The organism is Neorhodopirellula pilleata, assembly GCF_007859915.1.
Taxonomy (GTDB): domain Bacteria; phylum Planctomycetota; class Planctomycetia; order Pirellulales; family Pirellulaceae; genus Rhodopirellula; species Rhodopirellula pilleata.
Window position 1 is genome coordinate 192,640 of sequence record NZ_SJPM01000007.1, and the last position, 57,671, is coordinate 250,310.

Here is a 57,671-nt window from a genome sequence, read left to right on the forward strand (position 1 = left end):
TGTGGAGGCCCCCATCGACGAGGACAATTCCGGATTGTTGTTTTTAAATAGCGATGTTCGTTACAGCGACATCTACGACGGAAGTTCGCATACAATCTTAGTCGGTGAGATGTTGCCGAATCTAGATGGATTGGGTTGGGCGTCGGGAACGCGGGCGTCACTTCGAAATACGTCGGCGATCACTGGCATGAGCGTTTGGAATAGCGAGAGAGAGATTCCCGATGACGAGATCGACAAGTCGTTCGTCGGTGGATTCGGCAGCGCTCACACCGGTGGTGCCCAATTCGGATTCGCCGATGGTTCCGTGCGGTTCTTGTCAGAGAGCATTGATCCGGTGGTCTACTCGAATCTAGGCAATCGGTCCGACGGGGCGATGATGGGCGATGATTACTAGCTAAACGCGAAACTATGATGAAACCAACTCAACCGCACACCGGCTTCACCTTATTGGAATTGCTTATCGTCGTCGGTGTGATCGGGATTCTTGTCGGGCTGTTATTGCCCGCCGTTCAGGCGGCTCGCGAAGCAGCACGGCGGATGAGTTGCAGCAATAACTTGAAGCAGGTTTCGTTGGGCGTCAGTCAGTACCACGATGCGTTCGAGCACCTTCCACCTCACGCAACGGGCACCTTTAGCAACGCCAATGATCCTGCGAACACGAATCAGTTTCGCTTGAGCTTCTTGGTCTCGATCACGCCCTTTGTCGGTCAATCGCCGATGTGGGATCGGGTCGCCGAATCGCACATGGGGCCGACACCTGAGACGATGGTGGATGACGATGACCTTGGGTTCGCATCGATGGATTACATGGGCGAACCTAATCAAGATTTTCGATACCCGGCGATGGGGCCGTCACCGTCGGTGTCCGCTTATGAGCCATGGTCGACCGAGGTATCCACGTATCGATGTCCGTCCGATCCGGGATTGGGTTTCCCATCGATGGGACGAACGAATTACACGGCTTGTCTGGGCGACGCGGTCGAAGGCTTGGACGACGGACTCTGGCGTCACGACGGCATGACATGGTCACCCAGCGGCGAATCGCTGATGCGAGTGACCGGCCGCGGAATGTTCGTACCGCGAATGATCACGAGCTTGGATGATTGCACCGACGGATTGTCCGCTACAATTCTTTTGGGCGAAATTGCTACCGACTTAGGTGACATGGATACACGAACCTCGCCCTCGCTTCAAAACGGATGGAGTGGCGGGGTACTTGATGACATTACCATTTGCCGAGATCAAATTGATCCAACGCGTCCGATGTTTTGGACCGGCGGAGCGAACATGACGCTGCCGCCAAATTTCGCCGGACGCGGCTTCCGGTGGGCTGACGCGACGCCGTTGATGACGGGATGCAACACGACCCTGCCGCCCAACCGGGAACTTTGTTTTGGTGGTGATGAAGCCACCGTCGGGACCCTCACCATCAGCAGCCGACATCAAGGCGGCGCTCATGTCGGCATGGCCGATGGTTCGATTCGGTTCATAACGGATTCGATCGAGGCCGGTGGCTATGAACTCGGTACGGTCGTCGAAAACGGAGAAGGACCTCGAGCCCCCGGCAGCGAAAGCCCGTTCGGATTGTGGGGGGCTTTGGGAACTCGCGGGCAAGGTGAATTGATCGGTTCCGAGATATGATCAGTCGACGTGATTTCGCGATCCAAAGTGCTGCGGCGTTGTCGCTATCGCTCGCCGGTTTGGATCGTTTTGCCATTGCCGAAGAGCCCGGCCTGTCGCAGAAACGCTTGATCGATTTAGGGCTCAATGCGTTAGCCCGTGCACCGGAGCGAAACTATTTTGCCGACGGCCATCGTGGCGCGTCGATGATCTCGGCTCATTTGATGTGCGTCGATAACGGGCTCGACGACCCAACTGCCAACCGGATCATTGAGTTGTTCGATCTCAATTGGGCCAGCGGTACGTTATGCGAACCCTTTGCGGCAGCCGACCCGGTCGAAGACGCGGCGGAACAGATCGGTCGGGCGTTCGCCGATGGAAGTGGCGTGTTACGGCAGGTCGGTCATGACGCGATCTTTGCGATGCACGCGATCAAAGGTTTCCGGATGCTGCCTGAATCGGCGACTCCCGAACGAGTGGAAGGCGTTTGCAATTTGATCAAAGCATTCCAGCCTTGGCGGGACGTGGCTCCGGACGATGACATCGATCCACCGCCTTTTGACAGCACCCAAGAAATCTCGCGTTACATCTTGAAGGAAGCGTCCGATGCGATGGACCGTTTCGTCGATTACGGCCAAGGCTTTACCGGGCACTTGCTCACGTTCGGGCAATCGCTTGTCGAACTCGCGGCGATGGGCGACGTCGAATGGGCCGAAAGCGGTCGAGTGGCGTTTCGGAAATACCTAACGGTTGTCCGCCAAGGTCCTCAATCGGGAGACCGAAAGATCAAGCCGCATGCCCCGAGCCCGCTACGGCCCGACGATTTGGCGTACTGGCAAAAACGTGGCGACAAAACACTCGGCTTGGGACATGTTTTCAAATATCCCTATGCCTACTACGACCTGATCGACCGCGCCGACGATCCTCAATTAACCGCCGATCTGAATGCTAAGGCGTGGCGTTTGTTTTGACCCGAGGGAACGCTTGGCGAAGAAGTTCGAGGCTTTTGGGAATCGCAGTTCGATAGTCTTCCATGCCTTCGAACTCCAAGGAAATGAAACCACGGTAATCGTGCTTCTGTAGGATCTGACCAATCCGTTGATAATCCAGGTCCAATGAATACCACTGGCCGCCACCGTAATAAGTCTTCGCTTGAACCAAGATCGACCGGGCAGCGATCTTATCGAGCCGTTCGTAGGGATCTTCCAGAAAGTTGCCCGTATCAGCCGTGATCTGCAACCAAGGCGAATCGACGGCGTCGATGATTCGCAAAATCCCTTCGGGTGTCAAACCGAGACCCCAATGGTTCTCCAGTCCCAGCACGATGCCACATTTTTCGGCGACGGCAACGCATTGCTCCAGGGCGTCGATGACCCACGGAAAACCATCTTCGTCCGTGTAACCATCCAGCGGCGGTTCGACACCTCGATTGGCCATCAAGGCATCGAAATCTTTCGATGTCCCCCAGCGTCCGGTGTTGACTCGCATGGTCGGGATCCCGAGTTGATAGGCGAGTTCGATTTGGCCGATCGTTCGGTCGATGTTTTGTTTGCGAAGCTCTGGGTCGGGCGTCACGAATCCCTGATGCGTCGACATACCGATCAGCGGCAAGCCGAGCGACAGGGCGCGGCGTTTGTAAGACATCAACTTGGAATGGCTGAGTAGCTCGTTCTGGTCCAGTTGATAGAGTAACAGTTCAACGCCATCGAATCCCATTTCATCGGCGACGTCGAGGCATCGATCAAAGTCACGGAACTCCTCATTGCGAAATCGCCAAAGTGAGTAAGTCGACAGGATGATGGGATGCGTCTTTCGTGGCCCTAAGTTTTCCGTCGCGAGCGGCGACCTCGAGTCGGACTCGGCACCGACCGCCTGTGCCAGCGGGATCAAAGGCAAGGTGGACGCGAGTCCCAAGAAGCCTCGGCGTGAATTGATCATGATTGCCTTTGTGTCAAAATGAAGTGGTAGCTGAACTCGCGAGGATTCCGGGAACTTGGTAAGCATCGCGTGAACCCTATCCCAGGATTTCTTGAACGACTCGGCTATCTTCAACGCCGGTCAGTTTTTGTTCGAGACCTTGGAATGGGTATGAGAACCGTTCGTGATCGATTCCGAGTTGATGCAAGATTGTGGCGTTCAGGTCCCGGATATGAACGGGGTCTTTCACAATGTTGTAGCTGAACTCGTCCGTTTCGCCGAAGACGGTTCCCGGCTTGATCCCCGCTCCGGCCAACCACACCGTAAAGCACTTGGGATGGTGATCGCGTCCGTAATTGGTTTTCGTCAGTGTGCCTTGGCAATAAACCGTTCGTCCAAACTCGCCCCCCCAAACGACCAACGTATCGTCGAGCAGACCCCGTTGTTTTAAGTCGGTTAACAAACCCGCCGAAGGTTGGTCGACGTCGCGGCATTGATTGGGAAGGTCAGTGGGAAGCTGGCCATGTTGATCCCAACCGCGATGGAAAATTTGAGTGAACCGCACACCACGCTCGGCCATCCGACGAGCCATCAAGCAGCAGTTCGCGTAGGTGCCCGGTTTGAGCACCTCGGGGCCGTAGAGATCCAACACGTGTTGTGGCTCGTCGCTGAGGTCAGCCAATTCGGGCACGCTCGTTTGCATCCGAAACGCCATTTCGTACTGGGCGATTCGGGCTTCCGTTTCCGGATCACCGATCCGTTGCAGCGTTTGTTGATTGAGTTCGGCGAGCGAATCGAGCATCCGACGCCGGACGGTTGCGTCGATGCCCTCGGGGTTGGACAAATACAATACCGGGTCTCCCGTACTTCGCAGCGCCACACCTTGGTACTTGCTCGGCAAAAAACCGCTGCCCCATAAGCGGTTGAATAGCGCTTGGGCTTGTTTGCGTCCCGTCCACGATGCCGTCATCACGACGAACGCGGGCAGGTCTGCGTTCTCGGTTCCCAAGCCATAGCTCAACCACGAACCCAGCGACGCTTTGCCGGGCAATTGATTTCCGGTGCAGATATAGGTAATCGCCGGATCGTGGTTGATCGCTTCGGTCCACATCGATTTGACCAACGCGATCTCGTCGACTTTGCCCGCCATGTGCGGGATCAACTCGCTCGCCATCGTTCCGTTTTGCCCGTGCGGTGTGAACGAATAGATGCTCGGCGCGATCGGGAACCGGGCTTGGCCGCTCGTCATGGTTGTCAAGCGTTGACCTTGGCGTATCGATTCGGGCAGGTCTTTGTCGAACCAATCCGCCATGACCGGCTTGTGATCCCACATATCCATTTGGCTCGGCGCCCCAGACATGAACAAATAGATCGCCCGCTTGGCGGCCGGTTCATGGTGCGGCAAGCCAGGCAGCCCCGATGGTTTTGATGCGAAGTCCGCCGTGGAAGTTGGAACGGATTCGGCAGCAAGCAGGGAACAAGGTGTGTCGAGCGATGCCAACGCCGCCGCACCGAGCCCTAAGCATGATCTCGAGAACAGCGAACGACGCGAAAGCTGAGCCAAGCGAGTCTGAGCCTCGGACGCATTGAGCCAATCCGAAGCGAGCGTGGGTTGAGTCGGATTCATTTGCAGACCACTTCGTCGAGATTCAAGAGCGTATTAGAAAGTACCGTCCAGGCCGCCAGTTCGGCATCACTGATCCCGACCAACGATTGGGCTTGGTCGAGATCGTTGGCGTAGTAGTGACCCAAATCCGTCGCCAGACGCGACAACGTTTTGACTTCCTCCGGTTCGGGCGTTCGCAACACGACATGATGGAACAACCGAACCAAACGTGCCGACGGAACATCCATTTCACCGGAGACCGATAAGTCATTCCACGACAGGGCTTGTTTGGCCAATTCTTGGGACGCTTTCAACGTTTGCGGTTCGTTGAGCAATAGCAGTGCTTGCAGCGGTGTGTTGGTTCGCTCACGCCGGGCCGTGCAAGATTCACGACTCGGTGCGTCGAACGTCGTCATCACGGCCGGGGCGCTAGTGCGTTTCCAAAACGTGTAAACACTGCGTCGGTAAATTCGATCACCTTCATCGGCGACAAACACGGCCGTGTCGCTGTCGGTGTACCCGACGGCGGCCCACAACCCGGCGGGTTGTGGCGGCTTCACACTCGGGCCGCCTTGTTGGTCGACAAGCAAACCTGAGATCGCCAATGTTTGATCCCGCAACATCTCCGCATCGAGCCGGAATCGAGGACCGCGAGCAAGCAAGCGATTCGTCGGATCGACGGCCAGCAACGTCAGAGATGTTTTCGCACCGCGTTGATACGCCTGGGTCATCACCAAACGTTTCATGAACGCTTTCACGTTCCATCCACTCTCTTGAAATTCGATCGCAAGTTGATCGAGCAATTCCGGGTGCGACGGCGGGTTGCCTTGGTTGCCAAAATCCTCACTCGTCTTGACCAAGCCGATTCCAAAAACTTGTTGCCAAAACCGATTAACCGCGACACGCGCGGTCAGCGGGTGATTTTCATGAACCAACCACTGCGCCAAGCCCAGTCGATCCGAGGGAGCATCCTTCGGCATCGGCGGCAAGAATTCGGGAGTACGTCGTTCAACTTTCTCACCGGGTGAATCGTATTGCCCGCGTTGTAGGACGAAGGCGTCACGAGGTTGGGCGGTTTCTTTCCAGACCAACGTCGTCGGAATTTGTTTCTGAACCTCATCCTTCATCTTCAATAGGCCGCTCCGCATGTCTTGAAGAGCCAACCATTGCGGGTGACTGCAATACGACGATCGATAGAACGAACGAAGTGCTTTGATTTGGTGAGAGTCTTGTTGATCCGCAGGAACCGATGCCAAGGCGTCTAGGCGTTTCGCCAAACGTTTTGGGATCTCCACCTCCGACGATGGGAACGCGAACGCGAGTCGGCCTTGATCTTGGCCTGGTTGCGACACGCTGCGAATGAACAGATGGTTGGTACCCTTCTTGAGTTTCAACGAAACCGTTTTTCGCAGCGGCTGAAATTTGGCCGGTCCACGCTGCTCGTCGATCTTCGCTCCGTTGAGAAACACGACGTGACCGCCATCATTGCCGATGGTCATTTCGATGGTTTGCTCTTTTTCCGATTCGATCGTCTGATGCAACACGGTCGCACTATCATGATCGGACGACTTGGGAACGAAGTTCGTCAAAACTGGAAGCACGTCGGCCCGGTGTTGCCATCGATAAGTTCGATCGCCTGATGTGATCGCCGCGTCCGCATCAAACGCATCTAGGTTCTCACCGGCGACGACGTCCGCGTATCCCGCATTGGAATCCTGACGCTCGATCGGTCCGATCACATGAACATCGCCCAGGCGGATCGAGGGGGTGACGGACTCCTGGATCGCCGATTCCAATAGCTGGAACTCGACGGCGCGAAACATGTGCTGTGCGTATCGCGATTGATAGCTCATCCGCACCCGCAATTCAGGTCCTGCGTCCGGGTTGTCAGCCGATGCGGTGACCTCGAGCGGATCGGTCAATTCAAATTGAGCTGACCTAGGCCCGGTTTTGTCGTGACCGGCGACGGCCCAACCGGTGTCCAGGTCGATGACGCCGTCGAAGGCTTTTTCGATGGCATATCCGTTGTCGTCTTGTTGGATGTTCGCGTGACCTGTGGCGATTTTAATCTGTTGCCAACCCGTATCGGCTCGTCCGTTATCGCGGTAGTCGAGCGTGATCTCACTGAGCACGACGTTGCCGTTGGACGACAATCCCACCCGGGGATGTTTCTCGTCGGTCAGGGCCTCCAAGTGGAACGTACGCCACGTGCCCGGCGGAATTGGCAAGACGATCTCGACATGATCGGTTGCTTTGGGTTGATCCAAGACAATGCTGCGTTCGACCACTGTCACGGTCGTGCCGGCCTCACTGGAGGCGGCGGACGGCACCAATTCCGCTTTGACGATTTCGGATCGATCGGTCAGCGAACGTTGCCAGGCCAATTGGGCGGCATCCACCTCGTCGAGCGGACCTTTGAGTTGCTCGTCGAGATGGGCCAACTCGCGTTCGACTTCATCGAGCCGCTCGGTTTGCTCTTGCGAAGGGATCTTGATCACCGGCGGGTGGTCTTTTTTGTTGCCATCGAGCGCGCTTCCGTCGAGCGAGTTGAAGAACGCCGAAAGCGAGTAGTAGTCTTTTTGAGTGATCGGATCAAACTTGTGATCGTGGCAGACGGCGCAGCCGGTGGTTAACCCCAAGAAGATGGTGCCGAAGGCGTCGGTTCGATCGATCACATTACGGGCGAACACTTCGTCGTAGATCGACCCGCCTTCGCTCGTCGTGACGTTCAAACGGTTAAAACCGCTGGCGACTTGTTGATCGACGGTTGGTTCGGGAAGCAAATCGCCGGCGAGTTGTTCGGTGATGAAAACGTCAAACGGTTTGTTGCTGTTGAACGCATTGATCACCCAATCACGGTAATGCCACATCTCGCGGTAGTTGTCCAAGTGCAAGCCGTGGGTATCACCATAGCGAACCAGGTCCAACCAATAACGCCCCATGTGTTCGCCGAATGCGGGTGACTGAAGTAAGCGATCGACGTATGTTTCGTAGGCCAGCGGTGACGGGTCGTTAACCAATCCTTGCACCTGATCCCAAGTCGGCGGCAAGCCGGTCAAGTCAAACGCAACTCGACGGGCGAGTGTGGTCCGGTCGGCGGGACCGTTGGGCGTGAGGCCCCGTTCGCTCAGTTTGAGGTCGAGCCACTCGTCGATGGTTCGATCGGGTGTCTCAATTCGTTTGGGCGGAATGAACGACCAATGGTCTTCGAACTTGGCACCGCCGGCGATCCAAGCTTCGAGTAGTCGCTTGGACTGCTTATCGAGGGGTTTGTGATGCCCGGGCGGCGGCATGATCAGGTCCGGATCATCCGTCCGCAACCGTTCCACGATCAGACTTTCTTCCCAAGCGTCGGCGTCGACGACCTCGGCGATCCCGTCGGCGGTGTCGAGCCGCACGCCTGCTTGACGCTCTTGTTCGTCGGGACCATGGCAGGCAAAACAGTGATCCGACAACAAAGGTCGAATCTCGCTCGCAAAGTTGGGAAGGGGGGTTTCCGCAACAACAGACGATCCCAGACCGAGCAATCCGACTGCCACGCACATCCGAATGCCTGAGACGAATGTCGCAGCGTTTCGGTCCCTCATCACTCCAGCCTTCCAGCGGCCCATAACATACCTCGGACAAGCGTCTCTAAGTAAACTTCGTCTTCGAACGTTTCCCGCGAGTGGCCATAAGTGGTGCCAAAGACGCGGGCGTTACCATATTGATTGGTCCAAATCACCGGATTGGTTTTTCCCGTCTTTTGACTATCCGACGTTGCCAAGACGGTCGTATTGGGCCACACCTTTTCGATGATATAAAGTTCGTCCATCGCCGACGTGTGGGCTTCCGGATAATCCCGCATGATCGGATGGTCGGCCGCCGCGATCTTGATGGGGTAGCGGGCTTGATGCTCGTGGTGGCGACTGGTCACGCCGAGGAATTCACGCCAATCATCGATATCGGCATCTCGGTAGGTGTGCATGGCACAGTGAATCACAACGGCCGGAACGCCAGCCTTGTGGACCCGCGTGATGCTGCGGATGTAGTCCGGGTTGGTCGTTGCGGCAAAGCATTCGTTGTGGACCACGACGTCGAATCCCTTGGACCACTCGTCGTTGCCGTAAAAGTCGATCTCCGCTTCGGTGCCCTTGCCGCCTTCGTTGACCACCGTCCAAACCGCCGCAACGCCGGCTTTCTCGGTCGCCAATTGCAACGCCTTGGCTTGGAAATCGTAATCATGACAGCAACCGCTGGTGATCAACAGCACGTTGAGAGGGGCAGTGTCGTCTCCACGGGACGCGACTGTCGCGACGGTCGAAACAAACATGCCGAACAAACAGACAAACAAGCGGGATAACATGGTGGGCTCGGAGGGGGGAGTCAGGGAGGAAATACCTTGCGGGTCAAGCGTACTCGTCCTCAATGAAATGGTACTCGTGCTCAAACTCGAAACACACCGTCGAGCACGAAGTACGAGTACCGCCGAGGGCTGAGTACGAGCACGAGAGCCCGGTTGAATGCGAGTTCCCGCCTCTTTGGTTTGCATTACGCGACTTCAAAATGCGTAAGCAAGGAATGAGTCAATATCAATGATCCCTCGCTTACGCAGCGGGTTACGATGAGGACTCAATCAACAGCCTGCCAGCGCCGTCGGCTCGCCAGATCAACCGCACGTCGCGAGTTGGGCTACCGATCACCGAAAGTCTTGGCGACTTTCGCTGCGTCGTAAACCTCAAGCTCAACTCGGATGAATCGCTAGTTGTTCTCGTGAAGTTCGACCGTGTCCATCGTTTTGGTGTTGCGTTCAACAGCGATGACGGTGGTCCGTTGGCGCAGTCCGTCTCGGGTTTCGGCCGTCACGGGCAGCACTTGACGTTTGTCTGGCAACTCCATTCGAACCGTGAACGCACCGTCGCTTTGCAATTTCACCGGGTGTCCGGAAACCATGACCGAGGCGGTCGGATCGGTTTTTCCGAAGATAATCAACTCCGCGTCGACGTCCAGTCGGAGTTTCATCTGACGCAGCAACGATGGGTCGCCCGTCATGCTGCCCGATTCGTTGACTTGTGGCATGCGTCGCTGCAACTTTTCTTCGAAGGCTTCACGAAGTTCGCCGCTGCTGGACTCCAGGCCACCACTGAGGGCATAGATGCGCTCGTAGTCTTCGGCGATATCTTCCCAGTGTTCGTCGAGCCGCTCGCAATCCCCGGGAACCGGAGTTTCGACGATGTTGCTACGACAGAGGCAGTGAAACTCGCCGTTGGCGGCCAAGTAACCGATCGCGACCCGATAACGCGAAGGCGGGTCCTGGACGTCGATATACCAATTGCTCACGCCACCGTGGATGGAAATATCGCGAGAGACGGTTTCGGCCCGGTTACTCGCCACGTCACCCACGGCAAGCAAACGCAACGTCGGAACGGCGGTGTGCCATCGTTCGGCCAGGGCCGACTGAGCCCTTTGGACGCTTTGTTGAGTAATTTCCCAGCTCGCTTGTAACCAATAGGAATCACGCACCAGCAACACGATTCGATCGCGGTGCGGTGTTTCGACACGTTGGCGGTTGACTCCGGCGGCGACCGCAGATCCAGCGACCAGCGTGCTCGTCGATAGATCCTTGTGCTTCTGCATCAGCTCGCGGCGGCGTCGCATTTCGGCACGAATTTGCAAGGTCTTCGCAGAAATTTTTGGTTCGGAAAGTTCCGGCAAGGGGGCATCGTTGCGGGAAGGGGTTCGTCGATTTCGAGCACGCGAAGCCGAATGCCGAGAAGAAGCCGGCCTCGACGAAGGACTTCGCTTGGCTGCGGGACTGGACGCAATGGTGGAACTCGAAGCGGCCGAAAGACGGGGGTTGGTTGAGGTTTTATCCGGTTGGGAAGTGGTCGACTTTGGTTTGGCCGATTCTTCCTTTTTCTTCGCGACTAATTCTTTCTGCTTTGATTCAGTCGCCGCCTTGCGACGCAAGCGACGCTGGACCTTCCGAATCTCGCTGACCAAGTCGTCTTTCTTCATGGCGTGCCAACCGGCGACGCCATAGTTCTTGGCCAATTCGGCCAGCTCTTTACGTGTCTGTAAGTTCAGGTTGGCATTGGTAATCATGATGGGCTCCACGTAAAAACGACGTCACGGCGTGTGAGAATCGGTTGCGTCTGTTCAATGGTGCTTGAAACACCCAAAATCGGGGGCAAAATTTGGGGTTGTCCCGAAAAAATCGATTAAAGGGGGAATTCGCAGCCAAGTCATTATGACAAGGGACCCCTCTTCGTTCTAGGGCCGGGTTGACAATTTGACCAACTTCGGCATGAAAACACGACACACGCTGGCCTTTTTCGCTACGTTCGTCGCGTCTTACCTAGTCCAGCGATTTTCTCAATCATTCCAAACGGAATCCTTTTGATGACCTCCCCACAGAACGATCCCAACCCCTCCCCCCCTGATACCGACGGCCCAAACGACTTCAAAAGCCCGAGAGGCTCAAAGCCCCGCGAAGAAGGCAAGAAGTGGGAGGGTGGTCAGGATTCCTTCCAACAGCGGCGTTTAATGATGCGACTGGCATCGGCCGGGTTTGAATTAGCGAGTTTCTCGTTGATTTTGGGCGGGTTAGGTTATGCCATTGACCAGTGGGCTGGCAATCAAACCCCCTACATCGCCATTGTGGGGCTGCTTTTGGGGTTCTCGCTCGGCTTTTACCGGCTGATCATCTTGGCCAATCAGCTCTCGTGAATCGACAATCTTTCCGAATCGAGTAAGCTATTGACAACTCGTCTGGGCTGCTCGTCTCGAATCCGCCCCGATCTCGCAGCTCAATACCTTTTCTCCAGTCACACGATCCATGTCTCACGGCAAACCCGCTAAAGCAGCTTCTTCCGCGCCGGGCCGAGATATGTCGGCCGATGCGGTCGCGGCCCGACTCAAGAGTTCACTTCTGCAAGAGAAGAAGGAACTCGAAGTCGACAAGATTTTTCGTGCCCTGGTGAAACTGGAGGGTTCGGACCTTCACATGAAAGTCGGGCAACCGCCGATGGTGCGGGTTCGCGGTGAACTCAAACCTCTCAATCGCGGCCCGATCGATGCCGAAGAGATGGTCCGATTGCTGTTGCCGATGATGGACGAGCGAAACCTGATCATTTTCGAGGAAGAGGGCGGGGCCGACTTTTCGTACGCCTGTGACGTCGACGGGACCCGCTGGCGTTTCCGGATCAACATGCTCAAGTCGCTGGGCAATATCGGTCTGGTCGCCCGCCGGATCAGCAACTTCATTCCCGACTTTCGCGGCCTGTTCTTGCCCGAATCGATCGAACAGCTGTGCCACTACGAACAGGGCATGGTGCTGCTCGCCGGCGTGACGGGTTCGGGCAAGAGTACGACGATCGGTTCGATGCTCAATTACATCAACAGCATCTATCGCAAGCACATCCTGACCCTCGAAGACCCGATCGAGTTCATCTTCACCGAAGACAAATCACTGATCAATCAGCGTGAGATCGGCCAGGACGTCGCGAACTTTTCGATCGGGATGAAACACGCCGTGCGGGAAGACCCCGACATCATTCTCGTCGGCGAGCTTCGTGATGAAGAAACGTTCATGACGGCGATTCACGCCGCCGAAACCGGGCACCTCGTGTTCGGTACGATTCACGCCGCGAGCGCGTCGACGTGCATCGGACGGATCTTGGACTTGTTCCCCGAAGAGATGCACCGTGCGATCCGCAGCGCGATCGCGTTCAACATGAAGGGCATCGTCGCGCAGAAATTGCTCAAGAGCATTCGTCCGGGCGTTTCACGCGTGCCGACGTGCGAAGTGATGACGTTCAGTCCGATGATCCGCAAGTTGGTCCTGGAGGGTCATGACAACAAGCTACCCGACGCGATCCGCATCGGTGCCGAAGACGGGATGCAAGACTTTACGATGAGCTTGCAAAAACTGATTGATGACGACTTGATCGATCGCCCGACCGCTTTCGCCGTCGCACCCAACAAAGACGCATTGAAGATGGCCCTGAAGGGCATCGACGTGAAAGCTCCCGGCATTATCTAAGATTGTTTCGAAAAGGGGTCTGACCCTTTGGGCGAGTCGGTCTCATTGAATTTTTGTCTCGCCGGAGAGGGTCAGACCCCTTTTCGAAACAGTCTCTATTCCGACAACCCGAAACACCTCATGGCTGAAGCACCCGCTGAAATTCAATTGTGGCAAACCGTCGCGCCCGTCGAGTACGTTCCCAAGATTAAGGAACGCTCCGAGGCGCAGGCGCTGTTGATCAGTACCCGGCAGGGACCAGGATACTTGATCGCCGGTGGCCAACTCGCTCACGCGATCCAATCGCGGGCGACGCACATCTTGATGGACTTTTCGCAAAACGCCTGTGCGATTCGATATCAGATCGACGGAAACTGGGAGCAATTGCCGCCGCTCGATCGCGAAACCGGCGATGCGATGTTATACGCGCTTAAACAACTCTCATTGATGAACCCCGCCGATCGACGCGGCGCGCAAAAGGGCGTGCTTGGGTTCAAAATCAAAAAAGACAAATTTGATCTCTCGATTCAATCCCAGGGCGTTCCCACCGGCGAACGCGTGATCTGTCGAATCGAAGCCGAGAAGCTGCCATTCGGTAATCTGTCCGACCTCGGGATGCGGGACAAGATGATCGAGCAATTCAAAGAACAGCTCAACGGCGAAGGCAACGTCGTCTTGATCACGGCCAAAAAAGGCGAAGGCGTCACAACCCTATGGAACGTCGCGATCAACGCGGCTGATCGTTTGGTGCGAGACTTTCAATCGTTCGAACCGGCCGAGTCGCCTGAACCCGAGATCATCAACATCTCACCCAACCTCTACGGCGGCGACACCGGCAAGACCGAACTCGAAGTCGTCAACCGCATGGTGCTCCGCGAGCCCGACGTGTTGATGTTCCCGAACCCACCTGAAGCCGAATCCCTGAAAGTTTGTTTGGAAAAGGTGATCGAAGAAGACCGCCAGGTCATCCACCGCATGGCGGCGGACAGCCCCATCGCGGCATTCTTGTCGTTCGCCCAACGTTATCCGGATTGTCGAAAAATGATCATCGACAAGACCACCGCGGTGATCCATCAACGCTTAGTACGTCGGTTGTGTGAAAATTGCAAAGTCGGTTTCGAACCGCCTCCGCAATTGCTTGCCCAGTTGGGCATTCCTGCCGGCCGCGTGCCGGTGCTGTTCGCGCCCTTCATCCCACCACCAATCGAACAACAAGTCGACGAACAAGGCCGCCCGGCACCGATCACGCCGTGTCATGTCTGTGGCGGTCGAGGTTACTTTGGGCGCATCGGCGTGTTCGAATTGCTACGACCGGGGCCGCAGTTCAAAGCAGCCATGGCGAAGACGAGCGACGCCAGCCAGCTATTCTCGATCGCCAAAGCCGAAGGCCACCGCAGCATCCAAGCCGAAGCGGTTCTGTCGGTCGCCCGAGGCCTGACGAGTCTCGACGAACTCAAACGCGTGTTCTCCAAAGGCTCTTAGTTAGCCCGAACGCGACTGTTTTGAAGTTACACTTTTGCCTGTGGTATTGGTTTTTCGTAACCCGCTGCGTAAGCAAGGGATGAGCCAATATCAATGATCCCTCGCTTACGCAGCGGGTTACGATTCAATCAACAGCCCGATAGCGTCCGGTTTTTGCTGGTAATCGCGAGCTTTCGCTCTGTGGCTAACGCCAAGCCAACTTCCCGCTCGGTGGCGTAACTTTTGGTGTCGTTTCGGGCACGTCCACGCGAACGGGCCCGGCGACGGCTCGTAAACGGCAATGCGACCAATCCAGTGTGACCAAGCTGCCGTCACCACATCCCGCGACAAGCCGGTCGTGATCGGTGTCGATCAACAGGCTGTCGATACTTTCGCCGATCATCGGAAACACCGCCATCTTCGGTTCGATGTCAGACAAGCAAGCTACCCAGACTTCGTTCCCGACGCCTGCGGCGAGCCAATCGCCATCGCTTGAGAACGCAAGGCAGCGAACCGGAGATCCGACGTTGTTCGATTCGTCGGTCATCGAAAGGGGCTTCGTCGACGCGGCACGCAGTGGAAAGGTCACCCCGGCGGATCGATCCGCATCACGTCGCTCGATCACGTGCACGGCAACCGCACCTTGCTCGGTACCACTGGCCAACATCAACGAGTCGGCACCTTTCCAGATCGATGTCATCGTGGTGATCCCGTGTTGGAGCGAATCGTCATCGACAAAAACACGCTCGACTTGTGGCTCGTCTCCGAACACCTGATGAACCGAAACGATCCCGCTGTCATTGCCCTCGCAAAACAAGTTCGCCGACATGGATGAACCACTCGGAAGCACCGGAGGCACTTCGATGACCCAAGACCTCGCGATTCCCGTATGGGTCGCCTTGGCGCTGGATTGGTCGCGGCGGTTCGATTCGAATTCGTCCCAATCGTAGACCACGACATCACCGCCCTCTTGGCGGACCACCAAATGATCTCCCGATCCGACAAAACGAATCTCCGCCGCCACGTCTAACAAGTCCGTCGACGCGATGATGGCTTCGGACGAAACGGTTTTCGCGGTGTCGACGACGATGGCCGCTTTATCGTCGAGCGAAACAACGATCCGGTCGGATCGTTCGGGATGGGCGGTGAGTGTCAAGACTTCTGCGTCGAAAGACCAACTTGCCGCATGAGGCACGGGGAACGCATCGAACCCGGTTGATTTCAACGGGCTTAATTCCCAAATCGAAACCCGATCGCGAGCTCCGACGATCAAGCTCCTTTTGTTGCCCGACAATAGCACGCTTTGAGGAAAGGCAATGTTGTTGTCCGCCTTGGCGATCACGGTCGAGCGAAGCGTCATGGCGGTAGATGAAATGCCAGCTATCGTTTGGGCTGGTTCAGTTCCATCGGCCGCCCACGTCCACCATCGAACGTCCGAGTCATAACCGGTCGTCAGATATCCCATCGGTGATCCGATCGGCTTTAGCCATTCGATTTCGCCGCCGTGTTGGTCGAGTGATAGTTCGGGTTGAACGGTCAACCATTTTGGATCGGCTTTTGTGGCCTCACGAAACAGTCCGATCGCTTGTAGCCGTTGCTCTGGGGTCAGTGAATCGGCGGCGATCAGCGACTTCGATTGTTCGAAGGGGTTTGTTTCCCCGGTCCCGGAATCGACTTCACCGATGTCGGGTATCGTCCCTGGAGTATCGGGTTGCTGCTGCGAATTGCCGCCGAGGAAAGGCAACGTCAATGCCAAGATTGCCAGCCCCGCGATCCCGCCGCCCACCCACCATCCTGGCTTTCGCCATGTTGTTGGCCGGGGCGCTTGATCGGTCGGTTTCTTTGCCAATTCCACGGCATCCGAACCGAGCGATTCGGGAAGCAATCCGTACGATTGCGATTGCGGTTTGGCGGCCGCTTGGGCGGCGTCGAGTTGGGATCCGAAGTTGAATGTGTCGTCGACGTCGCCGCTAGGTCCGCGATGATTGGGGCGGCCCAAAAACTCAGTGGCAACTTGCCCCGGCATTTGATCGTCGGTCTTGGCGATCGAGGAACTGGTGATGATCGGCGAGCCACCTTTGGACTGTTGCACAAACGCGTCGGTCAGGTCTTCACTGTCGAGCGTGTCCAAGCCGATCGGGCCCGAACCATCGGATTGTCGCTTCGGCTTGACCGCAACGCCACCGTAAGCCGGCCCCGCGCCCTCTCCCACCGTGTTCAAACCTTGCTCGGTCAGGGCAACGCGGATCGCGTCGACGAAGGCCGAGTTGCTGGGGTAACGTTCCCGCCAATCTTTATGCGTGGCACGTTCCAATATCTCTCGCTCAATCACTGGCACGCGACTGAAGTTCAACGTACCCGAAAGGTGCGTTTGCAATACTTTGTGAACACTTCCGTCCTCCAACGGCAAGCGACCGGTTCGCAGGTGGTAGTACGTCACCGCGAGTGAGTATTGATCGCTATTGCAAGACGGTTTGCCGTTGATCGCCTCGGGCGACATGTAGGCGGGCGTTCCGGCAGCGGCGGTCATGGTCGCTTCGCTGCGTTTGAGCACGCGCGCCAATCCGAAGTCACAGATTACCGCGGAGTCGCCGATCAACACGATGTTGGCCGGCTTGATATCGCAGTGTTGCAACGAGACCAAACCGGAACCGAAATCGTGTTTGGGTGCGTTGAGGAAATCCAAACCGCGGGCGGTGCCTTCCATGTATCGCAACAAGTCACCCGGCGCGACGGGTGCGGGCGGGTTGGGATCGTTTCGTTTGGGAACATACTTTTCCAAACTCACGTCACCGAGCAACATTCCGACGACCAGCAACGACGCCTTCGGGCCGGGATTGGTCACGAATCCCGAATGGGCATCGATCGAATCCAGATCGAGGTTGGTGAGAGTTTCCTCTAACTCGTCGGGCGGTTCGGGAAGTACGACACCTTCGTAATCCAATTGCCAGATGCCGGTGATCTGCATCAGGTTGGCTTGCCGGATCGACTTGATGCGTTTGATCGCTGTGTATTCTTTTTGCCCTGAACTGTCCTCGAGGTTGATGAACTTCGCCGCGAGCGTCACGCCGCCCGGCCCGGACGCTCGCCAAACTTCACCGAACTGGCCCTTGCCGATGTACTCTTGTAACCGATAGCCGGGGGCGAATTCAAAACCTCGGCGAAGGATCATGGCGATTGACAAAATGAGGGGAGGCGGTTGACCCCCGCATTCTAAACGATTTCCGTTCCGACGCGGTACTACCAGCCTCGTGTTTTTAGGGTAGTGGATCTTGTCAAAGATCCACTAAGCATCGCGTGAACGTTAAGTGATGGATTCTTAACGTGGCGTCGACTTTCAGTCGACGTTTCAGGGTTTGGCGACTGAAAGTCGCCACCACTTAATGTTCACGCGATGCTAAGTTCGATTAAAACAGTCAATGATGCAGCGTCTCTTTGATCTTGGCGATCAGCTTCGGTTCGCCGTCGGTCTTGTAAGCCCCTTCGCCGCCTTGTCGTCTTCCTTGCGTGTATTGCAACCAAACCTTGGAATGACCGGCGAGTCCTTCGTAATCCAATCCCCAAGTGCCTTCGCCGAACTGGCCGCAACCATTCGCCTCCCGGGGGCGTCCTCGAGAAAATAGTGGGATCGGCAATTGTGGGATCTTTGAAAACGCCGCGCCGCCACCGACGAACCAAGCCGTGTAGTTCCCACAAAACGTGTTCGGGCGTCCGCAAATCGCCCACGGCGCGACTTCATCGGCATGCCCCGCCCGCTTGTCTTGATCCATGCGGTATCGCACCGGCGGGCAATCGCCACGGTCGCGATCCCCCGGCATCGTCCGGCACGGTTTCTTGGGGTGACCCGGGTCACGATCGACACCATAACAGTGCTCACACTCGCCACATTCGTTGCAATGGCCGTTGTCGCAATGGCCGTCACCGCACCACGCCGCGTCGCACTCGGAATGAATTGCGGTATGAGATTCGGCCTGCAATGTCGCCGCCGTCAGTGCAGCGAACACCAAACCCATCCACAACATCCGTGAGCGAAAGTGATGTGTTGATTGTGGCATGAGTCTTACCGAAAATGCGGGGCGGGAAAAAACGAAACAATCCGTTGTCCCTCAACATCGCCCTCCGGCGACCCCGATATCCAATTCAACCCGACCAAGCCGCACGTATCGCCGTCTTACCTGAACCGTCAAAACCGGCAAACTTTGCCACGCGATTCAGGACCGAGAGTTCACCGCCGTTAAGGACCGAACAGGTCGGCCAAATCCAGAGGAACGTTGCAAGGTTCAAGCGGCGAGAGGGACTCACCGGCTTTTGCCACACTGCGGTCGTTGAATCGACCGTTCTCGGGCTTGCGAAAAACATGGACGCACTGTCCCTGGAGGTCGACGACCCAGCACTCGACGATCATTGCTTTGGCGTATAAGTCGACCTTCTCGATCAAGTCGGCCTTCAACGAACTGTCCGCGATCTCGATCACCAACTTCACGTCGGCGGCCGACGGATGGCGTTCACGATAACGCGCCGCTCGGACCCAATAGACATCGGGCTCGGGGCGACTGTCGAATTCCGGCAGACCGAGGCCGATTTGCACAGCGACTTGAATCGAGCGTTGGGCCGTTGTTGTGAACGACCAATTTGTCAGATAGAGAATGAAGTCATCATGAATCGGGCCTGCAGGATTCATGCAGCGGATCTCCCCTCGGATCAGTTCAATCTTTCCGTGCAGGTGATCAAACGCACCTTTCTGAACCATTTCGCCATATTCGTCGGCGGTCAATCGTAGTGATTGGCTCATGCGGATTTTCTTGTCTTGCCACTGATTCTGTTCGTTCGACCGTTCGCTTTTCATTGTAGCGGCTTCCCAACGAGGCGGCGAGATTTTGCTCGACAGCCCGCCTGACGTTTCGCTCATGACCGTCGAGAATCCAAATTTGAGGCCAGCTAAGGGGAATTGGGCTGGGTTTCGGCGGCGTGGGCGTTCCGACGCTTGCTTTTGGTGGTCCGTCAGACTTTACTCGGGGGGATCAATTGCCCGACCATTACTGCCGTTATTGTTGAATCTTTTCGATTCACTCACCCAGGACGTCTCGATGCCCCTCCGTCCCCCGTTTTGTCGACCGATTCTTTCCAATAACGTCCTTGAGCCTGGTCGCCGATCCACGCGAAAGCGTTCGGATCGCCCACGCCGATCGGGCGAGAAGAGACGCTTAAAGCTCGAGTCGCTCGAAAGTCGGCGGTTGTTGGCCACCGATGTGATGATCGGACTGAATGGGGACCCGGGTTCCTACTCTGAAGATGTCTCGGGACTGACCGTCACCTTTCGCCCGACGACCGCTGGCGTTGATAACGTCCTTGGCACCCCTGACGATCTACCCCAAATGTCGGTCAGCGTCAGCGACATAACAGGGTTGCTCGAATCCGGTTTCAACGTGGTAATTGAAACCGACGAACCCGGTTCGACTAATACGGGTGACATCTTGTTTCAGCAGATCATCAATCCGAACGGATCTGACCGAGTCAGCTTGCGCTTCAACGCCGCCGGCAGCATCATTGTCGACACGGGCGGTTTGGATGTCGTCAGCGGTCAAGTCGACCTGACCTTCAACGCTGATCGCGACGGAACCGGTGGAGGCAACATCGAGATATTCTCAGGAGTCGCCATCGACACAAACAGCGGCGACGTGGTGTTCGGCGGAGGAGCAGATCCGTTGTCGACGCCCGCCCGCGGAACGTTGAACCGTTTGGCGGGGGTGAGTATCGGTGGTTCGATCGATACCGGCGGCGGCAGTGTGTCCATTCGAGGTGCTGGTGATGCGGCGGGAGGCGGCGACGGGGTCGTCATCAGCTCAAACGCTTCGATCAATTCCCTTGACGGATCGATCAGTATGACCGGAACCGCAACCGCCGGCATCAACGGTAGCGGCGTCGGGGTTTTAGTAAACGCGGCATCGATCAACACGTTGAATGGTCCCATCACTGTCGTGGGAACGGGAGCAGGAACGGGAATTGATCATGACGGCATTCGCATGATCTCCGGTGCCACCATCGCGAGCGGTGGTGACGGCAACATTCTTCTGACAGGGACAAGTGGCGTCGGGATCAATTCGAATTCCGGTATCGTCTTGGAAGACAATTTAACCTCGATAACCGCTCTGAATGGCAACATCTCGTTGGTTGGAACCGGGCGCGGCAGTGGCCAGAACAACAACGGCATCTCGGTTCGATCCCGACCAATGATCAACGCGATCGGTACCGGTTCGATTTCGCTCACCGGCATCAACGAATCAGGGACCTCGTTCAATTATGGCGTTGCTACATCCGGTTTTGGCAACGTGATTCGCTCGGCCGGCGGTGGCGTCACCGTGTCCGGAACCAGCAACGGTACAACGACGTTCAATCATGGCGTGTCGTTATTCGACACGACGCTGGAAGACACCTCAACTGGATTGGTGTCCATCACCGGAATCAGCGGCCTCGGTACCGACGACAATCGCGGTGTCGCGATCGAGGAATCTTTGGCAACAGTACAATCCTCCGGTGGTGGTGTTTTGATCGAGGGAACCGGTCGTGGCAGCGGCAACAACAACCACGGAGTTGCCGTTATCAATTCGGCGGTTCGTGAATTGTCAACCGGCACGATCACGATCAACGGCACTTCTCAAGCAGGCGGAGCGAACAACGACGGATTGATCATCGACTTCAGTACCGTCGCTGCCGCCGATGGCAACATCAGCCTCACCGGTGCGGGCAGTGGTACAGGTGACTCCAACGACGGCGTATTGGTCAACTTTGGTTCCAGCATTGGCAACAGCGGCAACGGTAGCATCACATTGACCGGCCAAAGTGGTCAGGGCGTTTCCAACAATCGCGGCGTCGTGCTCCAATTTGATGCGAGACTATCTTCAACCGGAAGCGGCAACATCTCGCTCAACGGAACGACCAGCGACCCCGCCGGTACGGCCATTGCGATGCTAACCGAACGGCCAAGCGGATTCATCGCGACCGGCGGCGACTTCATCGCGTCAGCCACGAACGGCCAACTCAGCACGCCCGCGTTGGATGCTCCCGTCAGCGACCTTGTATCGGCCAGCAACATCCGTCTGGGCGGGACGACAGACATTGGTGGCCAGATCAATGGAGTCGCTGCGTCCGGCTTCTTTCCCATTTCGGGTGATCTGCAACTCGGCGGTGCCGATACGTTGAGTATCAACGTCGATGGTTTGAGTGCCGGATCCGATCACGATCAGCTTCTCGTGACCGGTGGGGTAAACCTCGGCAATGCAGCATTGAATCTAACGGGGAACATTGCGTCCAATCTTGGGCAATCGGTCACGATCATCGCCAACAATGGGATCGCGCCGGTCAATGGTGTCTTCGCCGGACTACCCGAGGGAGCCAGTGCTCTGATCAACGGTTTGATCTTCAACATCAGCTACGTCGGTGGTGACGGCAACGACGTGACGCTGACGCAATCCGACACCTTGACGATCCTCGGCGACGGTGCGGACGAACAAATCGAATTGATCGCCGGCCCGACTGGATTGGGCGTCGTCCGAAACGGAAATGCGTTTGGGACCGTGTTGAATTCGAGCTTCCAAGAGATCGCCGTTGATCTTAGTGGCGGCAACGACGTGTTAACCATCGACTTCACCGGAGGCAATCCCATCCCAGCCCGCGGCATCGCTTTCAATGGCGGCGTTGGTGGCAACGATTCGATGGAATTCGTCGGTGGCAATGCGACGACCGTTAGGCACTCGTTCCTCAATGCCAACGACGGCACCGTGGATATCGATTCTCGCTTGATCAGCTACGTGGGCTTGGAACCGATCATCGATAACCTGAGCGCGGCCGACCGAACCTTTGAATTCTTGGGTGGAGCTGAAACGATCACGTTGGGTGACGATGCCAACGCAATCGGTCGTAGTCTGATCGACTCATCTCTCGGTGAATCGGTTTCATTCGCCAATCCGGCTTTCTCGCTAACGATTCTTGCCGGTGACGGCGACGACACGATTACCGTCAACACACTCGACGCGGGCAACACCGCCGGGCTGATCATCGATGGAGGTGACGGAGCGGCGGATCAATTGATCATGAACAACGTCGACATCGACACGAATCAAAACAACCGCGGCTTGCGGATCACGGAGATGGAGACCGTCGGCATTACCGGCGGCACGATCGCGGACAACCAATCGCCTCGGGGCGGTGGTATTTATATAACCAACTCCACGTCCGGCACGACCACGACCGCGACGATCGATTCGGTCACGATTGTCGACAACCGGGTCACCACCATCACCTCAGGCGGCGGTGTCTACAATGAAGGTGCCGATCTCACGGTCACCAATAGCACCATCTCAAACAACGCCACACCGGGACGCGGCGGTGGCATCTACAACTTTCAAGGCACGCTGATCGTTTCCAATACGACCATCAGCGGTAACCAAGCCGGATCGAGTGGCGGTGGGATCGAGAACGACAACGGCAACGTTACGCTCAATAACGTGACCCTCGGCGGGATCGCTCCGGCGGACGGCAACACGACGCCGATCAATGGCGGCGGCTTGCACGCCACGGGTGCTTCAAGCCAAACGACGATCAACGGCGGTTTCATTCAAAATAATATGGCTGGCGAGGAAGGCGGTGGTTTGTGGAACGGCGATGGCATCATGACCATTGACGGTACTAGAGTTGTTGAAAACAGGGCGAATGCGGCGAACAACTTTGGCAACGATCAGGGCGGCGGTGGCATTTTCAACATCGGCGGTAGCCTCCAATTGACCGATGCGTTCTTGAACCAAAATAGCGCCAACGCCGCTGGCGGTTCCGGTGGTGGATTGCTCAGCGACGGTGGCGTGGTCAGTATTTCGGGTACGGAGGTAATGAACAACAACCGGTATGGTTTGGCGTTGATCAATGGAGTCGACGCGACGATTCTTTCCAACACGTTTTCCGGCAACGTCGACGCGGACGTCTCCCAGTTGGGCACCACGGGCGACGATGTTTTTGACGTGACGGCGACGTTGATTTCCGATGGCGTTTCTTCCACGACGATCGACAACACAGTCGGTACATTTCGACTCGCGACGCTTGACGGTCTTGACACTGTCAATGTCTCGGGAGGCTTGAACGCTCAATTTCAGATCGATGGTGGTGATCCGATCAATTCCCCTGCGGACATCCTCAATCTGAATACGCAGAACAATCCTCTGACGATCAGTCCAACGTCGTTCTCGATCGCCGGTATGGCGGCATTCACACCGACCAATTTCGAGACGGTAAATTTCGTGAACGTGTTCGACGTGACAATCGAAGCTGACGCGAATGCGAACGACATCGGTCTGTTCGTCAATGGCCCCAACACGGAAGTGGTCATTGATGGCCAAACCGTTTTTTCGCAGTTCACCGGAGTACTGGCTTTTATGGTCATCAACGGCACCGACGGAGATGACGTCTTGACGATTGATTACACGAACGGCAATCCATTGCCGGCGGGCAGTTTGACGTTCAATGGAGGCGTCGGTGGCAACGACTCGATGGTGATCACCGGCGGCAGTGCGACAACCGTCACGCACTCTTTCCTCAATGCCAACGACGGTTCGGTCGATATCGACGGCGGGCTGATCAGCTACGTCGGCTTGGAACCCATCGTCGACAGCCTCGACGTGGTCGATCGAGAGTTCAACTTTTTGGGAGGCGATGAAACGATCACGCTGAGCGACGAAGTTTTCGCCGCTGGTAGCAATCGCATCGACTCAACACTTGGTGAGTCGGTATCATTCCTCAACCCGACCGGCTCGCTGAGAATCAATTCGCTCTTCGGTGACGATGTGATCGACTTCGACTCGCTCGATGTCAACTTTGGGGCGTCGATCGATATCAATACCAGCGAGGACACCGTCGTATTCGATGCCAACCTTCGCCTCGGTCAGTCGTTGAGTTCCTCCGGCGACCTGACGATCAATGCCGGTGTGATCGATATCCAACAAAACGCACGAATCGACACCTCATTGGCGACTGGGATCGGTCAAACCGGGAATGTGACGCTGCAAGCCAGCCGAAACATCTCGCTCAACAGTGCGATCATCGTGACTCAGGACGGAACCGTCATGATCAACGGCGGCTCCGGTGCCAACGCCTCGGACAACTTCACCGGCATCTCAATTGATAGCAGCTCCATCGAAACGATGGGCACCGGAGATATCAACTTGACCGCGAACGGCTCCAGCGATGGAACGACGTCAGGCCAGATTGGCTTGCTTGTCAATGAGACCTCCATCGGCGCGAGTGGTGGTGGTTTCGTCCAGTTAGGAGGGGTTGCGGGCGCAGGGTTGGACGGAAACGTCGGCGTGCATATCCGTGGTAATTCTGACGTGTTTTCGAATGGCGGTGGCGTCACGGTCAGCGGGACTGGAGCGGGTACCGGCTTGAGTAATTTTGGCGTTCGAATTGCTCCGGGGCAAATTCGCGACACCAGCGATGGCAACGTTACCGTGGATGGTGTGGGTGGCGACGGCACCGATTTCAACCACGGTGTGAGGTTAGAGTCAGACGCAGGTGGACTGACTCGAATCAATGCCAACCTGGGAAGCATTCTCGTCAGCGGGTTCAGTAGTGGTACCGGCACTGCAAATGATGGTATCTCGGTCACCGGTGACGTGGACATCGTCAATCAGTCAACCGGTTCGATTGATTTGATCGGAACCGCCGGAGCGGGTGGGTTTGCGATGAGCTTGGACGCCCCTGCTTTGAATGTGGTGGCCTCCAATGGCGTCATCAATGTCACCGCTAACGCGGGACGTATCGGCACCTCGAACTCCCAGTTCGCGCAAACTCTGCTCAGTGGCGACGGAGTCAACGTCACCGGCGAGCTAACGATCGGGGAATATACCGGCAGCCTTGACCCAGATTTCGGTGTCTTGACGATCTCTGAAAACCTAAGCTTCGACCCATCGAGCACGCTGACGATGCAAGTCAACGGAACCGCGGTAGGAACCAACCAAGACCAGTTGATCAAACTAGGCGGCGGCCAACTCGAACTCAATGACGCCACGTTGAATCTCAGTGGCATGATCGCCTCGAGTCCCAACCAATCATTGACATTGATTCAAAACGACGCACCCGATGCGATTGTCGGCACGTTCGCCGGACTTCCCGAGGGTGCGTTGATTGCAATCAATGGATTGAACTTCGCGATCAGTTACGTCGGTGGCGATGGCAACGACGTTGTGCTGACCGAAGTGATCTCCATTCCCGCGACAATTCTTGTGACCACCGCGACGGACGAGAACGACGGGACATTCGATCCCGGAACCGGTACGGGCACGTCGCTGCGAGAGGCTATCATCGCGGCCAACTCCGATCCGGGGCTCAACATTATCACGTTCGCCCCCTCACTCAACGGAGTGCCGATTGTTCTAACGATCGGCGGAACGGGCGAAGACGCTGCGGCAACAGGCGACTTAGACATCACAACCGAGATAGTGATCCAGGGTAACGGACCGACCAACACCATCATCGACGGTGGGGTACGGTTTGACATCAACGGGAACATTACCACCCCCGGTTTCGGCGATCGGGTATTGGACGTGCTCGGTGGTGGCAGTCTGAGCCTGAGCCAACTCATGGTGACCGGTGGCCAGACGGTGAACACCTTTGCGGACGGTCAAGGCGGCGGGATTAACTCGGACTTTGGAAGCACTCTCGCGATTACGGGTTCGACCATTTTAGGAAACATGGCATCCACAAATGGAGGCGGCATCTTCGTGTCCGGCGGATCGTTATCGATCCAGGATTCCACGATTAGTGGGAACGCGGCGGGTGAAAGCGGAGGCGGTGTGTATGCGGATGGAGCGGCGTTGATCCTTTTCAATTCGACCATTTCATCGAACGTGGCCAACGGTAGCGATAGCGGAGGCGGAGGCGTTTATTTACTTGGCGGTGGCGCTGGCAGTCCAGCCTTCTCGATCACCGACACCGACTTTACCGGCAATACCGCCAACTCCGGCGGCGGTGGATTGGAGATCGTCGACAACGCTGGCTCGATCAGTGGGGGTGAGTACGCGAACAATACGGTCGGTGGTGGCGTGTTATCGGCCGAAGGTGGCGGTGCGATCGTGATCACTGCGGTGGACTCGACTAGCTCACCGGCGATTACGATCGACGGAGTCGAAATCCGTAATAATAACGCACCGGCGGGCGGTGGGATTGCCTTGGTGAATCCGAATCTGACGATCTCGAATTCATTGATCGAACTCAATCGCGCAGACCTCATCGCAGGCCAAGGTGGACTCGGTGGCGGGATCGCCGCGACCGGCGACAGCAACGGGGGAAGTCTCTCGATCCTCAGCAGCGATGTACGGAACAACGTCGCCGAATCGAGCGGCGGTGGCATCGTGGCCGGTGGCATTGATCTGAGCGTGACGGACACGAACATCTCCTTCAATGAAGCCAACGGCCTCGCTGGCGGCATCGGTTTGCAAGGAACGACCTTCGCCCCCTCGTTGACGCTTAACCGCGTGACCGTCAACAACAACATCGCCGGGGCCGATGGAGGTGGCATCGGAGCGATCGACGCCAACATCGATTTCACCAACGTCACGGTCACCGACAACGAGTCACTCGGCGGAAGCGGGGGCGGTCTCTTCTACCAAAACTTCGGCTCGTTCGCGGCCAACAGCCGCATCGCGTTCTCAACCTTCGCCAGCAATGTCGATCCATCATTCAATTCGAACATCGATGCGGAAGGCAATTCCATCGACATGTTCGCGACGTTGTTCGCCGACGGGATCGGAGTCTTCCGCGGCGGATTCACGTTCAATTCGCTCGGCTACAACGTCAACAACTCGACCCCGCCCGGACTCGATGATCCGACAGACATCGTCTCGTTCGACACAACCCTGTTGCCGCTCGCGGACAACGGCGGTCCTGTTCGCACTCGCGCTTATGTGCTTACCGATGAGGTAATCGACCGAGTTCCTGTATTCAATGTTTCGACGGACGCCCGCAACGTTCCACGCGTCGGTATCGGTTCACCCAACGCGGATGTGGGAGCCCTCGAGGTCGCCGAATACGTCCTCCCATTTGCATCGGCAAACGAGGGCGACGGGACGGTAACGTTTGGTTTGGGGTTAGACAGGATCGTCCCCGAACCGTACGCCTTGCAAGTTCAATTCACTGATTCGTTGATCGGCAGCAACTTGAATCCGGCTACGCGAGGTGTGGACTACAACGCAACGGATACGACGCTGAACTTTTCCGCCGGGACGGACCAACTTCAGTTTGTGACTGTCAGTCTTTTGGAAGATCAGCTTGTTGAAGGCGATGAGTTCATTTTTTACTTGGTATCTCCGGCATCGCCCATTACGACTTACGCTTACAATGACGTCGTCCGAATCACCGATAATGACACCGCACTGGGCATTGGCGGAAACATCTTCGTCGACAATGCTGGTGAAGTACTAGCCGATATCGCAAGCCAAAATAACGGAATCCGAGACAGCGGTGAATTGAATTTCTCCGTCGGCAACAACCCGATTGTTTTCTCGTTGTATCGCGTGGCAGACCCCGCGATCGGATTCCAGGGAGCAAGCGTCGATACCCTGATCGCTTCGACGAGTAGCTCCACCGGTAGCTACCTATTCGACCAGGACGACCAGGGGAATCCGCTCGCCTCGGGTTCTTATGTCGTTGTGGTGGATGAAAATCAACTCAATACGAATGGGCCTCTGTTCGGCTTCATCAGTAGTTCGATTCAGGCTAGCAATCCGGATCTTCCTGATCAAAACGATGCCTCGCTCGTTCCCGGCATCGGATTAGTCAGTTCCGTGATCGACTTGAGTCCCGGCGGCGAACCGGACGTGAGCGTTGACGGAACCGACACGAATATCAACAGTACCGTCGACTTCGGCGTATTACCAACCAACGACCTGCGAATCGACACAAGTCTGGTGGTCGGGGCGTCGGATCTCACTCCCGGCGGAAATGCGAGAACGACGCTGATCGTTGAGAACCTTGGTCCGCTAACAGCGACGAACGTGGTGGTGACACAAATCATTCCGCCCGGCTTGACGCTTAATCAAATCACTCAAGCGGGATCTCCGATTTCAACGATGGCCACAACGGTTACCTTGCCCAGTGGTGAGGTGCGGCCCGCTGCGACGTTTACCATTGATACGTTGGACGCAGGAGCGTTGTCCAATTACGAGGTGCACTTCGATATCGGCATTGATGTCTCGAGTTCTGTTAGCAGCCAAGTGAACGTCCGTGGTTTTGAAGTCGAAGTAAGCAGTGACCCGACCAATCCAAGCCAAGATCCGTTCCTCAATAACTTGGCGACAGCTTCAATCGACCTAGTTCCTCGTTTTGTAACTTTAACGACCGGTTCGGGCGACGGCGACCTCACGATTGAATTGGACGGGTTCGGTAACTTCGGCAGTCTATCGGGACTTTTTGAACAGTTTGATCCGATTGGTTCCGCCGGTAATCGCTCCGTCATTTTTGAATCCACCATCGGGCTCCGGATCGGAACCTCGGGAAATCGTGTTTTGTTCAATGATTCGGCGAGCCAAAGTCAAGTCACTATGTTCACAGCGACTTCGAATGTCGCAATAAGTCGTTTAAGCGTCGAAGGATTGGATATCGAATTGACGCAGGAAGTCCTTCCCACCACTGCGGTCAGTGGAGAACGATCTGGGTCGCTCTTGAATCAGACCTATCGGGTATCCAATCCGACATCTTCGCCGATTACCGTCGATCTCGTCAGGCTTCTTCATGCCGACACAGCCGATGGCGTCTTCGCAGACGGAGGTGGTTTTACTCGTGACTCTAATGACAATTTAACTTTGTTTGTTAAGGATCGAGGCGGGCCTGAATTGGACTCTCAGACCTTCGTCGGGATCAACGATGACGGCGGAACCACGTTTGAGCAAGATCGATTTACCGTAGACGAGTTTGGAATCGTCCGCCCCATCGTGCAAAGCGGCGACCCGCTCAACAATGCTGTTCGCAACGATTCCAATCAAGATGGATTCGTCGATCGGGGATCGGAGTACGATGTCGTCAACGCGATGCGGAGGGTACTAACCATTCCCGCCGGTGGATTCGCCGACTACTCCACAACAACCACATTTGGTGGTTCGCCGTCTGACGCCAGTTTGTCTGGTCAAGTGTTCTGCGATGCCAACCAGAATGGCCAAGACGATCAGGGCGAGGGAGTGGGACTGGCAACGGTCTTCGTTGACATCAACCGAAACGGTCTGCTTGACGACGATGAACCGCGAACTTCTACCGATTCATCGGGCAACTACGCTTTCGATCAGTTGTCCTCCGGCGACGCACGTGTAGTGTTGATGATCCCGCAAAGCTGCGGATTGCCCGGTGAGTTGGTGGATGTGCCGACGTCGATCAGCTTGGGCGATTTGGTTCGCGACATCATCGTCGTCGACCTCGATCGGGACGGGATCGATGATTTGCTCGCGGTGAATGACCGCGGCGAAGAGTTGCTCGTTTATCCTTCGACGTCAGGCGGTGTCGATGGTGTCCCTCAACGCGTTTCGCTAACCGGACGGCCTCACGCGATCGATGCTTGGACCGCACCCTCGGATCCTAGCAATGCTACCTCGATTCCTCAAACTCATCTCGCCGTCGCCACGGTGGGCGGTGGGACGATCCTCGTCGACAACGGGAGCAGCGGAAGCAATAGCGGAAGCAGTGTGCGTCCAGGATTCGGAGCGGTGTTCGGTTTCGACGGATTGATCCCATTCGAAATCCCGAATATGGGTGACGGACCGATCGACGTGTTGGTCAACGACTTTGACGGCGACAACGAACCGGACTATGTCTCGGCGGCATTCCGTTCCGACGAGTTCTGGATCAAACTCAGCAGTCAGCCGGAATCTCAATTGCTCGCCACGGGTGAAGACCCCGTCCAAGTCGAAACGGGCTATTTCAATGATGACTTGTTCCTCGATCTGGCGCTCGGCAGCCGAGGCTATGGGAACGCGCCGGGCACGGTGCAAATCTTCTTCGGAAAAGACCCGACCACGATTGACATCGTTGCATCGTCATCGGTTGATCTTGCCGCGAGGTTCGATCGCGGTCCGGTCTTCTCGGTCGCCGGAAAACTCTCCAGCCTCGCCAGCGGCAATTTGTTGAGCGGTGATTTCGTCGGAAGTGGCGTGTCTGGTTCCGTCTCACGCGACGAGTTGATTGTTCTGGATCAGAGCGGTCGCTTGCTTGTGGTTGGCAACGACGGCGGATCGCTAGGAATCTTGGAATCCGTTCAGCTCCAGCCAGGCACGAGCCGGGTTCATGTGGGTGACTTCGACGGCGATTTCAATGATGACGTTGTCGTCGTGCGTTCTGAAAACGTCGTTTACGACCGTGACCAAACCCCAGTCCAGGCAACCCTCAAGCCTGGGGAAATTGATGTGTTGCTTGGCGACGGTAGCGGTTCGCTTCCGAGTGGACATTCGAACTATTTGGCCGGTTCGGTCGTCGACGTAGCGTTCGGGGATCTTGAAGGATCGGGCAACGAAGGGCTGGTCCTCGCCAATCGCTCCGGAACCAGCGGAAGTAACGCGGGTGGCACGACGTTGATTCGATTGGGATTAGACAAGCGAGACGTCTTCATTGACCCCAGCGTTACGGCGGAAGCCCGATTCTCGCCTTCAGCGATGTTGACCCGGATGGATGTAAACGGGGATCGTGTCATCACGGCGGTCGATGCCTTGAACATTATCAACGAGTTGAATGCACAAGAAGCGAGTCAGCCCGCTGCCGGTCAATCCGAACCGCTCGGGGGAACCACCTTGGTGTTGGATCTGGGAATCGCGACGGACGTTAGTGGAGATGGTCAAACCACGCCGCTCGATGCGTTGATCGTCATCAACCATCTCAACGCCGAAAACGCGATTCTGGATGTCGCGGCGGAACCCTTGTCGATGTTCGTTGCCGAAGCGAACGCCAACTCGGAAGAAGACAGCTTTGATGACGATGTCATTGACGCGATCATGGCCGAAGTGGGAGGGCTGTTTTAGCGTTTGCGATAATCGGTCGGCGTGGTGCCGGTTTCGCGTTTGAAGGCCGCCGTCATGTACTCGACGTATTCGAAACCGGTGCGTTCGGCGATTTGATGGATTGTCAGTTCGGTTTCTTGCAATAACTCTTTGATGCGGTTGATGCGGACACGCTGAATTTCCTCGTGCGGCGTCCGCGAAAGCCACTTCTTGAAACGGTGTTCCAACGCCCGACGAGACAACGAAACGTTTCGCAACACGTCCGCGACGCGGATGTTGGCCGTCGCATGACGCCGGATGTATTGCAAGGCCTTGGCGATTTCCGGATCATCAATCGCCAGGATATCGGTCGACTCTCGAACACGAATGCCCAATGGTTGGGTTAGCAGCGGTTGCTCGGTTGAAACACGTTCGCCCGACATCATTCGGTTGAGCAGGTCGGCCGCCTCGTAGCCAGTGCGACAAGTATCGGGAATCACACTCGATAGAGTTGGTTCGCATAACTCACAGATCAATCGATCATCGTCAACTCCCAGTACCGCAACTTCGGCGGGCACGGCGATGTCCAATTGACGGCAAACGTCGAGGATCTGCTGCGCTTTGAAATCATAACAACCCATGATGGCGATCGGTCGCGGGAGTATTCGGATCCAATCGATCAGTTCGCGACGTTCTCTCGCCAAGTCATAGGTTTCGTCGTAACGACCGATCGAATCGAGTCGAAACGTTTCGCATCCCGCCGACTCGGCCAAGCCGCAGAAATGATCTCCGCGCTTGCGCGACCAAGCAAAGCCGGCATCGCCACAAAACGCGAGCCGACGATAACCTCGCTCGACGAAATGGTCGACCGCGAGTTGCGAGATCGCACGGTCCTCCGTGTCGGCCCATGGCACGCCTTTGACGTGACGGGCAGCACTGAGGTCCACGATCGGAACTTGAAACTCGCGAAGTTGGCGACCGATGTCGTCGGTTTCAATTCGGGCGATGATCCCGTCGCCTGCCCAATTTTTTAGCCACGGCGGAGGCGGCGCACCGCGTTCCTGTTCGGTCAGATGAACCGACCAATTTCCGCATTCTTTGGTGTAAGCGATCACGCCTTCGAGCAGCCCGCGACAGTAGCCGTTGGATGTCTCGATCAACAGGGCGACGGACTTGCGTTGCATGGTACCGGAGAATGGGTATGTGAAATATCTCCGATCAGTATGCGCGATATCTACTGGAATTTCGAGATTGACTCGGGATAATCACCGAAAATAACTCCGTTTGCCCCATTCCCCACGTGAGATCCATGACTGCTTTTCCCGAAGTTTCCAAGATCCGTTACGAAGGCCCGCAATCGAACAACCCGCTGGCGTTCCGTTGGTACAACCCGGACGAAGTCGTCGCGGGCAAAACGATGAAGGATCAACTGCGTTTCGCCGTGACGTATTGGCATACGTTCCGTGGAACAGGAGCCGATCCGTTCGGCGGCGGGACGATGCATCGCCCGTGGGACGATGGTACGGAATCAGTCGAGAACGCCTGCAACCGTGCTCGCGCCGCGTTCGAGTTCTTTGAAAAACTCGACGTGCCCTACTACGCATTTCACGATCGCGATGTGGCCCCCGAAGGAGGAAGTCTTTCTGAAACCAACGCGAACCTCGACGCGGTCGCGGCCGTGCTCAAGGAAGAGCAACAACGAACCGGCGTCAAGCTGCTTTGGGGCACCGCCAACATGTTCAGCAACCCACGTTTCATGCACGGCGCGGCAACGACCTGCAACGTCGAAGTGTTCGCCTACGCGGCCGCTCAGGTCAAGAAAGCGATGGAAGTAACGAAAGAACTCGGTGGCGAGAATTATGTCTTCTGGGGAGGTCGTGAAGGCTATCAGTGTCTTTACAACACCGACATGAAACGTGAACTCGATCACCTTGGGCGGTTCTTCCACATGGCGGTCGACTACGCCAAAGAAATCGGATTCACCGGCCAATTCCTGATCGAGCCGAAACCGAAAGAGCCGACCAAGCATCAATACGATTCCGACGCGGCGGCCTGTTTGAACTTCTTGCGGTCGTACGATCTGACCGATCACTTCAAGCTGAACATCGAAACCAATCACGCGACCCTTGCCGGTCACGAGATGATGCACGAACTCGAATACGCTGGCATGCAAGGAGCCCTCGGGTCGATCGACGCCAACACGGGTGACCTGTTGCTCGGTTGGGACACCGACCAGTTCGCGACCAATTATTACTTGACGACGCAAACGATGTTGGTGCTGCTCAAGTACGGACTCGGAACCGGAGGCGTGAACTTCGACGCCAAGGTCCGCCGAGAAAGCTTTGAACCGATCGATCTATTTTACGCCCACATCGGTAGCATGGACGCATTCGCCCGCGGCTTGAAGATCGCCGCAAAGATCATCGAGGACGGTGCGTTGCAGCAAATCGTCGACAATCGCTACGGAAGTTGGAACAGCGACTTGGGCAAGAAAATCGAAAGCGGCAATGCGAGCTTCGCTGATCTCGAATCGTTGATGCTCGACAAAGGCGACGCCAAGCCGAACACGAGCGGTCGACAAGAGCTACTCGAGAACATCGTCAACCGTTATTTCGATATCGCGTAAACGATTCGAATCATCCCACCGACGTGGGATCATCAGCTAGAATGTCGCGGCAAAGCTTCGACTTACTTACCTAGCGATGAACGAGACTCATGAAACGCAACTTTTTCCTGCTTTCGCTGTGCTGTTGGATTTTTGTCAGTTCGTCAACGTCGGCCCAATCACCGCGTCCGAACATCGTCTTCATTCTTGTTGACGACCTTGGCTATGGTGACCTCGGTTGCTATGGCCAAGAACTGATCCAAACGCCGAGGCTCGATCAAATGGCGGCCGAAGGCATCCGGTTCACCGATTTCTACGCGGGCAACACCGTGTGCGCGCCCTCACGCAGCGTCTTGATGACGGGTCAACACATGGGGCACACTCATGTGCGTGGTAATGCGGGCGGACCGGATATGTCCGCTCAATCCTTACGCGACGAAGACGTCACCGTCGCCGAAGTTTTGAAATCGGCCGGCTATCAAACCGGCTTATGCGGCAAGTGGGGATTGGGCGACGAAGCCCCCGGTGGCCGCGAGGGGTTGCCGCGTCGACAAGGGTTCGATTTCTTCTACGGTTACCTCAACCAAGTTCACGCTCACAACTACTACCCGGAATTCTTGTGGCGAAACGAACAACGGGCGGAACTGGGCAATGTTGTTCAGCGGGTAGACGGCTCCTATGGCGGCTTCTCCGGCGGCTGGGCGACCCAGAAAATCGCCTACAGTCATGATCTGATCGCGACGGAGGCATTGGAATTCATCCAAACCAATGCGTCGACGGAGCCCGACCGGAAGCCGTTCTTCTTGTACCTTTCGCTAACGATTCCTCACGCTAACAACGAGGCCACGAAAGGCGTCGGTGATGGTCAGGAAGTGCCCGACTACGGCATCTACGCCGACAAGGAATGGCCCAACCAGGATAAAGGCCAAGCCGCGATGATCTCACGCATGGACGCCGATGTCGGACGCATTTTGGATTTACTGAGTGAACTCGGCGTCGAGAAAGACACCGTCGTGATGTTTTCGAGCGACAACGGTCCTCACAACGAAGGCGGACACAACCCCGAACGATTCGATCCCAACGGACCGTTGCGGGGCATGAAGCGTGATCTTTCCGAAGGCGGCATTCGCGTGCCGTTGATCGTCCGTTGGCCCGGCACAACGCCGGCCGGCACCACGTCCGATCATGTCGGTTACTTCGGGGATTTGATGGCCACGGCTGCGGAACTTGCCGGTGCGACGCCGCCCGCGAACATCGACTCGATCAGTTTTGTCCCAACGATCTCCGGCCGGCCCGAACGCCAGCAAACACACGACTACCTTTACTGGGAGTTCTATGAACAGGGCGGTAAGCAAGCGGTCCGCAGCGGCAATTGGAAAGCGATCCGCATGCCGTGGATGACGGGCAAGACTCAATTATTCGATCTGAGCCAAGACATCGGGGAAGCCCACGATGTAGCGAACGAACATCCCGGCGTCGTCGAAGCAATGGAAGCGAGGATGGCCGAGGCGCACCAACCTCATCCCAATTGGGAACCGCGTGGTAAATCACCACGATCGTGACGCATGTTGCAAGTCGCCACCAATTCTTCCAGGCTCGGTGATACTTGCGGTCTGGTCATTTAGTCGTATACCGAATGACAAGAATTAGCCGATGGGCGTTAGCCCCGGTTGGCGTCCGATTAACCGCCGCTAACGCGGTACGGCTAATTGAATCAACAGCCCGCTTGCGCCGGTTCCTCCAATGCCGATGACAGTCATGAAACAAATCTTATTTTTTGTTCTAGCGATTTCCACGTTCACGTCAGTCGTCAACGCAGAAGATTTTAAGCGTCCCAACGTTCTGTTCATCGCGATGGACGACCTGAACGACTGGATCGGATGCTTGGGCGGACACCCACAAACAATCACGCCAAACCTCGATCGCTTGGCCGCCAGCGGTGTGTTGTTCACCAATGCTCATTGTCCGGCACCGGCTTGCAATCCTTGCCGATCGGCCGTCTTCACCGGACGGGCACCCAATCTTTCAGGGCTGTACGACAATCGCCAAAAGATGCGTGAGGTGATGCCGAGCGACGTCATCCTGCCTGCTTACTTTCGTGAGCACGGCTACCACGCCTCCGGTTCGGGCAAGTTGTTGCATTACTTCATCGATGCGGGCTCATGGGACGAATACTTTCCCAAAGCCGAATCCGAGAACCCGTTTCCGCAAACGTTCTATCCGGCCGAGCGTCCGGTCAACCTCAAACGGGGCGGCCCGTGGCAGTACGTCGAAACCGATTGGGCGGCGCTCGATGTGACCGACGAAGAGTTCGGCGGCGATTGGTCGGTAAGTCGTTGGATCGGCGAGCAATTGAGCCAAGAGCATGACAAGCCGTTCTTTCTCGGCTGTGGCCTTTATCGACCGCACGAGCCGTGGTTTGTTCCCAAGAAATACTTCGAGCCGTTTCCGCTTGAAAGCATCCAACTTCCGCCCGGTTATCGCGAAGATGATTTGGACGATGTGCCTGACCCCGGTCAGCGTGCCGCCCGCAATCGCTATTTCGCCCACATCCAAGATCAGGGCCAGTGGAAACGCGGCATTCAAGGTTATCTCGCCTCGATTCATTTCGCCGACGCGATGCTCGGTCGCGTCCTCGACGCATTGGAATCCGGACCCAACGCGGACAACACGATCGTCGTGTTGTGGTCCGACCACGGGTGGCAACTCGGCGAAAAAGAACACTGGCAAAAGTACACGCCGTGGCGGGCTGTGACGCGGGTTCCGTTGATGATTCGCGTCCCGACGTCAATCAGTTCCGCATTGCCCAGCGGCACTATTGCAAATAGCATTTGTGACGCGCCGGTGAATCTGCTGAGCCTGTTTCCTACGTTGTTGGAATTGTGTGACTTACCCAAAAAGGAAAACAATGATGGCCCGAGCCTTCTGCCGTTGTTAGTTGACCCGGCAACGGAAAATTGGCAACACAACTCGGTGACATTCCTTTCGACGCCGGGCAGCTACGCGATCAGCGGCCGGACACATCGCTACATTCATTACGCGGGCGGCAGCGAAGAACTTTACGACATCCAAGCGGACCCGTTCGAGTGGACCAACTTGGCGGCCAAGCCCGAATCATTGAGTCGCCCATCGCAAGATCAACTGGCGGCGTTTCGCACTGGTGCGCCGCAAACATTCGCGTCACCAATCGAGCCATCAGTCGAATCACTCGCCAAATTAACATGGCACACCGCATCGTCGGAATCAGTTCCCGCATCCAAACCGGATGGCAATCCGTTTCCAGTCCATTTTATCAATCGCCAGCGCGGCGCGGTTCAATTGCATTGGTCCGACCGTGATGGCAACGCCCAACCCTATGGCACGATCGAACCGTTACAAACCAAAACGCAATCGACACGTCCGGGTGCGGTTTGGTCGATCACGGATTCCGAATCAAAAGTCACGCTCGGCCATTTCGTGATCGGCGATCGAACCGCGCAAGCGGTCATCCCAGCGACGAAGCCGAATGTGATCGTGATCTTGACCGACGATCAAGGTTGGGCGGATTTGGGATGCCAAGGCCAAGTCGATGACATTCGAACACCGCACATCGATGCGCTCGCCGGTCGTGGGGTTCGCTGCACGGCCGCCTACGTGACGTCGCCGCAGTGCAGCCCATCGCGCGCCGGTCTGATGACCGGTCGATATCAACAACGATTCGGCGTCGATACGATTCCCGATATGCCGCTGGCCACCGAAGCGGTGACCATTGCCGAGCGTTTGCGACCCCTGAGTTATCGAACTGGTTTTGTCGGCAAGTGGCATCTGGAGCCGAACATCCTATGCGTCGATTGGATGCGTCGCGAACTTCCAACGATGGTCGACCAGCCTCGCGGTCAACGACGCATTCCTTGGGATAAGATCCAGCCATACTCTCCGGCCGCTCAAGGGTTCGATGAATACTTTTGGGGTGAACTGCAGAACTATCGCGTCAACTACGAGCTTCCTCGTCCCGGCAACCCGCCTGAAGGTCAAGACAAGCTAACTACCGAATCGTTATTGCTTCCGTCCATGAAGGTGATCCGAAACGATGACTTCCGTATCGATGTGCAAACCGAGGCGGCGGTATCGTTTATCGATCGAAACGATGAGACGCCGTTCTATTTGCAACTGAACTATTACGGTCCTCATACGCCATTGGAAGCGACCGAAAAGTATTTGCAACGCTTCCCTGACGACATGCCGACGCGACGACGATACGCCTTGGCGATGATCGCGGCGATCGATGACGGCGTCGGCCGAATAGTCGAGCGATTGAAACATCACGGGTTGCTTGACAACACGCTGATCGTCATGACCAGCGACAACGGGGCGCCGCTGAAGTTGACCAAGCCCGATACGCCGATCGATGGTGACATGGGCGGCTGGGACGGATCGCTGAACGAACCTTGGGTCGGCGAGAAAGGAATGCTGTCCGAAGGCGGGATCCGCGTCCCCATGATCTGGAGCTTGCCCAGTCAATTGCCCAGCGGAACGACATACGATTGGCCCGTCAGCACGCTGGACATCGCACCGAGCGTGCTGAAGTTAGCGGGCGGGGACCCGACCACCGTCGACAACGAACTCGACGGATTGGATTTGATTCCCCGAGTGAACGACATTCAAAATCCCTCCACCCGAACGTTGTATTTTCGTTTTTGGGATCAAGCCGCCATTCGTCGTGGCAAGTGGAAATACCTCTTTGTCGGCGACGGACGACGTTTTCTATTTGATTTGGAAAGCGATCAACACGAGCACCGCAACCTGATCGAAGACCACCAAGAACTCGCCGGCAAACTTCACCAAGATTTACAAACGTGGTGCACCGAACTGCGGCCCGCTGGCTTACCCGACGGCAAGAAAATGCGGGAACGCAATTGGTATGAGTTTTACTTCGATGCGAAGCCGCTCGGCGAGTAACGGGATCGGTAGGCGAGGCAAGTCGAAACACGCAGAGTATTGGCACCGTCGTCTTGCAAATCCGAAACCACATCCTGCCGTCGCTCCGCGACTCCCGAACCGTTTCATACTCATCGTCCCCATGCTCACGCATGGGGCTAACTGCTACCGTCGCTCCGCGACTCCCCGGCCGTTTCATGCACATCATCCTCCAGCGGCGGAGCCGCGACAGCAATTAGCCCCATGCGTCAGCATGGGGACACCGGAACAAAACGAATCACCAAGCCGCGGAGCGGCGACACATCCTGCCGATGCTTCACCTAGTCTCAGTCAAACGATACTCGCAGATCGCGTTGCCCGCGAAAACGGCCGCTTGCTCTTGTCCGCTGAAGATTGTATTGAAGGTTTTCGCGGGCCCCATTCAGCCCAGCAGCAACGGCATTCCTGTTCGATTTGTGCATCTTCTTTGATTTCGATGTTTATGCGATGGTTCACGTCGTTGTACTATTCCACGATCATATCGCGATGAACAAAGCCGTCGACTGAATTGGCCATCGTATCTTCCACTCTATGTGAGTCTTAATCCATGAACATCTCGCCCGGTGACGTTTCGATGCGTCGGTTTTATGAAGCGATGGTGGCGGTGATTACGCCGCGGCCGATCGCTTGGGTGTCGACGGTCGATGCGGCGGGGACGTGTAACTTAGCCCCGTACAGCTTTTTCAACGGTGTCGGGGTCAATCCGCCGACCTTGATGTTCTGTCCCGCCAACCGGGCCGACGGTGGGCCCAAAGACACGCTGGCCAACATCCGCGCCGTTGGGGAGTTTGTTGTCAATATCGTCACCGAACCGTTCGCCGATGCGATGAAAAAATCGGCCGACGAAACCGGACCCGACGAAGACGAATTCGTGTTGACCGGTACCGACAAATATCCGTCAACTCGCGTCAAGCCGCCGCGTGTACGATATGCTGCTGCGGCGATCGAATGTGAATTATTGACCGCGATGCAACTCGGCGTCGGACCAGGTGGAGCAAACCTCGTCGTCGGGCGGATCGTTTCAATTTACTTGAACGATTCGATTCTCGATGCCGAAGGCAACCCGGTTCCCGAAAAGGTCAATACGATCGGCCGAATGGGCGGCCCGACCTACACCAAAACCAACGAGCGGTTCTCATAAGTCCGATCGCGAAACTTTTGAGTGCCGCGAAACCGCTGGCATGACTAGTGGTCTGTCCAACTTTAATTTTAGGATTAGCCGTTTTGGCGCTAGCCACGGTTCCGTCGCAAGAACCGGGGCTAGCGGGCTGTTGATTTAGTTTGCATCGTAACCCGAAGCGTGAGCGAGGGATACCTACAAAGGATTTAATGGTGTTCAATCCCTCGCTGACGCTTCGGGTTACGATTAAATCAACACGCTGCTAGCGCCCAAACGGCTAATGTTGCCAACCCTAAAGTTGAATCTAGACAAAGCGCTAGCTGAGTGGAGCCTCATTCACTCAGCGCGGTCACGGCGATCTGGCGAAATCGGTTTCGATCGATCGGGCTTAGTGGCGGCAAGTGCTGGCGTCGGCGACTCTCGAGCAGTATCTCGTACAACCCGGCCACGCTGCGAGGACGCATGACTTGGCTAATCATCCCGGCTCGCAGTGAGACGTCTTGCCAACGAGATCGACCGACGTATTCCAAATCCAAGACGCGACGAGTCGTCGAATCGATATCCAAGTCGCCATAAAGCAGTTCTTTTTCAACCACCCCTTCGATGTTTTCGATGCCGCCGATGATGCCGTATTTGTCCGGAACGGTGGCGGCCTCGTCAGCGGCGGCTTGGGCTTCTTCCGCATTGAGTTCTTCGACGACTTCTTCGGGCTCCGGCGAGGCAAGTTGTGGCGGCGGATCGTTGTAGAACAGCAATGGAACATCGCGGGTCATTCGAATCCGTCGGACAAGATCTGTCAGTTCGACCGCCGCGACGTCTTTCGGTTCGGCCTTGGAGATAATCATCCGAACGTCATCGCCGATCGACGCGATCGCTTCCAATTGGCGAGCGGTGGAAACGAAAACCGGTTCCAGACCCGCCTGATTCATCAACCGTTCCCAAGCCGCAACGACTTCCGGACGGTTCTCAAGAATGATCGCCGATCCACGATTTCCCAAACGGCTCATTTGCATCCAACGTTCCTGAACCCGCGTCGACCCGGCATAACGCATCGTGGGGTTCAATCCGGCGATCGCGGCTGCGGCTTCGTAACGAACGGTCGAGTTGGGATGATCGACCACGGCAACCAAGGCGGACACCTCGCGACCCGAGCCGGCGAGCCAGTTCTGGACCGAGTCGCGATCGTTGTTAACCAAACGGATCAGCCCCAATGCGGCGGGATCATTGTTGGTTGAAACGGCACGCCGCAATGCGGGCAGGATCAAGTCGGCGGGCGAATCGATCGGGGACGGCTCGCCATCAGAAACAAGAGCCGGCTGGATGTACTGTTGGTAGAACGATTCCACTTGATTGGGCCCACCCCAGTCTGGATTGTTGGCAACCTCGTATGCGATCACAGCAACAACTTGGTCGGTGACACTGCCGGGACGATCGTCGCCGATCGCCGCGAGCCGAGCAGCCGCATCGGCCGCGTCGCGAAACGACAATGTCCAAGCGGGCAATCGTTGACGCTTCACTGCCTCCCGATCTTTCGTCACCACCCACGCTTCGGTTCGACCGATGTCGCGAACCGAATGCACAGCGATCCGCATGGATTCTTCGAGTTGCCGGCGAAACTCGGCGACCACGGCGGTGCGAGTGGGGATCGACTCGCCTTGCTTCTCGATCGCCTCGGCAACCATCCGGGCCGCGTCGGAATCGGTGTCGCCGCGGCGATGCAGCGCCAAGATCATTTCCGTCGGATACTTGTTTGGATCCAAACGAATCAACGCCGCGATCGCGCCTGATCTTGCTGAGGGGGTTCCGTATAATGCCAAACGACGGATCGCTTCGACACCGGCCTCGGCATCGATGCGCAACATGGCCCGCAACCACACGTCGCGTCGGTTCGCGTCGGTCGTGCCCACGATCGCTCGAACGAGCGCCGCGGTCGATGCCTCGCCGCCTTGAAACAAAATTCGGATCGCCGGGAGAGCTTGGTCGGGATCGGAAGAAAGCAACCCCTCAATGGCTTTGCCGAGCCGATCGGGTGATTGCAACTGCTTAGCCCGCAATTCAAACAACTCGTCGAGTGTCTTGATCGATGTCCCCGAGACTTGCGGATGATTGACGATTCGCAGTCGCTCGCTGGAACTGATTTCGGCGGCAACCTGATTCTTTTGAGCTTCGTTGAAGCCGCGTTGCTGGATTGAACCGAGGAGCTGTTCGACGTTCTCGAACTCGCCCATTCGCGTCAAAGCTGAGATCGCTTGCCCCAAATCCGCCGGCCCGCGTTGGGCACGCAACATCGTCTGCTCGACGGCCGGGTCACTGTCTTCCAACAGGCTCCGCTGAGCGAACCCGTCCGTTGACAGACAGGCGACTAGCAAGATGAACGCGAACGAAGGTCGAAAGAAATACGAGAACATAAAGCGATGATACGTTGAGAACCGGTCAGAAGGTTTCGAAGTCCTCTCACATTTTAGCCGGACTCAAGATGATTGCCGAATCAATTCTGAGACGATTCCGACGTCATGATCGCTAGAATCGACAAAATGAACCCGCTGCCCACGATCACGAGGGTCCCCACCACGATCACCAGTAACGGATGCATGTCGCTCGGCGGAATCGCGAAATCCTCCGGCCACAGGCCGCTCGAAGACAGCACCATCCACGCAATCACCGCCGATCCGAACGCCACCGAGGCGATCGCGATGCGACTGCCGGCGGCCCGCACCAAGACTCCGAGCAAGAACAACGCGATGATGCCGCTGCCCAAGACGCCCGAGAGGGGCCACCAAATATCCAAGGCACTTTCGGTCACTCGAACCAAAAACAACGCCATCCCCGTTCCCAAGCAACCCCACGCGATGGTGGCCGCATGGAGCACTTTCATGAGTTGTCGATCGTCGGCGTTTCGTGATATCAAACGTTGATAGAAATCGCTCATCACCAACGTGGCCGACGAGTTGAGCGAAGTCGAGACGGTGCTCATCGCGGCGGCGAAGATCGCCGCAACGAGCAAACCCGAAACACCGGCTGGAAGATGCGCGGCGATGAAATGCGGGAACACCCGATCGCCGATGTCTTTGCGTGTTAACGCCGCCGCCGTTTGCGACAGTTGGGCTTCGTAAGCAGGTGAAAACGTCAATGACTCCTCGTCGTCGCGGCCGACAAACTCCGGTTCAACGCCTTGTTGCATTAGCTTTTGTTTGGCAACCACCCGACGGACCGCCTCGGTGTCCATCGGATAGGCCTCGTGCCAAGCATACAACGACGTGCCGATGAAAAAAAACAGAGCACTGACGGGAACGTACAAACCCGCGCTCAGCCATAAACTCTTGGCCGCATCGCGTTCGCTTTTCGAGGCGATGTAGCGTTGAATGTAACTTTGATCGATGCCGAAATTCTTTAGGTTTTCAAACAGCCCATACGCGAGCAACACCCAAACGGTCGCTTCGGACAATTGAAAAAACTCCCAATCGCCGAGCGAAAACTTGTTCGCTTGCCGGCCGGTATCGATCACCTGTTCCATTCCCGATGCGAGTCCGATCGCTCCCTCATGGCCGCTCGGGTCCGGAAGACCGGTCAAGATCACGTACAACGCCACGATCGCTCCGGCTAATAAAACGATCGCCTGGATCGCATCGGCCCAGATCACCGCAACGATGCCACCGACGAAGGAATACGCCGTCACAAGAATACCCGTAATCACGATCACGTAGCGAATATCCCATCCAAAGATGACCGCCATCGGCAGTGCCATTAGATACATCACCACGCCGATTCGAGCGACTTGAAACAGCAAGTAAAAACCGCTCGCGTACAACCGTGCCCACACGCCGAAACGCTTTTCCAAAAGTGCGTAAGCGGACACTTCTCCCGCATCGCGGTACAGCGGCATGAAATACCGAATCGCAATAATCGCCGCGACCGGAATCGACAGCGAGAACACAAACGGATTCCAATTGTCGACGAACGATTTGCCGGGCAACGCCAAATAACTGATGCTGCTCAAGAACGTCGCGAAAATGGAAAGGCCGCACAGCCAGCCCGGCAACGATCGCCCGCCGGCGGTGAACTCCTCGCTCGAACCGCTGCGTTTCCAAAAGAACAGTCCCAACCCCATGACGCCGACGAAGTAGGCGATCAGGACGATCCAGTCGAGTGCAAAGAATTGAGCCCGCATCAGACCGGGGCATCCGCCGGAACGATCGGCAAGACCGTGATCTGACGCAAGATCTCAGCTACTTTTTCACGCTCCGGTGCATGGAATGGATGAAACGGGTCGGCGGGCAGGTCGCCGCAGATACCGGCAAGCGACAACGCGCATTTGGTCGCTTTGATGTGTCGTGATGCGTACTTGCCGACGTCGTAAATCTTCTGGAACCGTTCGATCTTCTCTTGAGCAGCATCAGCCTTCGCTTGATCTCCCTCAACAAGGGCGTCGTAACGATCGACGAACAACCGAGGTAACACATTCGCCCCGCCCGCGACCGCCCCATCGCCGCCCCGGGCCATGGCTTCGCCCAATCTCGCTTCCGGACCGATCATGATCGACCAGTCCGGTCGAATCGATTTGAGTCCGCATAGTTCGGCGAAGTATTCCAGATCCCCGCTGCTGTCTTTGACCCCGATGATCGATTCGATGTCGGTGAGACGTTCCAACGTATCGATTTCAAACCACACCTTGGTCAGTTGTGGCATGTTGTAGAGCACCAACGGAAGTGGCAACTCGGGCGCGATGTTGCGGATATAGCTTTCAAGTTCCGTTTGCCCGGCCGGAAAGTAATAAGGCGTCGTCAAGACCACCGCATCGGCGCCGCAGTCGGCGGCGTGTTTGGCCAAGTCGACCGATTCGACGAACGCGGTGTCGGTCACACCGACGAGTACCTGAATCCGATTGGCGACCCGGTCGGTGACTTCGCTGATCAATTGACGACGCAGTCGGTAGCTCAAGCTCGGTGCTTCGCCGGTCGTGCCAAGGATGAAGACTCCCGATACACCGCCATCGATCAAATGCTCGATCAACCGATTCAATCCCTCTGAATCGAGTTCGTCACGCCGAGACAGCGGCGTGACAAGCGGCGGGATGATGCCGCGAAGGGCCAACGTTGAAGAGGAATTCATTAAGAAAGACTTTCAAATAGATGCTAGGACAGCCCGCCGTCGCCGTTGATGGCGTATTGCAAATCGCCCCAAATCGAACGGCATTCAAATCGCTTCGCCCGCGCTAAGCATCGCGTGAACAATAATTGGCATAGGCTTCCAGCCTGTGTTTCTGTTTCCACAGGCTGGAAGCCGATGCCACTTTTATAATGCGGCAGTGAATGATCACGCGATGCCAAGCAGAAGTGTATAGACTATTCGAGTCACAGGTAGTTGGCAACGGCGGTGGGCTGTCCGGTACGCGTCGCCGTCGCCTTGACCTTGATGAAGCTGCAAAATGGAATGGCAAAGCTTCGACGGTCAAACAAGGGGTCGGACTAGAGCTTGCGGTAGCAGATCAAATCATAGCCTTGAACGTTGACCGAGCTAACGAAGAACGCTCCTTTCCAATCTTGGTCATGATAGTTGTCGGCTTGCTTGGTGATGATCCAAATCTCGCCTCCGGTGCGGACGTACCGGATGGCGGTGTTAACAAAATGTTTGGCGATCGAAAACTCGCCATAGTAGGGCGGGTTGAGCAGTGCGATATCGCAGGGCATCACAACGCCATCGAGTTGACCATCATGATTAAGGATCGCAGTGACATGTGTGAGTTGATGCCGATCCGCAGCGCGGCGGACGCAGTCCACCGATCGAGCATTGCAATCAACCGCGTACACGTTTCCCGATGACGAGCGAGCGGCCGCAGCCAACGCGACGGCTCCGTTGCCGCAGCCGAGTTCCAAAACGTTCTGACCGTCCGTGATGGGCACTTCACGAATCATGATTCGCGCAGCCGTGTCGATGCTGCGGTGCGAGAACACCGAGGGTCTTGAATACGTCGTCAGCACACGATCATCAACACGAAACTCAATCGCGGCCTCGAAGCTACGAACCTTTTTGAGCTCCACTTTCTTGACGCCTTCGTAAACGCAGCCGTCTTCGGTGCGAGTGCATTTCACTTTTGCAAACAAACCTTGCATCTGAGCTTGCAACCAGTGATCAGCAGCAGAGTTGACGGCCGTGATCAAGGTCCCGCCGATTCGCAACCTTGCAACTGCTTGCTGCATCAAGTCGCGATTCATTTCCGCTTCACCGGTCTTGAGCACGGGCAGCACGGCGAGATCAATCGCTTGCTCGGGCAAATCCATCTCACAAACGATCAACGGATGATGTCCGGCTTGACCGGCAGCGAGCTCGGCCTGGGCGGCGCGATGCGAATCGATGAACCAACTTGTCACGTTCGCTTCGGGCCAAATCGTTTCAGCTAACCAAGCCGCTTGCCCGCGACCTGGCGACATCACCAACACGTCGCTGAGGGCGCGAACGGCGAGTTTTTGCAGCGCGTCCATCGCTAGCCGCTCACTCGGCAGCGGCGGAAGTTCGAGGGGAAAGTTTTCAGGAAGATCAGCGTTCATGGCAGGAGTGAATCACCCTAACGACTCGTCGTCCTCTTCCAAGACGGTTCGCAAGCGGCGGACGGCGCGCAGGTAGCGCATGCTCGCGGCGGGCGGATTGAGATTCAGGACTTCGGCGATTTCCAGATTCGATAGGTGTTCGTAGTGCCGCATCAAGATGACTTCACGGTCGGCATCGTCGAGTTTTTCAATCGCGGCTTCGACTTTCGACGCGATCTCACGCTGGGTTGCTACCGCGGCGGGTGTCATGGCGGGGTCGCAGAGCTGGATCGCGAGGTCGACCGACGATTCGTCGATCTGGTCGCCACCGACGTTGAGCGGCTGTTCCCGGTCCATGTTGCGTTTGGCACTGACGCGGTGGCGACGGTAAGTGTCAATGATGTGATCCCACGCGATTTGGCGAAGCCAGAGGTGGAACGCCATTACGGGATCGTCGAGGTACTTGTCCAAGCGGCCGCTGGCTTCCACCAAAACCTCTTGAACGACGTCACTGACGTCAACGCGTCGTTGGACTTTACGGTCCAGACGCATCTCCACCAAGCGACGAATGCCGCCGCGGTGCCGGTCGAGTAGTTGGTTGATCGCGTCGGGGTCGCCCTGACGTGCGGCATTGAGCAACACGTCGGTCTTATCACCCTTCGGCCAGATAGATTTGCTCATCAAAATTCCTGTGCTCCGCTTCATCATAGCGGCTTGGAAATGGGGGGCACGCGGAAAACCGACGAAAGCGTCTCCACTCCATTGGTCCGGAAAAGCGAAAACCAGATAAACACACCCGACAAAACTTCAAACAAGCTGAATACGGGCTCAATAGCCACCTTCGGTTTTGGCGGTTTGAATCTCGCGGGCGAGGATATCGGCCATGTCGACGCGGTCGAACTTTTGATCGGTGATCTCCGCCCGATCAGCTAACCGTTTTGCCCGGACGATCACCTCGTCGACATCTTGGCGAGTGAGTTTGGTTTTCAGGGACCGACCGATAGGGGTTTCGTCTATCACCGCGACCGGTTCGAGCACATCAACGATGTCGAACACCGTCGCCTGGTTCATTTCGACGGCCCTGCGAACCCGTGAAAGTTGTTTGACTGCCTGTTGTTGCTCGTCGCCTTCCAGTTCTTTCCGCACGAACGATTCGACCGCGTCGAGTTCACCCCAATGCGGGATCGGCAATCGAACGATCCGTTGCATAATCGCGGCTGCCTGAGCGGGATCGTAGTTCGGATCACGCATTTGATTGATCAACGTCTCGAGCTGCTCGATCACGCGAGCTTTGTCGTCGGGCTCAAGCAAACTTTGTTCAATGTTGGGGATGAACCCCTGTAAGGATCGGCTCGCGATCTCGGTGCGTTTTTGAAAAAGGATCCAGGTCGTCACGCCGCATAACACGAACGCCACGATCAGCATCAACAGTGTTCCGGCCACCACTGCGGGAAGGCAACCCGGCGAATCTTCTCCGGTCGGATGGTCGGTCGGCTGGCTATTTTCTTGGGGGGAATCGTCGGGCGTATCGGTCATGGGTCGGGATGGACGTGGAAGTTGAGTTCGCAATGGACGCCGATCCGCGTGCCGGTCGCCGTTGTTATCCTAGCGATCCGGCACGGATTTGCAGACCGGATCATTTTGCGCGTCGTTGATTGTGCCGGATCGGCCAATATCCGGTAAGCTATCGGCATGTCGAATTCCTCCATTCCTACCGAAGTTAGCAACACGACCGCGCCTGCGGCGGAATCCGGCCCATTGCTTTCGCCCGCAATGTTGCAACGGCTCGAACGATTGGAGTTGATTTCTCGCAAAATCTTTCGCGGTCGGATGAAAGGGGAACGGATCAGCCGACGGAAAGGCCAAAGCGTCGAGTTTGCCGACTTTCGAAACTACGTCCCCGGAGACGATCTGCGATTGATCGACTGGAATCTATACGCTCGACTGGACCAGTTGTTCCTGAAACTGTTTCAAGAGGAAGAAGACCTGCATTTCTACGCGTTGATCGACTCGAGCGCGTCGATGAACTTCGGCACGCCCAATAAACTTCGCGTGGCAAAACAGTTGGCTGCGGCACTGGGGTACATCGGATTGTGTCGCGGAGATCGGGTCAGTGTTCAAGAACTCGGCCCCCGTGGACGCAATGCGCCGGTCGTGCGGTCGCGGGGTTCGTTGTGGAAGATGCTCAAGTATTTGGAAACGGTTCAATCCCCGCGTGCCGTCGTGAGTTCCGAAGATCGCTCCGTCAACGACACCGGTGGTTCAAACGTCTCCTTGCACGACGGGGTCAAAGACTTCGTCACCCGAGGCGTGACCAGCGGCGTGGTGGTCTTGATTACCGATTTGATGGACAAGACTGGGTACGAGTCAGCCCTGCGAATGTTAATCGGACGCCAGATGGATGTTTTCGTCTTGCAGGTGCTCTCTCAAGAAGAACTCAAACCGCCGCTGCGGGGCGACCGTCGATTGATCGACGTCGAAGACGGCGACGCGGCGGAAATCACCGTGAACCAATTCGTCTTGGACCGTTACGAAGAAACCCTCAAAGCGTTCTTGCAACAGGCCCGACATTACTGTGCCAAACGTTCGATCGTGCACGTGCTTGTACCCACCGATACGCCGATCGAAACGGTGATGACGAAGTATCTGCGTTCACGCGGAATCGTGCGATGAGGAATGACAAGCGATGAACTTCACGCCCGCACTGAGCGGATTTTGGCCTTGGGTTGTCTTGGCGGCGGTACCCGTGGGGATCGTCCTGTTGTACTTCTTGAAGTTGCGCCGCGAACCGGTGCAAGTGCCCAGCACTTACTTGTGGTCGCGAACGATCGAGGATTTGCATGTCAACAGTTTATTGCAACGGTTACGAAACAGCATCCTGTTGTTCTTGCAATTGTTGGCAGTGCTGCTGGCCGGCCTAGCCTTGTTTCGTCCGGGAGTGCGTGACCAAACCGATTCGCTCGGTCGACTTGTCTTCCTACTCGACGCGTCGGCTAGTATGCAAGGTCCGGCGACGGACGCATCCGATCAATCCGCCGTGCCGAGTCGCTTTGAACTCGCCAAGCGACAAATCGGCGAACGCATTGATGCGATGACGGACAGCGAGACCGCGATGCTGATCCAATTCAGTGATCGCGCCGAAGTCATGCAGGCCTTCACGTCCGACCGTAATCGCTTGCGGGATGCCCTGACCCGCTGCGCCGTCACCAACCGACCGACGGACATTTTGGGTGCGCTCAAAGCGGCCGACGGTTTGGCCAATCCGCGTCGCACCAGCCAAATCGGTGACGTCGGTGACGTTCAAGTCGCTGACGCGATGCCGGCGGAAATGCTGCTCTTTAGCGATGGCGGGTTTGAGCAGGTAACCGAGTTCAATCTTGGGAATTTAAAACCCCAGTACCGCGCCGTCGGCTCCACTCAGACTAAGAACCTCGCCATCGTTTCGTTCTCGGCCAACCGTGATTTGAACAATCCGACCCGCGTCGAAGCTTTCGCAACAATCGTCAATACCGGCCAGACTGCGCTCAGTGGAGAGGCAAGCTTGTTGCTCGAAGGTCGCCTGATCGATGCCGCGTCGGTGTCACTCGAACCAGGCGAACAATCGGGATTGTCATTCGAAGTCGAAGCCCAAGACGCGGTGAGGTTGCGGCTGAATTTGGACATCAACGATGATTTAGATTTGGACGACACCGCTTACGCATCGTTGACCCCATCGGGTTTGGTTTCGGTCTTGGTGGTCACCGAAGGAAATCAACCGCTTGAGTTAGGGTTGACGACGGAAAAGATTGCTCGCGTAGCGACGTGCGAATTTGTTTCACCGGAATACATGAAGTCCGAAGCTTACGCCAAGCGTGCCGTCGCGGGACAAGATGATTTGATCATCTTCGATCGTTGCCATCCCGACAAACTGCCTGCGACCAATACGTTCACGATCGGTGATCTTCCCGGCGACGGTTGGTCGTTCGAATCCGAACCCACGAGTTTGACATTGATCGACGTCGATCGCACGCATCCGGTCATGCGTTACTTGGAACTCTACTCGTTGCTGATCTTTTCCGGCCGTGCCGTCTCCGGACCCGAGGGCACCTTGGATCTAGTGGAATCCGATGCGGGGACGGTCATGGCGATCGCGCCCCGAGGAAGCTACCGCGACCTGGTGATGGGGTTTGCTTTGGTCAGTGAGGATGACGACGGCAACGTCCAAGCCAACACGAATTGGTACGCCGAGCGATCATGGCCGGTGTTTCTTTTCAATGTGTTGCGGCAATTGGCGGGTGCGTCGGCTTCCACGGCGGCCCCGTCTTATCGCCCTGGTGAAATGGTCGTTGCTCGATTGGAGAGTGCCGTCCGCAACGTCACACTCGTCCGAACCGGTGAACAGGACACCGACGTGTCGTTGGGATCGCTTAGCGTTAGCGACGGCGGCAATGTCGAGATCGTGCAAACGCAAACGCCAGGGAACTATCAGCTCGTCCGAGGTGACGAAGTCAAAAACCCGATCCCAAGCCAAGACGTGGTGGATCGGTTTGCGATTAATCTTTTCGATCTGAGCGAAAGCCAGCTAGCGACCAAGCAAGACGTTGAACTCGGCTACGAAACGATCGCCGCCGTCGACGCGGGCATGGAAACCCGGCGTGAGTATTGGCGAATCTTGTTGGTGATCGTATTGATCGTCCTCGTCGTCGAGTGGTGGTTGTACACCCGAAGATTGGCTTAAGGCGGCTACGCCGCAAAGATACAAGCCCGTCGCGCAAGCAAGGGATCCATACAAGCCCGTCGAGTAAGTTTTGAAGTTGCACTTTTTTCGTCACCCGCTGCGTAAGCGAGGGTTCTGGATCGAGGTGCTCCATCGTGCTCGTGCTCAGTGAAACGGTGCTCGTGCTCGTAATCGAAAAGCAGCTTTGATGAACGATCCAAGATGTGCTCGTTGTGTCCGGTGGATTGGATATCAAGACAAGCCTTAATATGAAGCTGACGCTCAAATGAGTCATCTCGATGTTGACTCGGATGGCGATCAAGTTTGATGGGGTCGGGGAATCATCGGTAGACAACGCGGCGGTGATCGATTGCGAGCACGAGCACCGCGATGCTGAGCACGAGCACGAACGAAATCCAAAACCAGTCCGTGCACCTGAGGACGGCTTGCGAGGTTTTGCGAATCGAAACTCAATCGTCCGTCCTAGGCCTCAATCAAGCGAAGCTTGATTTGCGATTTATTTAGAAAACTCGAAAACCCTCGGCGTTTTACGCGTGTATTGCAGGTTACTAAGACTTCAATCCACGCACGCAAACGAGGGTTTCGAGTGAACGCAACGGTCCCAATGGCTTGGGTCGTCATGGCAACATGGCGATTTAAAACTCGTGCTCAACCGCCGTATGCGGACCCGCATGTACGGTGGTGTGGGAGGGGTCCCGGGCAACCGGGCCCCTATCCCGATCGGGATGGTTACCCGTCGTTCTGCGCGACGAACTAAACGATTACGTTACCAACGCGCATACGGCAAAGCAAGGTAGAACTGGAACGAGGCGATCCCAAGACTAACAGTAAGGAAACGGAGACACCGTTTACGATGTGAGGCGAAGTAATATGCCAACGTCGCTAGTGTCACTGGACCAAAGAGCAACATCATGAAGAGCGGAACAAACACCACAGAGTTGACAGCGTTTTCAATGGATTGCACCAAGTCCGAGGAAAATCGCCCTGAAGGACGAAGCCATACGTACAGCGCGTAGAACCCGCCAACAACGTGAATCGCAAACACGGTGTTCGCGAAAAGTAACGGCCAGTTCCGAGGGCGCCGCGAGTAACTTGTCGTGCAAGTTGGCGAGTATGGATTGGAATGGTCCATCTACGTCAGCTTTGATTGAAGCCAATCGGGTAACAATAGATTCAACCCTACTCAGTAGGGTCATATACGGCGAGACGGGGTTAGTCAGTAGGGTGATATACCGTGATACGGGGTAAGTCACTAGGGTCATTTGACCAAAATCACTCAACTCGATATTCCGCTGAGTGATATTACCTAATTCGCTCAGCAGGGGCAACCTTGGCAGTTTGAAAGGTCAATCTGATGACGCTTGCTAAGCATGAGTTGGTCGTAGTCTCGGCAGAAGACATTGGGGAGAGCGATCGAATTTGGTTTGTGAGCGAATTATAAAAAAGGATGGGGCTTCGTGACACGGTAGAAGCAGGCTAAGCACGCGGGTGAAACTGCGCATGAACTTTCCGCAGTCGCGAGTGTTCGACGTGAGTGTAGATTTGGGTTGTTTGGATACTGGCGTGACCGAGCATCTCTTGGACTTGTCGTAAGTCCGCTCCGCCGGCAAGAAGATGCGTTGCAAAACTATGCCGCAGCGAGTGCGGGCTGACGTCGGACAGGATGCCCGCTCGCTGAGCGTAGCGTTTGACTAATCGCCAAAGTTGGATGCGATCGAGCGGTCGGCCGCCTCGCGACAGGAACAACTCATCGCACAGCGTCGGGCCGCGGGTCGCCAGGATGCCGCGTGCCTGTTGCAGGTACAGTTCGATTGCCGCGATCGCTCGACCGCCGATCGGGACCATCCGTTGTTTGTCCCCTTTGCCGTGGCATCGCAAATGTTTTTCCGAAAGCGACAGGTCGCACAACCGCAACGAACAGACCTCCGAAGCTCGACATCCCGTCGCATAAAGCACCTCGAGCAACGCTCGGTCGCGTTCCCAAAACGAGTCGCTTTTCTTGACGGATTTCAAAAACGCCTCGACCTGCGAGGGCGACATCACGCCGGGCATCCGCTGCCAGGCCTTTTGGGTAGCGAGCAGTTCGGCTGGATTCTCCGTCGCGAGTCCTTCGAGTTGCAAGTACTTGTAAAACGTCCGAACCGCGACGACGTTGCGGGAGATCGACGCGGGGGCGAGTCCCTTGTCGTGCAAATGGCCGATGAAGGCGGACAGGTCGGAAACCTTCATCGCGGCCGGTTTGCGGCCATCGAGCCACTGAACAAACTGCTTCATGTCGCGACCGTAGGCGGCAACCGTGTTGGCGGCCAAATGGCATTCACGCTTGAGGTAGGTCAAAAAATCGGAGCAGATCGAATCACCTGCGTCGACTTTTTTGGGTGCGGCGGCACCATTTTGCAGTTTTTGAAGTTTGGTCAGTCGTGGGGCCATGGTGATTCTCCCTCAGGGCTGTCCTGTCCTCGAGCCGACGAATTCGCTATTAATACGGTCTATCGACGTTTGAACTAGCAAGGGTTAATTGGATGAATGTTTTGGTGGTCGGTGGGGCCGGGTATATCGGGTCTCATGCGGTAGCAATGTTGCACGCGGCGGGACACAAAGTCGTCGTATATGACAATCTGAGTCGCGGCCACGCGGCGGCCGTGCCGGATGCAACGCTCGTCCGAGGCGACCTGAAAGATCAAGATTTGGTGGAGCGGACACTCACGGATCACGGAATCGAGGTCGTGATGCACTTTGCCGCGTTCGCCGAGGTCGGTGAATCGGTTCGTGATCCGGCGGTGTACTACCAAAACAACGTCGTCGCCGCGTTGTCGCTGCTCGAAGCGATGCGAAAAACGGATGTGAAGAAATTCATCTTCAGCAGCACGACGGCCACCTACGGGGCTCCCGAAACCATCCCGATCGCCGAAACGACGCCGCAAAACCCGATCAATCCATACGGTTTCACCAAATTGGTGATCGAGCGGGCACTCGCCGATTACGCCAATGCCTACGGATTTGCTTACGCCGCGTTAAGGTATTTCAACGCGGCCGGGGCCAGCCCGAGCGGCAAGATCGGCGAACACCACGATCCCGAATCGCACCTGATTCCGATCGTCTTGCAAGTCGCCTTGGGCCAGCGGGAACACATCACCGTTTTCGGTAAGGATTACCCGACCGCCGACGGTACCTGCATTCGCGACTACATCCACGTCGACGATTTAGCGTCCGCCCACATGGCAGCGGTCGAAAAACTGCAGCCCGGCAAAGGCATCCAGGTGAACCTCGGGACCGGTCGAGGAACGAGTGTTCGCGAGATCATCGACGCCTGTCGCGAGGTCACCGGCCATCCGATTCCGACGGTGATCGGAGAACGACGCCCCGGTGATCCACCCGAACTCGTCGCCGATGCTCGTTTGGCCAAAGAATTGCTCGGCTGGGAAGCCCGCTACACGGATTTTCGTGACATCGTCTCGACGGCCTGGAAATGGCACCAATCGCACCCCCATGGATATGATTCGTAACGATCGATGAGCCGTACAGGAACGAAGAAATCGAAGGACGCCAAAGGCCCCTGGTACCAATCCGGGTTGGCGTTCGAGTGTACCCAATGCGGAGCATGCTGCAGCGGCGAGCCCGGTTACGTGTTCGTCAATCCGGACGAAATCGACGCCATGGCGGCGGCGATGGAGATGGATGTCGACGCGTTCGAACACAAGTTCACCCGCCGGGTCGGAAATCGGATCAGTTTGGTCGAGTACCCCGACGGAGATTGCATCTTTTTGCATCCCGAATCGCGGCATTGCCTCGTCTACCAGGCACGGCCGATCCAATGTCGGACGTGGCCGTTCTGGGACTCGACGCTGCAGACGAAGGCCGATTGGAAGGAAACGTGCGAGGTCTGCCCCGGCGCGGGAACCGGACGTTTGTACAGTTTTGAAGAAATCGAAATTCGCCGCACGGAAAAGTCGGTTTGATTGAAGTTTAACGATTAGGTCGACCGATACTGATCACACGGGGATTCCCTTTCGGTAGGGAGTCCGGGTGAATCCGGTTTTCCGGCTTACGCCACCTTGACACCCACCCCCCACCGCTTCTACAGTGATCGTTCATAAGTCGAGCAGCATGAACGGTTTACGCCGTTTTTCTTGCGAAACATAGCGAGTCAACGGCTGGGAGCAGAACGGGGTGACCAAAAAAGAAATCGTGCGAGTCATCTCCGAAGAACTCGGATTGACGCAGCAGCAGACGAAAGAGGTAGTGCAAAGGACATTCGATTCGATTGTCGAAACGCTGGTCCGAGAAGGACGAATCGAGTTGCGAAATTTTGGTGTCTTCGAGGTTAAACCTCGGGCCGCCCGCATCGCGAGGAATCCCAAGACCGGCAAGGAAGTTCATGTTCCTGAGAAATTCGTAGTTAGCTTCAAACCCGGCAAGGTGATGGAGCAGCGGGTCCAGGATCTGAGTGAACAACCGAGCCGCCCGGCTTGGCTCGACGCCGAATTGAACGAAATGCACGCCGCCGAAGCCGCCGCATCGAGATCGAAAGCAGCCAACTCGAAACCCAACCCATCAGCCGAAGATCCCGACGCTCCGATCCGTCCCACCGGAAATTGGAGCTAAACGGAACCAACGCGTTTGCCAGTTCATGGAGGAACTCAGCATGAAAGTTTCCAATTCGATGACGGAACCTTCGTCGCAAACCATTCGATCACAGACAAAGCGTCGTTCGACCACGTCGATCGCCTGTCAAATGGTCTTGGGGCTGGCGTTGATGCTCACCGTGACGACGAGCGTCGGATGTTTCTTGCCGATCTATTCGGCTCGCCCCGAACGGCGCGTTCAGCAGTTGCTCTTCACGTCGGACAACCTGCGTCAGATCGTTGACGATTGGGAGCGTTTTTGGCAATTGGATTCGCCCAGCCACATGTCGCCGATCCGAACCCACGGCGGGATTCTCTAGGCGTTAATGTTGATGTGATTGCGGGTCGCGGTCGTGGTGCTTTTGGTTGATGTGGATGTGCAACTCAGGATGGTTGCGAAACACCCACTCCCATCCCGCATCGGTGACGGCAGAATCGTCCAGGTACAACGATTCCAAATGGGGTAGTTCGGCCAAAACCTTGACTCCGTCATCGGTCACCGGAACACCAATCAAATGCAGGCCGCGGAGTTTAGTCAACTCAGCGATCGCGCGGCAGCAATCGTTGGTCAAGTTTTTTGATCCCAGGCGAAGCTGTTTGAGTTTCGGAATTTCCGCCAGCGAGCGAATCCCTTCATTGGTCAGTTCGCTGTGGGGAAGATTGATCAACCACAGTTCACGGCACTGCAACAACGGCTTTAGGTTTTCGTCGGTGATCGGTGACAACCTTAACCGCACGTGTTCCAAATCGGGCAGCTCGGCGATTCTTGCCAGTCCCTCGCCGGTGACGATGCCCTGATCGATCAAGACGGTGTCGACCTTCGGATAATCCTGCCAGGCCGGCGGGTCAAAGTTGATTCGTTTGCCAGCTTCGTCGTAGATCGGATCTTTCGCTTGATCCTGATCTTGGTCATTTGCGGGCGGTGGATCGTCTTTCGCTGCAAGCGCTTCTTGTTTGGCTTTCCGAAGGGTTTCGATCGGCAGCGATGACAACATCGCGTCGTCGACGACGTAATCGGCAACATACAGCCGCGTTTGCTTGCCACCGAGGATATCTTGAATCTCTTGACCGAACCGAACCGAAGCTGAAAGCGCCAGCGGTTTGGGGGCGACCAAGGGACTGGGCGACGTCCACCGCCATGCGGCGAAACCAAGCAAGAAAATCAGACCGGCCAACACGAACCATTTCGCTTTGCCGATTGATTTAAGTCGAACTGCCAGAGACCGCCGGACGGGTGCGTCGGGAGAATCTCCCATGTCATCGCTCGATACATCCACCTCTGAATGGGGTGCTGAATCGTCCGGATCGGCGTCGGATGGTGTGTCGGTCATGTGCGGTACGTATTTCTAAGCATCGGGGTGCCGCAAGGCGAACACCCCGATGCTCAGTGGGTTTTGTTGAGAAACTACTCTGCCGAGACGATTGACCCAGTAACCTTCGCGGCAGGATCGTCGTTTCCGACGCGTGTGAGCCATTCGGCGAACACGACGTATGAGAAGCCATTCCCGCAAACGGCAACCC

At 56.4% G+C, this 57,671-nt stretch carries 34 protein-coding genes (1 of these 34 running past the window's edge); 17 read left to right on the forward strand and 17 right to left on the reverse strand.

Annotation, left to right across the window (positions count from 1 at the left end):
- The 3 genes in view from Pla100_RS17455 to Pla100_RS17465 are tightly spaced (at most 17 nt apart) and all read left to right on the forward strand, a layout consistent with a single transcriptional unit that may run on beyond the window.
- Positions 1-394 carry the 3' portion of a DUF1559 domain-containing protein gene (locus Pla100_RS17455; RefSeq protein WP_146578980.1) on the forward strand. Its footprint begins 485 nt before the window's first position, so only the last 394 of its 879 coding nucleotides appear in the window; the start codon falls outside the window, past its left edge; the stop codon is at positions 392-394.
- 17 nt (positions 395-411) lie between these two features.
- A complete protein-coding gene (locus Pla100_RS17460) occupies positions 412-1,641 on the forward strand; it encodes a DUF1559 domain-containing protein (RefSeq protein WP_146579095.1) in 1,230 nt (409 codons plus the stop codon).
- On the forward strand, positions 1,638-2,591 hold the full coding sequence (locus Pla100_RS17465; RefSeq protein WP_146578981.1) for a hypothetical protein: 954 nt from the start codon (positions 1,638-1,640) through the stop codon (positions 2,589-2,591). Before Pla100_RS17460 ends, Pla100_RS17465 begins: the two co-directional genes overlap by 4 nt.
- Here the strand turns inward: Pla100_RS17465 and Pla100_RS17470 are convergent.
- The 5 genes from Pla100_RS17470 to Pla100_RS17490 form a co-directional block, all read right to left on the reverse strand.
- The gene (locus tag Pla100_RS17470) at positions 2,569-3,558 is read right to left on the reverse strand and encodes a sugar phosphate isomerase/epimerase family protein (RefSeq protein WP_146578982.1); all 990 of its coding nucleotides are present in this window, start codon (positions 3,556-3,558) and stop codon (positions 2,569-2,571) included. The genes Pla100_RS17465 and Pla100_RS17470 overlap by 23 nt on opposite strands.
- A gap of 76 nt (positions 3,559-3,634) precedes the next feature.
- Positions 3,635-5,164 carry a DUF1501 domain-containing protein gene (locus Pla100_RS17475; protein WP_146578983.1) on the reverse strand — a complete coding sequence of 510 codons (1,530 nt, stop codon included), beginning with the start codon at positions 5,162-5,164 and terminating at the stop codon, positions 3,635-3,637.
- The gene (locus Pla100_RS17480) at positions 5,161-8,730 is read right to left on the reverse strand and encodes a PSD1 and planctomycete cytochrome C domain-containing protein (RefSeq protein WP_146578984.1); all 3,570 of its coding nucleotides are present in this window, start codon (positions 8,728-8,730) and stop codon (positions 5,161-5,163) included. Before Pla100_RS17480 ends, Pla100_RS17475 begins: the two co-directional genes overlap by 4 nt.
- Positions 8,730-9,488, reverse strand: coding sequence for a ThuA domain-containing protein (locus Pla100_RS17485; protein ID WP_146578985.1), 759 nt, complete (start codon positions 9,486-9,488; stop codon positions 8,730-8,732). Before Pla100_RS17485 ends, Pla100_RS17480 begins: the two co-directional genes overlap by 1 nt.
- A 395-nt stretch (positions 9,489-9,883) precedes the next feature.
- A complete protein-coding gene (locus tag Pla100_RS17490) occupies positions 9,884-11,227 on the reverse strand; it encodes a DUF4912 domain-containing protein (protein ID WP_146578986.1) in 1,344 nt (447 codons plus the stop codon).
- A gap of 297 nt (positions 11,228-11,524) precedes the next feature.
- Here Pla100_RS17490 and Pla100_RS17495 point away from each other — a divergent pair, with 297 nt between their 5' ends.
- The 3 genes from Pla100_RS17495 (at position 11,525) to Pla100_RS17505 (ending at position 14,627) form a co-directional block, all read left to right on the forward strand.
- Positions 11,525-11,851, forward strand: coding sequence for an AtpZ/AtpI family protein (locus Pla100_RS17495; protein ID WP_146578987.1), 327 nt, complete (start codon positions 11,525-11,527; stop codon positions 11,849-11,851).
- 109 nt (positions 11,852-11,960) lie between these two features.
- Complete coding sequence (locus tag Pla100_RS17500; RefSeq protein ID WP_146578988.1) at positions 11,961-13,166, forward strand: type IV pilus twitching motility protein PilT; 1,206 nt, start codon at positions 11,961-11,963, stop codon at positions 13,164-13,166.
- 120 nt (positions 13,167-13,286) lie between these two features.
- The gene (locus Pla100_RS17505; protein ID WP_146578989.1) at positions 13,287-14,627 is read left to right on the forward strand and encodes an ATPase, T2SS/T4P/T4SS family; all 1,341 of its coding nucleotides are present in this window, start codon (positions 13,287-13,289) and stop codon (positions 14,625-14,627) included.
- Positions 14,628-14,811: 184 nt separating this feature from the next.
- Here the strand turns inward: Pla100_RS17505 and Pla100_RS17510 are convergent, their stop codons facing one another.
- From Pla100_RS17510 to Pla100_RS17520, 3 genes are all read right to left on the reverse strand, one after another.
- Positions 14,812-17,778, reverse strand: coding sequence for a serine/threonine-protein kinase (locus Pla100_RS17510; RefSeq protein WP_146578990.1), 2,967 nt, complete (start codon positions 17,776-17,778; stop codon positions 14,812-14,814).
- A 244-nt stretch (positions 17,779-18,022) separates the two neighbouring features.
- Entirely contained in the window at positions 18,023-18,661 is a 639-nt protein-coding gene (locus tag Pla100_RS17515; protein ID WP_146578991.1) for a hypothetical protein, read from the reverse strand.
- Positions 18,662-18,840: 179 nt separating this feature from the next.
- Positions 18,841-19,515: a Uma2 family endonuclease gene (locus Pla100_RS17520; protein WP_231603163.1), complete on the reverse strand. Its 675-nt coding sequence runs from the start codon at positions 19,513-19,515 to the stop codon at positions 18,841-18,843.
- 178 nt (positions 19,516-19,693) lie between these two features.
- Here Pla100_RS17520 and Pla100_RS17525 point away from each other — a divergent pair, with 178 nt between their 5' ends.
- Positions 19,694-31,645, forward strand: a complete 11,952-nt coding sequence (locus tag Pla100_RS17525; protein ID WP_146578992.1) for a dockerin type I domain-containing protein — start codon at positions 19,694-19,696, stop codon at positions 31,643-31,645.
- Here Pla100_RS17525 and Pla100_RS17530 read toward each other — a convergent pair.
- Positions 31,642-32,787 (reverse strand): AraC family transcriptional regulator, encoded by a 1,146-nt coding sequence (locus Pla100_RS17530; protein ID WP_146578993.1) that lies wholly within the window; start codon positions 32,785-32,787, stop codon positions 31,642-31,644. The two genes, Pla100_RS17525 and Pla100_RS17530, sit on opposite strands and share 4 nt — an antisense overlap.
- A 125-nt stretch (positions 32,788-32,912) precedes the next feature.
- Here Pla100_RS17530 and xylA point away from each other — a divergent pair, with 125 nt between their 5' ends.
- The 4 genes from xylA (at position 32,913) to Pla100_RS17555 (ending at position 40,305) form a co-directional block, all read left to right on the forward strand.
- Entirely contained in the window at positions 32,913-34,229 is a 1,317-nt protein-coding gene (xylA, locus tag Pla100_RS17535) for a xylose isomerase (RefSeq protein ID WP_146578994.1), read from the forward strand.
- Between the two features lie 89 nt (positions 34,230-34,318).
- Positions 34,319-35,770 (forward strand): arylsulfatase, encoded by a 1,452-nt coding sequence (locus tag Pla100_RS17540; RefSeq protein WP_146578995.1) that lies wholly within the window; start codon positions 34,319-34,321, stop codon positions 35,768-35,770.
- Positions 35,771-35,966: 196 nt separating this feature from the next.
- Positions 35,967-39,146, forward strand: coding sequence for a sulfatase-like hydrolase/transferase (locus Pla100_RS17550; protein ID WP_146578996.1), 3,180 nt, complete (start codon positions 35,967-35,969; stop codon positions 39,144-39,146).
- 565 nt (positions 39,147-39,711) lie between these two features.
- Positions 39,712-40,305 (forward strand): flavin reductase family protein, encoded by a 594-nt coding sequence (locus tag Pla100_RS17555; protein ID WP_146578997.1) that lies wholly within the window; start codon positions 39,712-39,714, stop codon positions 40,303-40,305.
- Positions 40,306-40,616: 311 nt separating this feature from the next.
- Here Pla100_RS17555 and Pla100_RS17560 read toward each other — a convergent pair whose 3' ends face one another.
- The 6 genes from Pla100_RS17560 to Pla100_RS17585 form a co-directional block, all read right to left on the reverse strand.
- Positions 40,617-42,692, reverse strand: a complete 2,076-nt coding sequence (locus Pla100_RS17560) for a hypothetical protein (protein ID WP_146578998.1) — start codon at positions 42,690-42,692, stop codon at positions 40,617-40,619.
- An 80-nt stretch (positions 42,693-42,772) separates the two neighbouring features.
- On the reverse strand, positions 42,773-44,452 hold the full coding sequence (locus Pla100_RS17565) for a sodium:solute symporter (RefSeq protein ID WP_146578999.1): 1,680 nt from the start codon (positions 44,450-44,452) through the stop codon (positions 42,773-42,775).
- Positions 44,452-45,393 carry a dihydrodipicolinate synthase family protein gene (locus tag Pla100_RS17570; protein ID WP_146579000.1) on the reverse strand — a complete coding sequence of 314 codons (942 nt, stop codon included), beginning with the start codon at positions 45,391-45,393 and terminating at the stop codon, positions 44,452-44,454. Before Pla100_RS17570 ends, Pla100_RS17565 begins: the two co-directional genes overlap by 1 nt.
- Positions 45,394-45,749: 356 nt before the next feature.
- On the reverse strand, positions 45,750-46,829 hold the full coding sequence (locus Pla100_RS17575) for a methyltransferase (protein ID WP_146579001.1): 1,080 nt from the start codon (positions 46,827-46,829) through the stop codon (positions 45,750-45,752).
- A 12-nt stretch (positions 46,830-46,841) separates the two neighbouring features.
- Positions 46,842-47,489: a sigma-70 family RNA polymerase sigma factor gene (locus tag Pla100_RS17580; RefSeq protein ID WP_146579002.1), complete on the reverse strand. Its 648-nt coding sequence runs from the start codon at positions 47,487-47,489 to the stop codon at positions 46,842-46,844.
- Between the two features lie 147 nt (positions 47,490-47,636).
- Positions 47,637-48,344 carry a hypothetical protein gene (locus Pla100_RS17585; protein WP_197168032.1) on the reverse strand — a complete coding sequence of 236 codons (708 nt, stop codon included), beginning with the start codon at positions 48,342-48,344 and terminating at the stop codon, positions 47,637-47,639.
- A gap of 156 nt (positions 48,345-48,500) precedes the next feature.
- Here Pla100_RS17585 and Pla100_RS17590 point away from each other — a divergent pair, with 156 nt between their 5' ends.
- A complete protein-coding gene (locus Pla100_RS17590; protein ID WP_146579003.1) occupies positions 48,501-49,481 on the forward strand; it encodes a DUF58 domain-containing protein in 981 nt (326 codons plus the stop codon).
- Positions 49,482-49,494: 13 nt separating this feature from the next.
- Positions 49,495-51,525 (forward strand): vWA domain-containing protein, encoded by a 2,031-nt coding sequence (locus Pla100_RS17595; RefSeq protein ID WP_146579004.1) that lies wholly within the window; start codon positions 49,495-49,497, stop codon positions 51,523-51,525.
- Positions 51,526-53,001: 1,476 nt separating this feature from the next.
- Here the strand turns inward: Pla100_RS17595 and xerD are convergent.
- Positions 53,002-53,955, reverse strand: coding sequence for a site-specific tyrosine recombinase XerD (xerD, locus tag Pla100_RS17600; protein WP_146579005.1), 954 nt, complete (start codon positions 53,953-53,955; stop codon positions 53,002-53,004).
- A 92-nt stretch (positions 53,956-54,047) separates the two neighbouring features.
- Here xerD and galE point away from each other — a divergent pair, with 92 nt between their 5' ends.
- The 4 genes from galE to Pla100_RS17620 all read left to right on the forward strand — a co-directional run bounded on the left by galE (position 54,048) and on the right by Pla100_RS17620 (position 56,470).
- Positions 54,048-55,031 (forward strand): UDP-glucose 4-epimerase GalE, encoded by a 984-nt coding sequence (galE, locus tag Pla100_RS17605; protein ID WP_146579006.1) that lies wholly within the window; start codon positions 54,048-54,050, stop codon positions 55,029-55,031.
- Positions 55,032-55,037: 6 nt separating this feature from the next.
- Positions 55,038-55,484: a YkgJ family cysteine cluster protein gene (locus Pla100_RS17610; RefSeq protein ID WP_146579007.1), complete on the forward strand. Its 447-nt coding sequence runs from the start codon at positions 55,038-55,040 to the stop codon at positions 55,482-55,484.
- Positions 55,485-55,695: 211 nt separating this feature from the next.
- On the forward strand, positions 55,696-56,130 hold the full coding sequence (locus Pla100_RS17615; RefSeq protein ID WP_146579008.1) for an HU family DNA-binding protein: 435 nt from the start codon (positions 55,696-55,698) through the stop codon (positions 56,128-56,130).
- A gap of 40 nt (positions 56,131-56,170) precedes the next feature.
- On the forward strand, positions 56,171-56,470 hold the full coding sequence (locus Pla100_RS17620) for a hypothetical protein (RefSeq protein ID WP_231603164.1): 300 nt from the start codon (positions 56,171-56,173) through the stop codon (positions 56,468-56,470).
- Between the two features lie 3 nt (positions 56,471-56,473).
- Here the strand turns inward: Pla100_RS17620 and Pla100_RS17625 are convergent, their stop codons facing one another.
- On the reverse strand, positions 56,474-57,481 hold the full coding sequence (locus Pla100_RS17625; RefSeq protein WP_146579009.1) for a leucine-rich repeat domain-containing protein: 1,008 nt from the start codon (positions 57,479-57,481) through the stop codon (positions 56,474-56,476).
- Positions 57,482-57,671 lie beyond the last annotated feature (190 nt).

Excerpts from the sequence above, each read along its gene's own strand:
- Pla100_RS17460 (WP_146579095.1), top strand. The coding sequence starts at position 412 with ATGAAACCAACTCAACCGCACACCGGCTTCACCTTATTGGAATTGCTT.
- Pla100_RS17465 (WP_146578981.1), top strand. The coding sequence starts at position 1,638 with ATGATCAGTCGACGTGATTTCGCGATCCAAAGTGCTGCGGCGTTGTCG.
- Pla100_RS17470 (WP_146578982.1), bottom strand. The coding sequence starts at position 3,558 with ATGATCAATTCACGCCGAGGCTTCTTGGGACTCGCGTCCACCTTGCCT.
- Pla100_RS17475 (WP_146578983.1), bottom strand. The coding sequence starts at position 5,164 with ATGAATCCGACTCAACCCACGCTCGCTTCGGATTGGCTCAATGCGTCC.
- Pla100_RS17480 (WP_146578984.1), bottom strand. The coding sequence starts at position 8,730 with ATGAGGGACCGAAACGCTGCGACATTCGTCTCAGGCATTCGGATGTGC.
- Pla100_RS17485 (WP_146578985.1), bottom strand. The coding sequence starts at position 9,488 with ATGTTATCCCGCTTGTTTGTCTGTTTGTTCGGCATGTTTGTTTCGACC.
- Pla100_RS17490 (WP_146578986.1), bottom strand. The coding sequence starts at position 11,227 with ATGATTACCAATGCCAACCTGAACTTACAGACACGTAAAGAGCTGGCC.
- Pla100_RS17495 (WP_146578987.1), top strand. The coding sequence starts at position 11,525 with ATGACCTCCCCACAGAACGATCCCAACCCCTCCCCCCCTGATACCGAC.
- Pla100_RS17500 (WP_146578988.1), top strand. The coding sequence starts at position 11,961 with ATGTCTCACGGCAAACCCGCTAAAGCAGCTTCTTCCGCGCCGGGCCGA.
- Pla100_RS17505 (WP_146578989.1), top strand. The coding sequence starts at position 13,287 with ATGGCTGAAGCACCCGCTGAAATTCAATTGTGGCAAACCGTCGCGCCC.
- Pla100_RS17510 (WP_146578990.1), bottom strand. The coding sequence starts at position 17,778 with ATGATCCTTCGCCGAGGTTTTGAATTCGCCCCCGGCTATCGGTTACAA.
- Pla100_RS17515 (WP_146578991.1), bottom strand. The coding sequence starts at position 18,661 with ATGCCACAATCAACACATCACTTTCGCTCACGGATGTTGTGGATGGGT.
- Pla100_RS17520 (WP_231603163.1), bottom strand. The coding sequence starts at position 19,515 with ATGAGCGAAACGTCAGGCGGGCTGTCGAGCAAAATCTCGCCGCCTCGT.
- Pla100_RS17525 (WP_146578992.1), top strand. The coding sequence starts at position 19,694 with ATGCCCCTCCGTCCCCCGTTTTGTCGACCGATTCTTTCCAATAACGTC.
- Pla100_RS17530 (WP_146578993.1), bottom strand. The coding sequence starts at position 32,787 with ATGCAACGCAAGTCCGTCGCCCTGTTGATCGAGACATCCAACGGCTAC.
- xylA (WP_146578994.1), top strand. The coding sequence starts at position 32,913 with ATGACTGCTTTTCCCGAAGTTTCCAAGATCCGTTACGAAGGCCCGCAA.
- Pla100_RS17540 (WP_146578995.1), top strand. The coding sequence starts at position 34,319 with ATGAAACGCAACTTTTTCCTGCTTTCGCTGTGCTGTTGGATTTTTGTC.
- Pla100_RS17550 (WP_146578996.1), top strand. The coding sequence starts at position 35,967 with ATGAAACAAATCTTATTTTTTGTTCTAGCGATTTCCACGTTCACGTCA.
- Pla100_RS17555 (WP_146578997.1), top strand. The coding sequence starts at position 39,712 with ATGAACATCTCGCCCGGTGACGTTTCGATGCGTCGGTTTTATGAAGCG.
- Pla100_RS17560 (WP_146578998.1), bottom strand. The coding sequence starts at position 42,692 with ATGTTCTCGTATTTCTTTCGACCTTCGTTCGCGTTCATCTTGCTAGTC.
- Pla100_RS17565 (WP_146578999.1), bottom strand. The coding sequence starts at position 44,452 with ATGCGGGCTCAATTCTTTGCACTCGACTGGATCGTCCTGATCGCCTAC.
- Pla100_RS17570 (WP_146579000.1), bottom strand. The coding sequence starts at position 45,393 with ATGAATTCCTCTTCAACGTTGGCCCTTCGCGGCATCATCCCGCCGCTT.
- Pla100_RS17575 (WP_146579001.1), bottom strand. The coding sequence starts at position 46,829 with ATGAACGCTGATCTTCCTGAAAACTTTCCCCTCGAACTTCCGCCGCTG.
- Pla100_RS17580 (WP_146579002.1), bottom strand. The coding sequence starts at position 47,489 with ATGAGCAAATCTATCTGGCCGAAGGGTGATAAGACCGACGTGTTGCTC.
- Pla100_RS17585 (WP_197168032.1), bottom strand. The coding sequence starts at position 48,344 with ATGACCGATACGCCCGACGATTCCCCCCAAGAAAATAGCCAGCCGACC.
- Pla100_RS17590 (WP_146579003.1), top strand. The coding sequence starts at position 48,501 with ATGTCGAATTCCTCCATTCCTACCGAAGTTAGCAACACGACCGCGCCT.
- Pla100_RS17595 (WP_146579004.1), top strand. The coding sequence starts at position 49,495 with ATGAACTTCACGCCCGCACTGAGCGGATTTTGGCCTTGGGTTGTCTTG.
- xerD (WP_146579005.1), bottom strand. The coding sequence starts at position 53,955 with ATGGCCCCACGACTGACCAAACTTCAAAAACTGCAAAATGGTGCCGCC.
- galE (WP_146579006.1), top strand. The coding sequence starts at position 54,048 with ATGAATGTTTTGGTGGTCGGTGGGGCCGGGTATATCGGGTCTCATGCG.
- Pla100_RS17610 (WP_146579007.1), top strand. The coding sequence starts at position 55,038 with ATGAGCCGTACAGGAACGAAGAAATCGAAGGACGCCAAAGGCCCCTGG.
- Pla100_RS17620 (WP_231603164.1), top strand. The coding sequence starts at position 56,171 with ATGAAAGTTTCCAATTCGATGACGGAACCTTCGTCGCAAACCATTCGA.
- Pla100_RS17625 (WP_146579009.1), bottom strand. The coding sequence starts at position 57,481 with ATGACCGACACACCATCCGACGCCGATCCGGACGATTCAGCACCCCAT.